48 protein-coding genes and 1 pseudogene are annotated in these 49,511 nt (G+C 56.1%); 24 read left to right on the top strand and 25 right to left on the bottom strand.

Going from position 1 to position 49,511, the window contains the following annotated elements; translation table 11 throughout:
* The 3 genes from GS12_RS10060 to GS12_RS10070 form a co-directional block, all read left to right on the top strand.
* Positions 1 to 258: winged helix-turn-helix domain-containing protein (locus tag GS12_RS10060; RefSeq protein ID WP_034946501.1), on the top strand; the 258-nt coding region annotated here is incomplete at its 5' end.
* Positions 255 to 1,559: a two-component system sensor histidine kinase RstB gene (gene rstB, locus GS12_RS10065; protein WP_034914942.1), complete on the top strand. Its 1,305-nt coding sequence runs from the start codon at positions 255 to 257 to the stop codon at positions 1,557 to 1,559. The genes GS12_RS10060 and rstB, both read left to right, overlap by 4 nt.
* A gap of 27 nt (positions 1,560 to 1,586) precedes the next feature.
* Positions 1,587 to 3,077, top strand: coding sequence for a carboxypeptidase M32 (locus GS12_RS10070; protein WP_034946504.1), 1,491 nt, complete (start codon positions 1,587 to 1,589; stop codon positions 3,075 to 3,077).
* 114 nt (positions 3,078 to 3,191) lie between these two features.
* Here GS12_RS10070 and GS12_RS10075 read toward each other — a convergent pair whose 3' ends face one another.
* Positions 3,192 to 3,620: a hypothetical protein gene (locus GS12_RS10075; RefSeq protein WP_034946507.1), complete on the bottom strand. Its 429-nt coding sequence runs from the start codon at positions 3,618 to 3,620 to the stop codon at positions 3,192 to 3,194.
* On the bottom strand, positions 3,614 to 4,213 hold the full coding sequence (locus GS12_RS10080; protein WP_034946511.1) for a peptidoglycan recognition protein family protein: 600 nt from the start codon (positions 4,211 to 4,213) through the stop codon (positions 3,614 to 3,616). Before GS12_RS10080 ends, GS12_RS10075 begins: the two co-directional genes overlap by 7 nt.
* Before the next feature lie 238 nt (positions 4,214 to 4,451).
* Here GS12_RS10080 and asr point away from each other — a divergent pair, with 238 nt between their 5' ends.
* The 3 genes from asr to GS12_RS10090 all read left to right on the top strand — a co-directional run bounded on the left by asr (position 4,452) and on the right by GS12_RS10090 (position 5,838).
* Positions 4,452 to 4,760 carry an acid resistance repetitive basic protein Asr gene (gene asr / locus GS12_RS10085; protein ID WP_034914951.1) on the top strand — a complete coding sequence of 103 codons (309 nt, stop codon included), beginning with the start codon at positions 4,452 to 4,454 and terminating at the stop codon, positions 4,758 to 4,760.
* Between the two features lie 25 nt (positions 4,761 to 4,785).
* The gene (gene ydgU / locus GS12_RS25135) at positions 4,786 to 4,920 is read left to right on the top strand and encodes a small membrane protein YdgU (RefSeq protein WP_268747355.1); all 135 of its coding nucleotides are present in this window, start codon (positions 4,786 to 4,788) and stop codon (positions 4,918 to 4,920) included.
* Between the two features lie 111 nt (positions 4,921 to 5,031).
* A complete protein-coding gene (locus GS12_RS10090) occupies positions 5,032 to 5,838 on the top strand; it encodes a trypsin-like serine peptidase (RefSeq protein WP_034946515.1) in 807 nt (268 codons plus the stop codon).
* A gap of 29 nt (positions 5,839 to 5,867) precedes the next feature.
* Here the strand turns inward: GS12_RS10090 and bdcA are convergent, their stop codons facing one another.
* Positions 5,868 to 6,581 carry an SDR family oxidoreductase gene (bdcA, locus tag GS12_RS10095; protein WP_034946518.1) on the bottom strand — a complete coding sequence of 238 codons (714 nt, stop codon included), beginning with the start codon at positions 6,579 to 6,581 and terminating at the stop codon, positions 5,868 to 5,870.
* A 74-nt stretch (positions 6,582 to 6,655) separates the two neighbouring features.
* Here bdcA and GS12_RS10100 point away from each other — a divergent pair, with 74 nt between their 5' ends.
* Both GS12_RS10100 and GS12_RS10110 read left to right on the top strand, forming a co-directional pair.
* On the top strand, positions 6,656 to 7,246 hold the full coding sequence (locus tag GS12_RS10100) for a TetR/AcrR family transcriptional regulator (RefSeq protein WP_034946520.1): 591 nt from the start codon (positions 6,656 to 6,658) through the stop codon (positions 7,244 to 7,246).
* Between the two features lie 123 nt (positions 7,247 to 7,369).
* Positions 7,370 to 9,694, top strand: a complete 2,325-nt coding sequence (locus tag GS12_RS10110; protein WP_152601392.1) for a hypothetical protein — start codon at positions 7,370 to 7,372, stop codon at positions 9,692 to 9,694.
* A 51-nt stretch (positions 9,695 to 9,745) separates the two neighbouring features.
* Here the strand turns inward: GS12_RS10110 and hrpA are convergent, their stop codons facing one another.
* Entirely contained in the window at positions 9,746 to 13,642 is a 3,897-nt protein-coding gene (gene hrpA, locus GS12_RS10115) for an ATP-dependent RNA helicase HrpA (protein ID WP_034946527.1), read from the bottom strand.
* 213 nt (positions 13,643 to 13,855) lie between these two features.
* Between hrpA and GS12_RS10120 the strand changes: the two genes are divergently transcribed.
* A complete protein-coding gene (locus GS12_RS10120) occupies positions 13,856 to 14,461 on the top strand; it encodes an FMN-dependent NADH-azoreductase (RefSeq protein ID WP_034914969.1) in 606 nt (201 codons plus the stop codon).
* 44 nt (positions 14,462 to 14,505) lie between these two features.
* On the opposite strand, the gene GS12_RS10125 is transcribed toward GS12_RS10120, so the two are convergent.
* On the bottom strand, positions 14,506 to 15,396 hold the full coding sequence (locus GS12_RS10125) for a LysR family transcriptional regulator (protein ID WP_034946530.1): 891 nt from the start codon (positions 15,394 to 15,396) through the stop codon (positions 14,506 to 14,508).
* Positions 15,397 to 15,501: 105 nt separating this feature from the next.
* Here GS12_RS10125 and GS12_RS10130 point away from each other — a divergent pair, with 105 nt between their 5' ends.
* Positions 15,502 to 16,371, top strand: a complete 870-nt coding sequence (locus GS12_RS10130) for an SDR family oxidoreductase (protein WP_034946532.1) — start codon at positions 15,502 to 15,504, stop codon at positions 16,369 to 16,371.
* A 38-nt stretch (positions 16,372 to 16,409) separates the two neighbouring features.
* Here GS12_RS10130 and GS12_RS10135 read toward each other — a convergent pair.
* The 3 genes and pseudogenes from GS12_RS10135 to GS12_RS10145 all read right to left on the bottom strand — a co-directional run bounded on the left by GS12_RS10135 (position 16,410) and on the right by GS12_RS10145 (position 19,546).
* A pseudogene (locus GS12_RS10135) lies at positions 16,410 to 16,736 on the bottom strand (YdbL family protein).
* Between the two features lie 10 nt (positions 16,737 to 16,746).
* Positions 16,747 to 16,935: a YnbE family lipoprotein gene (locus tag GS12_RS10140; RefSeq protein WP_034914982.1), complete on the bottom strand. Its 189-nt coding sequence runs from the start codon at positions 16,933 to 16,935 to the stop codon at positions 16,747 to 16,749.
* Complete coding sequence (locus GS12_RS10145; RefSeq protein WP_034946535.1) at positions 16,922 to 19,546, bottom strand: YdbH family protein; 2,625 nt, start codon at positions 19,544 to 19,546, stop codon at positions 16,922 to 16,924. The genes GS12_RS10140 and GS12_RS10145 overlap by 14 nt, the downstream gene beginning before the upstream one ends.
* Positions 19,547 to 19,716: 170 nt before the next feature.
* Here GS12_RS10145 and GS12_RS10150 point away from each other — a divergent pair, with 170 nt between their 5' ends.
* The gene (locus GS12_RS10150; protein ID WP_034946538.1) at positions 19,717 to 20,709 is read left to right on the top strand and encodes a 2-hydroxyacid dehydrogenase; all 993 of its coding nucleotides are present in this window, start codon (positions 19,717 to 19,719) and stop codon (positions 20,707 to 20,709) included.
* On the opposite strand, the gene GS12_RS10155 is transcribed toward GS12_RS10150, so the two are convergent.
* A complete protein-coding gene (locus GS12_RS10155; RefSeq protein ID WP_034946541.1) occupies positions 20,710 to 20,982 on the bottom strand; it encodes a putative hemolysin in 273 nt (90 codons plus the stop codon).
* A 344-nt stretch (positions 20,983 to 21,326) separates the two neighbouring features.
* Here GS12_RS10155 and GS12_RS10160 point away from each other — a divergent pair, with 344 nt between their 5' ends.
* Entirely contained in the window at positions 21,327 to 21,614 is a 288-nt protein-coding gene (locus GS12_RS10160) for a putative quinol monooxygenase (protein WP_034914995.1), read from the top strand.
* A 40-nt stretch (positions 21,615 to 21,654) separates the two neighbouring features.
* On the opposite strand, the gene dbpA is transcribed toward GS12_RS10160, so the two are convergent.
* Positions 21,655 to 23,034, bottom strand: a complete 1,380-nt coding sequence (dbpA, locus tag GS12_RS10165; protein ID WP_034946544.1) for an ATP-dependent RNA helicase DbpA — start codon at positions 23,032 to 23,034, stop codon at positions 21,655 to 21,657.
* Positions 23,035 to 23,247: 213 nt separating this feature from the next.
* Between dbpA and ttcA the strand changes: the two genes are divergently transcribed.
* Positions 23,248 to 24,177: a tRNA 2-thiocytidine(32) synthetase TtcA gene (gene ttcA, locus GS12_RS10170; protein WP_034914997.1), complete on the top strand. Its 930-nt coding sequence runs from the start codon at positions 23,248 to 23,250 to the stop codon at positions 24,175 to 24,177.
* 45 nt (positions 24,178 to 24,222) lie between these two features.
* Here the strand turns inward: ttcA and ynaL are convergent, their stop codons facing one another.
* Both ynaL and zntB read right to left on the bottom strand, forming a co-directional pair.
* A complete protein-coding gene (gene ynaL / locus GS12_RS24760; RefSeq protein WP_162834961.1) occupies positions 24,223 to 24,378 on the bottom strand; it encodes a proline-rich small protein YnaL in 156 nt (51 codons plus the stop codon).
* A 266-nt stretch (positions 24,379 to 24,644) separates the two neighbouring features.
* A complete protein-coding gene (gene zntB / locus GS12_RS10175) occupies positions 24,645 to 25,628 on the bottom strand; it encodes a zinc transporter ZntB (RefSeq protein ID WP_034914999.1) in 984 nt (327 codons plus the stop codon).
* 307 nt (positions 25,629 to 25,935) lie between these two features.
* Between zntB and bglF the strand changes: the two genes are divergently transcribed.
* Together bglF and ascB are read left to right on the top strand one after the other, a co-directional pair.
* On the top strand, positions 25,936 to 27,801 hold the full coding sequence (bglF, locus tag GS12_RS10180; protein WP_034946547.1) for a PTS beta-glucoside transporter subunit IIABC: 1,866 nt from the start codon (positions 25,936 to 25,938) through the stop codon (positions 27,799 to 27,801).
* Between the two features lie 19 nt (positions 27,802 to 27,820).
* Complete coding sequence (gene ascB / locus GS12_RS10185) at positions 27,821 to 29,215, top strand: 6-phospho-beta-glucosidase (RefSeq protein WP_034946549.1); 1,395 nt, start codon at positions 27,821 to 27,823, stop codon at positions 29,213 to 29,215.
* 44 nt (positions 29,216 to 29,259) lie between these two features.
* Here the strand turns inward: ascB and licT are convergent, their stop codons facing one another.
* The 3 genes from licT to GS12_RS10200 form a co-directional block, all read right to left on the bottom strand.
* Positions 29,260 to 30,129, bottom strand: coding sequence for a BglG family transcription antiterminator LicT (gene licT, locus GS12_RS10190; protein ID WP_034946551.1), 870 nt, complete (start codon positions 30,127 to 30,129; stop codon positions 29,260 to 29,262).
* A 146-nt stretch (positions 30,130 to 30,275) separates the two neighbouring features.
* On the bottom strand, positions 30,276 to 30,599 hold the full coding sequence (locus tag GS12_RS10195) for a hypothetical protein (RefSeq protein ID WP_034946552.1): 324 nt from the start codon (positions 30,597 to 30,599) through the stop codon (positions 30,276 to 30,278).
* Positions 30,600 to 30,617: 18 nt separating this feature from the next.
* On the bottom strand, positions 30,618 to 32,231 hold the full coding sequence (locus GS12_RS10200) for a peptide ABC transporter substrate-binding protein (protein ID WP_034946553.1): 1,614 nt from the start codon (positions 32,229 to 32,231) through the stop codon (positions 30,618 to 30,620).
* A 175-nt stretch (positions 32,232 to 32,406) separates the two neighbouring features.
* Between GS12_RS10200 and mpaA the strand changes: the two genes are divergently transcribed.
* On the top strand, positions 32,407 to 33,114 hold the full coding sequence (gene mpaA / locus GS12_RS10205; protein WP_034946555.1) for a murein tripeptide amidase MpaA: 708 nt from the start codon (positions 32,407 to 32,409) through the stop codon (positions 33,112 to 33,114).
* Here mpaA and ycjG read toward each other — a convergent pair.
* Complete coding sequence (ycjG, locus tag GS12_RS10210; protein WP_034915022.1) at positions 33,089 to 34,069, bottom strand: L-Ala-D/L-Glu epimerase; 981 nt, start codon at positions 34,067 to 34,069, stop codon at positions 33,089 to 33,091. The genes mpaA and ycjG overlap by 26 nt on opposite strands.
* Before the next feature lie 158 nt (positions 34,070 to 34,227).
* Between ycjG and tpx the strand changes: the two genes are divergently transcribed.
* Positions 34,228 to 34,731: a thiol peroxidase gene (gene tpx, locus GS12_RS10215; protein WP_034915025.1), complete on the top strand. Its 504-nt coding sequence runs from the start codon at positions 34,228 to 34,230 to the stop codon at positions 34,729 to 34,731.
* A gap of 29 nt (positions 34,732 to 34,760) precedes the next feature.
* Here the strand turns inward: tpx and tyrR are convergent, their stop codons facing one another.
* The 7 genes from tyrR to pspA all read right to left on the bottom strand — a co-directional run bounded on the left by tyrR (position 34,761) and on the right by pspA (position 40,489).
* Positions 34,761 to 36,338, bottom strand: a complete 1,578-nt coding sequence (gene tyrR, locus GS12_RS10220) for a transcriptional regulator TyrR (RefSeq protein WP_034946556.1) — start codon at positions 36,336 to 36,338, stop codon at positions 34,761 to 34,763.
* 89 nt (positions 36,339 to 36,427) lie between these two features.
* Complete coding sequence (locus GS12_RS10225; protein WP_034946559.1) at positions 36,428 to 37,474, bottom strand: YcjF family protein; 1,047 nt, start codon at positions 37,472 to 37,474, stop codon at positions 36,428 to 36,430.
* Positions 37,471 to 38,868, bottom strand: a complete 1,398-nt coding sequence (locus tag GS12_RS10230) for a YcjX family GTP-binding protein (protein ID WP_034946562.1) — start codon at positions 38,866 to 38,868, stop codon at positions 37,471 to 37,473. The genes GS12_RS10225 and GS12_RS10230 overlap by 4 nt, the downstream gene beginning before the upstream one ends.
* A gap of 63 nt (positions 38,869 to 38,931) precedes the next feature.
* Positions 38,932 to 39,147, bottom strand: a complete 216-nt coding sequence (gene pspD / locus GS12_RS10235; RefSeq protein ID WP_034915037.1) for a phage shock protein PspD — start codon at positions 39,145 to 39,147, stop codon at positions 38,932 to 38,934.
* Between the two features lie 51 nt (positions 39,148 to 39,198).
* Positions 39,199 to 39,564 carry an envelope stress response membrane protein PspC gene (gene pspC, locus GS12_RS10240; RefSeq protein ID WP_034946565.1) on the bottom strand — a complete coding sequence of 122 codons (366 nt, stop codon included), beginning with the start codon at positions 39,562 to 39,564 and terminating at the stop codon, positions 39,199 to 39,201.
* Positions 39,561 to 39,788, bottom strand: coding sequence for an envelope stress response membrane protein PspB (pspB, locus tag GS12_RS10245; RefSeq protein ID WP_034946567.1), 228 nt, complete (start codon positions 39,786 to 39,788; stop codon positions 39,561 to 39,563). The genes pspC and pspB overlap by 4 nt, the downstream gene beginning before the upstream one ends.
* 35 nt (positions 39,789 to 39,823) lie before the next feature.
* Positions 39,824 to 40,489 (bottom strand): phage shock protein PspA, encoded by a 666-nt coding sequence (pspA, locus tag GS12_RS10250; RefSeq protein WP_034915043.1) that lies wholly within the window; start codon positions 40,487 to 40,489, stop codon positions 39,824 to 39,826.
* Positions 40,490 to 40,651: 162 nt separating this feature from the next.
* Here pspA and pspF point away from each other — a divergent pair, with 162 nt between their 5' ends.
* The 6 genes from pspF to sapF all read left to right on the top strand — a co-directional run bounded on the left by pspF (position 40,652) and on the right by sapF (position 47,178).
* Positions 40,652 to 41,638 carry a phage shock protein operon transcriptional activator gene (gene pspF, locus GS12_RS10255; protein ID WP_034946571.1) on the top strand — a complete coding sequence of 329 codons (987 nt, stop codon included), beginning with the start codon at positions 40,652 to 40,654 and terminating at the stop codon, positions 41,636 to 41,638.
* Positions 41,639 to 41,914: 276 nt separating this feature from the next.
* Complete coding sequence (gene sapA / locus GS12_RS10260) at positions 41,915 to 43,546, top strand: ABC transporter substrate-binding protein SapA (protein ID WP_034946574.1); 1,632 nt, start codon at positions 41,915 to 41,917, stop codon at positions 43,544 to 43,546.
* Positions 43,540 to 44,505, top strand: coding sequence for a putrescine export ABC transporter permease SapB (gene sapB / locus GS12_RS10265; protein ID WP_034915052.1), 966 nt, complete (start codon positions 43,540 to 43,542; stop codon positions 44,503 to 44,505). The genes sapA and sapB overlap by 7 nt, the downstream gene beginning before the upstream one ends.
* On the top strand, positions 44,492 to 45,382 hold the full coding sequence (gene sapC, locus GS12_RS10270; RefSeq protein ID WP_034946577.1) for a putrescine export ABC transporter permease SapC: 891 nt from the start codon (positions 44,492 to 44,494) through the stop codon (positions 45,380 to 45,382). Before sapB ends, sapC begins: the two co-directional genes overlap by 14 nt.
* Complete coding sequence (sapD, locus tag GS12_RS10275) at positions 45,383 to 46,375, top strand: putrescine export ABC transporter ATP-binding protein SapD (protein ID WP_034946580.1); 993 nt, start codon at positions 45,383 to 45,385, stop codon at positions 46,373 to 46,375. It begins immediately after the preceding gene.
* Positions 46,375 to 47,178 carry a putrescine export ABC transporter ATP-binding protein SapF gene (gene sapF, locus GS12_RS10280; RefSeq protein WP_034915061.1) on the top strand — a complete coding sequence of 268 codons (804 nt, stop codon included), beginning with the start codon at positions 46,375 to 46,377 and terminating at the stop codon, positions 47,176 to 47,178. The genes sapD and sapF overlap by 1 nt, the downstream gene beginning before the upstream one ends.
* 46 nt (positions 47,179 to 47,224) lie before the next feature.
* Here the strand turns inward: sapF and GS12_RS24295 are convergent, their stop codons facing one another.
* Positions 47,225 to 47,323 carry a YoaK family small membrane protein gene (locus tag GS12_RS24295; protein ID WP_152601393.1) on the bottom strand — a complete coding sequence of 33 codons (99 nt, stop codon included), beginning with the start codon at positions 47,321 to 47,323 and terminating at the stop codon, positions 47,225 to 47,227.
* 394 nt (positions 47,324 to 47,717) lie between these two features.
* Here GS12_RS24295 and GS12_RS10285 point away from each other — a divergent pair, with 394 nt between their 5' ends.
* Positions 47,718 to 48,851, top strand: a complete 1,134-nt coding sequence (locus tag GS12_RS10285; RefSeq protein WP_034946583.1) for a CMD domain-containing protein — start codon at positions 47,718 to 47,720, stop codon at positions 48,849 to 48,851.
* Position 48,852: 1 nt separating this feature from the next.
* Here the strand turns inward: GS12_RS10285 and GS12_RS10290 are convergent.
* Positions 48,853 to 49,511 (bottom strand): LysR family transcriptional regulator substrate-binding protein (locus GS12_RS10290; protein WP_034946586.1); only part of this gene is annotated, 659 nt, incomplete at its 5' end.

Genomic DNA, 49,511 nt, shown 5'->3' on the forward strand with positions numbered 1-49,511 from the left:
GACGTCGTTGCTCTTTCCACGGCGGATTTTGATCTGCTGTGGGAGCTGGCGACCCATGCAGGCACGATTTTAAACCGCGACGCGCTGTTAAAGACGCTGCGCGGCGTCAGCTACGACGGGATGGATCGCAGTATTGACGTGGCGATATCGCGACTGCGCAGAAAACTGCTGGACAGCGCCACCGAACCCTATCGCATCAAAACCATCCGTAACAAAGGCTATCTTTTTGCACCACACGCCTGGGATGCAGAGCAATGAAGAAACTGTTTATTCAGTTCTACCTGTTGCTGTCGGTCTGCTTTCTGGTGATGGCGATGCTGGTCGGGCTGGTCTATAAATTCACCGCCGAACGCGCCGGGCGCCAGTCAATGAACGATTTGATGAAAAGTTCGCTGTACCTGATGCGCAGCGAACTGCGGGAGATCCCGCCGCGTGACTGGAACAAAACCATCGATAACCTTGATCTCAACCTGTCGTTCAAATTGCATATCGAACCCATGAGCAACTACCGGCTCGATGCAGCTACGTTCAAACGCCTGCGCGCCGGTGAAATCGTTGCGCTCGATGATGAATACACTTTCCTGCAACACATTCCACGTAGCCATTATGTGCTGGCGGTGGGGCCCATTCCTTACCTTTTCTATTTGCATGAGATGCGGCTGCTGGACATTGCTCTACTGGCGTTTATTGGCATTTCGCTGGCGTTTCCGGTGTTTATCTGGATGCGTCCGCACTGGAAGGAGATGCTGCGGCTGGAGGCCGCCGCACAGCGCTTTGGCCAGGGGCATCTGGACGAACGTGTCCATTTCGACAGCGCGTCAAGCCTTTTGCGTCTTGGCGTAGCCTTCAATCAGATGGCGGACAATATCAACGCGCTGGTCGCCAGTAAAAAACAGTTAATTGACGGTATTGCCCATGAACTGCGCACGCCGCTGGTACGCCTGCGCTACCGGCTGGAGATGAGTGAGAACCTGACGGAAGCGGAAGCCGCCGCGCTGAATCGTGACATCGGCCAGCTTGAGTCGTTGATTGAGGAGCTGCTGACCTATGCACGCCTCGATCGTCCTGAAGTAAAGCTCGACGCGCAGCCGCTCGATCTGGCGCGCTGGCTCAGCGAACGGCTGGAAGACATCCGCTTTATGCACCCTGATTTCACCATTGAACTGGATATGCCGCAGCGGCAGAATCACGGCGTGGCCGATACGCGCCTGATCGAGCGCGTGCTTGATAATCTGGTTAATAACGCGCTGCGCTATGCCAGCCAGCGCCTGCGCATCAGTTTGTGGTTTGATGGCGAGAGCGCTTTTATGCAGGTCGAAGACGACGGCCCCGGCATTCCGCCCGAAGAACGCGAGCGGGTATTTGAACCTTTTGTCAGGCTCGATCCCAGCCGCGATCGTGCCACCGGCGGCTGCGGGCTGGGCCTGGCCATCGTGCATTCCGTCGCGCAGGCTTTTGGCGGTAACGTCTCCATCGGCGCCAGCCCGCTGGGCGGCGCCAGCGTTCGCTTTTGCTGGCCAATTAATTTACCCTTAACCCCTTCTTCCCGCGCTGCCTGATGGCGCCAGACAACATCAAGGAATCCCATGCCTTCTGCCTATGAAAATCTGACCAAAACGTTTACCCGCCTCTCCCGCTTCGGTCACCTTTCAGCCATTGCTGGCTGGGATATGATGACCATGATGCCGCCAGGCGGCAGCAGCGCGCGCGGCGAAGCGCTGGCTGAACTGAGCGTGCTGCGCCATGAAATCCTGACGGCAAAAGAGGTCGGCCAGTGGTTGAATGAGGTCGACCCCGCTGCGCTGAATGATATCGAACGCGCTAACGTGAGCGAAATGCGCCGTGTCTGGCAGCAGGCCGCCCTGCTCCCCGCCTCGCTGGTGGAAGCCAAATCCATCGCGGGTACGCGATGTGAACACGCCTGGCGACAGCAGCGTCCGGCCAACGACTGGCAGGGCTTTGCTGAAAACCTGAAAGAAGTGGTCAAACTGAGTCGGCGGGAAGCGGAAATCCGTGCGCAGGCCGGGGGCGTGTCGCGCTACGATGCGCTGCTGGATATGTTCGAACCGGGCATGACGCGCGCGAAGCTGGACAACACCTTCGGAGACATCAGACAGTGGCTGCCGAATCTGCTGCAACGCATCGTCGATAAGCAGGCGCGGGAAACCGTTGAGGTGCCGGTCGGGCCGTTTGCCGTTGAATCGCAAAAGCAGCTTGGCCTGGCGATCATGAAGCAGCTGGATTTTGATTTTAATGCAGGCAGGCTGGACGTCAGCGCCCACCCTTTCTGCGGCGGCGTACCGGAAGACGTACGCATTACCACACGCTACAATGAAAACGAATTTATCAGCGCGATGATGGGCGTGATCCACGAAACCGGCCACGCCCGTTACGAGCAGAACCTGCCGAAGCAGTGGCCGGGACAGCCGGTTTCACTGGCCCGCTCAACGGCAATCCATGAATCACAAAGCCTGTTTTTTGAAAAACAACTGGGTCGCAGCGCCGAATTTCTGCGCCTGATCCTGCCGCAGGTCAAACTGCTGCTGGGCGATCAGCCTGCGCTGGAAACCACAAACTTTATTGCACTTAATCAGCGCGTGAAACCAGGCCTGATCCGCGTGGATGCCGATGAGGTCAGCTATCCTGCGCACATTATTCTGCGTTACGAAATTGAGTGCGCGCTGATTGAAGGTGACATCGAGGTGGATGATATTCCTCAGCTATGGCAGGAGAAAATGCAGTCGCTGTTGGGCCTGGATACCACCGGTAACTATCGCGATGGCTGTATGCAGGACATTCACTGGACCGATGGCGCGTTCGGCTACTTCCCTACTTATACGCTCGGCGCAATGTATGCCGCGCAGCTTTTCCAGGGATTGAAGAAGGCGCTGCCGCAGGTTAATGAACTGCTGGGGGAAGGCAACCTGCAACCGGTCTTCGACTGGCTGGGGCAAAATATCTGGCAGCACGGCAGCCGTTTCAGCACCCGCCAGCTTATTGAGAATGCCACCGGCGAAGACCTGAATCCTGTCTGGTTCCGCCAGCATTTAGAGAATCGCTATTTGCGGGGCATTTAACCGATTTAAACGCTGTGCGGTCGGTAAACGGCCGCACAAATTTCAGTAAATCCGGCAATATTTTTTACGTATGCGAGTTTGTTTAATGAGATTTCAGCCGCTTCATGTTCCCCGCTAACAATCTTCCTCGTCCACTGCATCATAGATACATTCAAACGGATCGCGCCATGTGTAACGCTTATAAAATAAGCTCACCTTGTCGCCCGTATCCCAAAATAATACACCGCCGCCACTGGAGTATATTTTCCATCTTCCGCGAAAACTATTATTAAATTCGACACTTCCTGTTGCATAGCAAGGCGAGTAGCGATCGCGCACGATAAAGCTGAGAGGCACCGGCTGCGAGTTGAGGAAAAAAGCACGAATATCTTTCATGTCAGGGATAAAATTACGACAGCCACTTTTCACATTTTCGGCGTCATCTTCACTTTTACCTGTTTCGTTAATTTCTATTGATACTATTTTTCTGTCTGACGCTGCATTTACCTGCGCAACATTTACAGCGTAAAGCAAAATCAGCAACGAATGAAGTATATTCACCATTTTGCCGTGCCTGCTTCAGTTTTGACTTTATACGATACTTCCGGATGCCTGAAGACATCAGCCATTGAAACATTGAATGTATCTGACAGTTGGTTAACTAACCATTTAAGCGAACTATTTTGCGCATCATTAACTTTTTCATAAATGGCATTTTCACCTTCCCCGGACTCTGGCTTTCCCACGATTTCTATTCCAATTGAATCAAAATTAGCTGGATATCGTTCTGGATAGGTTTTTTTTTGCTCAATACGGGATAGTTGCTTATATTGATTCAGGAAAGGTTTGATCTTAGCGAGTTCCACAGGGCTGCATCTCATTTCCATAAAACATCTTGACCTGATATTGCCAACATGATTGGCTACTTTGTATAAAGAAGCGGTTTGATATATCGCCCCATCTTTAGCGATCAGAAAATGCGCGCCATTTGCACCTTTATTTTTATAATTATTGAATGCACTTTCAGCGCTGGGGCCGCCCGTCTGATGTACTATTATGCCGTTAACTTTACGCAATTTTCCTCGTTCAATTGTATTAAAAATCTTAACAACAATGCGTTCTGCATCAACGTAACCATTTTCATCGATATATAACATGCCTGTTCGTCCTTGTTCTTCCTTTTCCAGCCTGCATAGTGCGCTATCGCCACACTCAAGACAAATTTATGATGTTTTTTTTGAAATGCCTGTCACAATTTGACACTCACCGGCCCTTTGTACAATCCGTTACACGCCGATACCAATCACTCACTGAACATTGCAAACCACTTCCTTATAGTTCACCTACCGGCCCCGCAGTGGGCTGACATGTGAAATAAAATCGAGGATTTTTGCAATGAAAAAATTATTTGCTCTGGTTGTAGCCGCTGCTCTGGGTATGTCTTCTGTTGCTTTCGCTGCTGATACCGCTGCTGCGCCAGCATCAACTGACTCAAGCACCACCACCAGCACCACCACTTCTACTCCGGCGAAAACAACCACCGTTAAGCATCACAAACAACATAAAAAAGCCGCCGCACAGAAAGCGCAGGCTGCCAAAAAACACCATAAAAAAGCAGCTAAAAAACCTGCTGCTCAGAAAGCGCAGGCCGCTAAAAAGCACCACAAAAAAGTAGTGAAAAAAGCAGCAACGCCAGCAGCATAATTGCAGAAATAAAACTGTTGATAGCATGATGTCACTTAACACCCGGTTCGCCGGGTGTTTCTTTCTGGAGTCACGGATAATGGTGCGACGCTACTCGTTCGAAATTATCCTGTTGGTGATGATTATCTGCGGCGTCATTACCGCCAGTTTCTGGCTGTAATTTTCTGGCGTGCTGATATTCCAGTTTACTCTCCCTTTTTGCCCCGTATCCGACTATAGTTAGCACCATCCTCAGGGTTAAATTGTGATTATTCTCCATTCAGAGAGAGATATGCGCCTAAAAGCAGCTTTTTTGGTCGGGTGTTTAGCTTTTTCCTTTTCTGGTCATGCTGACGAAGACGATACCAGCAGTGCGGATGTGAAAACCCTTTTTTTTGGCAACGATGAACGCAGGCCGGTTTCTGATAATGCAAGCCAGCCCTGGGAAGCCATCGGCCAGCTTGAGACCGCCAGCGGCAACCTTTGCAGTGCAACGCTGATCTCCGCGCATCTGGCGCTGACCGCCGGTCACTGCCTGGTTATTCCGCCGGGTAAAGTGGATAAAGCTATTGCTCTGCGTTTTATTGCCAATGAGAAAAATGGCTGGCGCTATGAGATCCACGACATAGAAACGCGTGTCGATCCCGCGCTGGGAAAAAAGTTGAAGGCAGACGGCGACGGCTGGATTGTGCCCGCATCGGCAGCGCCCTACGATTACGGCCTGGTGGTCTTGCGTAATCCCCCATCAGGCATCACGCCGATTCCCTTATTTGACGGCAGCCGCAGCGATTTAACCGCGGCGTTGAAACAGACGTCAAGACGGGTGACCCAGGCAGGCTACCCGGAAGATCATCTGGAGACGCTCTATTCTCATAGCGACTGTCTGGTGACCGGATGGGCGCAAAAAAGCGTGCTGTCGCACCAGTGCGATACGCTGCCGGGCGACAGCGGCTCGCCGCTGTTATTAAAGGTGGACAATGCATGGCAACTTATCGCAGTGCAGAGCTCTGCACCGGCAGCGAAAGATCGTTATCTTGCGGACAACCGCGCCATTGCCGTTACCGCCTTTCGCGATAATCTGGAAGCGCTGGCGCAGTAACAGCAAGAGCGTTTCGAATAAGCAGACGCTCAGGCGCCAAAAGCGCCATCTATCGTATGCATTGCGCCGGTGACAAACCCTGCTTCCGGCCCGGCCAGCCAGGCGACCATACCGGCGACCTCTTCCGGCCGGCCATGACGTTTAAGCGCCATAAAGCTGTGCATCAACTCCTTCATCGGCCCCTCAGCCGGATTGGCATCGGTATCAATTGGCCCCGGCTGCACCACGTTTATCGTGATGCCACGCGGGCCGAAATCGCGGGCCAGTCCACGCGCCAGCCCCTGTAAGGCCGACTTGCTGACCGCATAAGACGCCATGCCTGCAATGGGCATCCTGTCGCCGTTTACCGAACCAATAACAACGATTCGCCCGCCTTCCGGCATCTGTCGGGCCGCTTCGACCGAGGCATAGTAAGGCGCGTGGATATTGATCTTAAAAAGCCGCTCGATCTCATCAGCACTCTGCTCCAGCGCATCGCCGAAAACGGCTATGCCTGCATTCACCACCAGCACGTCCAGCGGGCCGCTGGCGCGCACCTGCGCAATAACCGCATCGCGATCGGCGCTATCGATCTGCACCGCCACGCTGCCGGTTTCGCTGGCAAGCTGCCGTGCCGCCTCCGACGAGCCACCCCAGGTAAAGGTGACGGCTGCGCCATCTGCGGCAAACCGCCGTACGATTGCTGCGCCAATGCCGCGGCTTCCACCCAATACCAGCACCGACTTATTTTTAAAATCTGTCATAACACGCTCCACAAGTAATATTGTAGTAGACGGTATATAATACCCTGAGAGCCTCGTCAATGGATTATGTAGTCATGACTAAAAAATTAACCCGTTCGCCGGGACGGCCTCGCAGCTTCGATCCGGCTATCGCGGTGGAAACCGCACAGAAACTCTTTCATGCGTACGGATACGATGCTGTCAGCGTGTCGGATGTTACCGACGCGCTTAACATCAAAGCGCCCAGTTTCTATGCGGCTTTTGGCAGTAAGGCGGGACTGTTTACCCGCGTTCTCGATCGCTACAGCCATCAGGGTGCGATCCCGCTAAACGAGATCCTTCGCCCGGATCGACCGGTTGCTGAGTGTCTGGCAGAACTGCTTGAGGAGGCGGCACGGTATTATGCGGCCGACCCGCTTGCAAGAGGCTGCCTGGTGTTGGAAGGGGTTCGCTGTAACGATCCGGATGCCCGCGCGCTCGCCAGCAATTACTACTTCGCCGCCGGAAAGGCGATCCATGATTTTATTGCCGAACGGTATCCACAGGACGCGAGCCGGCTGACCGATTTTATCAGCACCATAATGGCGGGGCTTTCCGCCAAAGCGCGCAGCGGTCAGTCGCCTGAACGCCTGCTGGCCACCGCGCGGCTTGCCGGCATGGCGCTGAGTAATGCGTTTCCGGCCTGACGTTTGCAACGTTGCCGGGCAGGCGCCCGTCATAAATAAAACCTATCCCTCTACCCCATGAATTTAAGGAACTTATTACGGCTTATTACCACGTACATAAAAATCTTTATTCATGAGTACATAATGAATCCAACTTCTTCTTCCATCGCGAGTACGTTACATCCACATCCGTCTGCCGATAATGAGCCAGTACATACTGAACAGCCTGGCCCTGCTCACTGCTTTGCGCTGAGTGGCAGCCCGCTACCGCCATCGCGAATGACGCCAGGTCAGGGACAGGCATTATTGCGTAATACATTGAATGCGGCTTTGTTGCATCAGTCAGGACAACATAATTTCAGTGGCCTTGAACCGTTAATAACGGCGCTACCTGATTTACTTCAGGATGCCGACGCGCTTCAGGAGTTGACTGAACCGCCACTCAATACGCTGCTTGACAACGTCAATACTCAGATTCAAGAGCAATTAGCAGAGAGTACAGTCGGGCAGCGACCGCAGCTCAACCAGCTTGCAAGTGATGTCAACACGCTTCGCCAAGCGGCGCACTTTGCCGGTCATGGTCAGTGGGCTGGTCTGCCTGAAGGCGGCATACTGTTAAAATTACATCTCCTTCGCGAACTTGACCCGGCCACGTTTCCGCAGGTCAAAAGTAGTCAGGGGTTACGCCAGTTTCTGCATAGCGCCAGCGAGGCGTGTCGTGGGTTAATCGACCAACTGAATCGCCCGCTCGATCTGGCTAAACCGCTGGTCGGTGACGACACTATTCCTCCAATGCTCAGGCAAGTCTCTGATTTACTGGCGGCCATTGTTCCGCAATTAACGGATGCTGATGGCCGTGAATCCGCTAAAGATTTACAGCAGACGGTGGCTGAACTGCACGATCATCTGCTTCAGCGGGCAGCGTCTGAAGGGGACGTTTACGTTGACGCGCCCGAGGTGGCGGAGCAGGCTGACGGCGCGATGCAAAAACTGACCCATGCGCTGAGACAAACGTCGCAGCGTACTGATGTGCATGCGGCTTTATCACAGCGCGATGATGCAGAGTTTAAGTCGCAGTTGCGCGGCGAGTACGCTGAACAGATTAAGATAATGATCACGCATGCCGAAGGGCTGGACGCGATCCTGACCGACGCCAAACTGCCAAAAGCCGCCGAGAAAAGTCTGCGCAGCGCAAATAACGATATCATCAGCGAACTTAACGCGCTCAGCAAAGGGGTTCCCCTGACCGAACGTGCCTGGCGCGGTGCGTTGACACTGGCTGCTTATCCCTTACCACTGGCGGTTTCACTGGTCACCCATGAAAAAGAGTACAGTTCAACCCTGATCCCCCACTTTGTTAAAAATCTTGCGCTGCTGACCGGCCTGATGACAAATGACAGTACTAACCATCAGTCAGTTCTACAGCATGCCAACAATCGTCTGTTTGTTAATGGCGTGGTGGGTCTCATTTATGCCGGCCCGGCGTTTATTAACGCAATGAAGCCGTTGCACGGCGCGCCAGCCTTCAGCGTTGGCGCGGGTTTACTCTCCGGCGCAGCCACATTCGGATGGTTTAATCAGAAACAGCTGGGCAAAGGTGTGAACCATATTATCCAGAAAATGCAGTCGCTGGTTTTCGGTTCCCGTAATGACCAGTTAATTCTGCGGAGTGATGCCAAAGCGCGGCTACACGACTACATCGAAGGACTACAGGGCAACCGCCAGGCTTTTGCAGAAATTGATCGCGCGTTTCGCGGCGGCGGCGAAAAACATCTGTCTGATAATCTCGATGCGCAGATTGAGCGTACGCTGACACAAATGGATTCAGTGCTGCAAGAAGGCCACGATCTTCTGACCAGGAACACGCCGGATGAGCGCAACAACAGAACTGAAACGGCCGCGCCGCCTCATAATGCAGATTTCCTGCCTAAACTTGGGCTGACCGCTTTTACCGGTATGATTTGCGGCGGCGTTGTTGCGCTCATGTCGGATAATCCGGTGGGCATGGTCGACTATATTGTTGATGGCTTGTGGTGTAGTCATGAGATGTACAAACAGGCAGCGAATCCAAACGTTAATTTGCAGGGCGCGGTGAAAACCTTTAAAGATTTGGTCGGCCTTAATCTGACGATGATCGCCTATCTCTCAGCGAACAAAGGCCACGACTTCCTGCACGCCGGCGCCGGTGAGTACGCCGCCGGGACGCTGGCGATGACTGCGGCAAACCTAACTCTGCCGGGCATGGTGGGTGAAATGGTAGGCAACAGCGCGGGTGGGATTCTGGAAAAAGGGAATGCGGCTTTCAGTCACGCCTCGCGTGAGGTCCAGGGCGCACTGGGATATCTGACCAGCAGAATCAACAGCAGCTTTGGCATTACAGAGCCTGAACGGCGTAGCACTGACATTGAGATGCAACCTGCTCAGGTCGCCGCCATGGAACCGGAGGCGCAATCCGTTTCGCGCTCCTGACAAGCGCGAAACGGTCGCCAGCGGACGCACAAAATGCGTCCGCGGCAAGGCCTAAACAGCAATCTCATCCATCGCCTGCTGGATGCGTTTTTCCGACACCGGATAAGGCGTACCGAGCTGCTGCGCAAAGTAGCTGACGCGCAATTCTTCAATCATCCAGCGCACGTCCTTCACCTCGTCGTCGTCCCGGCGCGCTTCCGGCAGCTTATTAAACCAGGCGCTCCAGGCCTGCTGAATTTTTTCCACCTTCAGCATACGCGCGCGATCGCTGTGTGGATCCACCGGCAGTTTTTCCAGCCGTCGTTCGATGGCAAGGAGATAGCGCAGGGTATCTCCCAGGCGCTTCCAGCCGTTACGCGTTACAAAGCCGCGATATACCAGGCCGCCCATTTGCGCTTTGATATCGGCAAGCGCCAGCGCCTGAGTCATATCCACGCGCCCTTTCAGCCGTTTGTTTATGTTGAAAACGGCGGTCAGGATCTGCTCGACTTTTTTTGCGATATCCACCACCGTGTCGTTAAGACCGGCGCGCACTTTTTCATGCAGCGCGTCAAATTCGTTTTGCTTCCAGGCCGGCCCGCCCTGTTCGGCCATCAGCTTGTCCACGCCGCAGGCAATGCAGTCATCAATCAGATCCAGCACCTTGCCGTAAGGATTGAAATAGAGTCCCAGCTTGGCTTTATTCGGCAGCTTTTCATGCAGATATTTAATCGGCGATGGAATGTTAAGCAGCAGCAGCCTGCGTTGTCCCTGCCACATCGCCTTTTGCTGCTCGTGCTGTGAATCGAACAGCCGGATCGCCACGCTGTCTTTTTCGTCCACCAGCGCTGGCCACGCCTTGACGCTGTAGCTGCCGCGCTTCTGCTCGTAGCGATCCGGCAAATCGCCAAAGCTCCAGATGTGCAACCCGCTCTGCTCCAGCCCGTCATCCGCGACGTTCGCCAGCGTCTCCTGGACTTTGCCTTTCAGGATCTGCTTAAGCTGCATCAGGTCGCGCCCTTCGTTCAGCTTGCGGTTGTGCTCATCGACGACGCGGAAACTCATTTTCAGATGATCGGGCACCTGCTCCCATTGCCAGTCTTCACGCGCCAGCGCGATCCCGCTCATGCGGCGGAACTCGCGCTCCAGCGATTCAAGAAGAGGCCGCTCAAACGGCACGGCGCGCTCAAGAAATGCCTCAGCATAGTTGGGCGCGGGCACAAAATTACGACGAAGCGGTTTGGGTAAAGATTTAATCAGCGCAATCACCAGCTCTCGCCTGAGGCCCGGGATCTGCCACTCAAAACCTTTGTCCCCGACCTGGTTGAGCAACGGCAGAGGAATATGCACCGTCACGCCATCGGCGTCGGCGCCGGGCTCGAACTGATAGCTCAGACGCAGGCTGAGATTACCCTGCTGCCAGACGTTCGGATAGTCGAGCTTGCTGACGCCCTCTGCACCCTCTTTGATCAGCATCTCTCTGGCAAAGTTGAGCTGTTCAGCGTCATCACGACTTGCCTGCTTCCACCAGCTGTCAAAATGGCGGGCGGAAACCACCTCGTGAGGAATGCGCCGATCGTAGAAAGCAAACAGGGTTTCATCATCAACCAGAATATCGCGGCGCCGCGACTTATGCTCCAACGCCTCCACTTCCTCACGCAGCCTGAGATTGGCGCGGAAAAAAGCGTGGCGCGTCTGCCAGTCGCCCTCAACCAGCGCGTGACGAATAAACAGCTCGCGTGACAATGTCGGATCGATACGGCTGTAGTTAACCTTGCGCGCAGCAACGATGGGTAGCCCGTACAGTGTCACTTTCTCACTGGCCATCACCGCGCCCTGCGCTTTTTCCCAGTGAGGCTCACTGTAGCTGCGTTTGATCAGATGCTGCGCGACGGGTTCGATCCACTCAGGATCGATGCGCGCGGCAATGCGCCCCCACAAGCGGCTGGTTTCAACCAGCTCGGCCACCATCGTCCACTTCGGCGGCTTTTTAAACAGACCGGAACCGGGAAAAATCGAAAAACGGGCGTTGCGTGCGCCGGTAAATTCAGGTTTCTCGGCATCTTTCTGGCCGATATGCGACAGCAGGCCGGTGAGCAGCGCAGTATGCAGACCACGAAAATCCGCCGGTTCACTGTTCAGCGGAATCCCCAGTTCGCGTACCACCTGGCGGAGCTGGGTATAGATGTCCTGCCACTCGCGCACCCGCAGATAGTTAAGGTAATCCACCTTGCACTGGCGGCGGAAGGCATTCGAACCCAGCGCTTTTTGCTGTTCCTGAAGGTAGTTCCACAAATTCACGAATGACAGGAAATCTGACTCTTTATCAAGGAAACGGCGATGCTTCTCATCCGAAGCCTGCTGCTTTTCTACCGGACGCTCGCGCGGATCCTGAATCGACAGCGCAGCGGTGATGATCATCACTTCGCGCGTGCAGCCATATTTTTGCGCTTCCAGCACCATTTTCGCGAGGCGCGGATCGACCGGCAACTGCGCCAGGGCCCGGCCCGACGGCGTCAGTTTATAGTGCTGATTGTCCTGCGTGATGGCGCCCAGCTCTTCCAGCAGCCTGACGCCATCCTGAATATTGCGCTTGTCGGGCGCCTCCACAAATGGAAAGGCGCCGATGTCGCCTAAACCCAGCGCGGTCATTTGCAGGATCACCGAGGCCAGATTAGTGCGCAGAATTTCGGGATCGGTAAATTCGGGACGATTTATAAAGTCCTCTTCCGAATAGAGGCGAATGCAAATCCCCTCCGACACGCGGCCGCAGCGCCCTTTACGCTGATTGGCAGACGCCTGAGAAACCGGCTCAATCGGCAGGCGCTGTACTTTGGTGCGATAGCTGTAACGGCTGATGCGCGCCGTGCCGGGATCGATAACGTACTTAATGCCCGGCACCGTCAGCGAGGTTTCAGCAACGTTCGTCGCCAGAACGATGCGCCTGCCGGTATGCGACTGAAACACACGGTTTTGCTCAGCGTTGGAAAGACGCGCGTAGAGCGGCAGTACGTCGGTATGCGGCAGATCGCGGCGATTGAGCGCATCGGCGGTATCGCGGATTTCCCGCTCGCCGCTCATAAAGATCAGAATGTCGCCCGGCCCTTCGTGGCTCAGCTCGTCCACCGCGTCCAAAATGGCCTGAAGCTGATCGCGCTCGCTATCGTCGGCGTCCTCCATCACCGGCCGGTAACGCACCTCGACCGGAAAGGTGCGGCCTGATACTTCAATCACCGGCGCGTTGTGAAAGTGGCGAGAAAAGCGCTGCGGATCGATGGTCGCCGAGGTAATAATGACTTTCAGATCGGGACGACGCGGCAGCAGTTCACGCAGGTAACCCAGCAGGAAATCGATGTTAAGGCTGCGCTCGTGCGCCTCATCGATAATGATGGTGTCGTACTGCATCAACAGGCGATCCTGCTGGATTTCCGCCAGCAGAATACCGTCGGTCATCAGCTTTACCTGGGTGGTGTCGCTGACGCGATCGTTAAAGCGCACTTTATAACCGATGCAGCCGCCCGGCGTGGTGTCTAACTCGTCGGCGATGCGGTCCGCCACGGTACGCGCCGCCAGCCTGCGCGGCTGGGTGTGGCCAATCAGCCCGACGATCCCTCTGCCCAACTCCATACAAATTTTAGGGAGCTGCGTGGTTTTACCGGAGCCGGTTTCACCGGCCACGATCACCACCTGATGGTGTTTAATCGCCTCGGCGATATCCTCTTTTTTCTGGCTGACCGGCAGCGCGTCGGGATAGCTGATGGTTGGTGTGGCCGCACGACGCTGCGCCACGCGCTGTTCTGCGTGGGTCACCTCAGCCTCAAGCTCGTCGGCTATGGACTGACGGGCAGCAGAATTTTTCACTTTGCGCGCGCCGTGCAGGCGTTTTTGCAGCCGCTGGCGATCGCGCAGCATCAGCGCATCCAGGCGTGGCATCAGCGCTGCAAGTGATGAAGGAAGGATTTCAGACATAGGGTTTAATGCTCGATCGACCGCAGCCGATATTTCAGATGAAAAAATTTCGCGTAGTGTAGCACAGACAGGCACTTAGCACCGATCCCTCGCGGGTTACGCTTGTTCAGTAATTTTGAACGCGGGCGTCAGAATATTGCACTATCACTCGGCGAAGTTTGCCCATAGAGTGTAACCCATTGAGCATAAAGCCATCACGCAAAGGAAATTAATATGAGCAAAGTTTTAATTCTGAAATCCAGTATTCTTGCCGGTTATTCGCAGTCGAACCAGCTGGCCGATCACTTTGTATCAGAGTGGAAAGCGTCTCACAGCGGCGATGCTATTACCGTACGCGATCTGGCTGCGGATCCGATCCCGGTGCTTGACGGCGAACTGGTAGGCGCGCTGCGTCCTTCCGATGCCGCACTGACGCCGCGTCAACAGGAAGCGCTGGCGCTCTCTGATACGCTGATTGCTGAACTTCAGGCTCATGACGTTATTGTTATTGCGGCGCCGATGTACAATTTCAACATCTCAACTCAGCTCAAAAACTACTTTGATTTGGTGGCCCGCGCAGGCGTCACTTTCCGCTACAGCGAAAACGGCCCTGAAGGCCTGGTCACCGGCAAAAAAGTCATCGTTATCACCAGCCGCGGCGGTATTCATAAAGACACGCCAGGCGATCTGCAAACCCCGTACCTGAAGCTTTTCCTGGGCTTTTTGGGCATGTCCGACGTGCAGTTCGTCTTTGCCGAAGGCATCGCGTACGGCCCGGAAGTGGCGACTAAAGCCGCCGCAGAAGCAAAAGCGGTTCTTTCGCAAATCGTTACCGCTTAACGTATAAACAATGAAGCCGTCGCGGCCTTTGCGACGGCTTATCGCTATTCTATAAAGTTAGCCAGCTCGTCTGATGTTCCTTCAGGAAAGCATTTCTTCAGCCAGGCCATAAAGGCGGAGACGCGTGGGCTGAGCAGGCGCCGCGAGGGATATAATGCCCACAACGCAGCGGCCGGGCCTTCCATGTCGCCCCATTTCACCAGTTTTCCGGTATTGAGGTCGTTATAAACCAGCGAGAGCGGCAGGCTGGCAACGCCAACATCAAGCCGCACTGCATCGCGGATCATTATCATCGACGAGAGCGAAAGAACCGGATTGACCATCATGGTCGATGCCCCGTCCGGCGTGATGAACTTCCAGCTTTTTTGCTGTCCGGTTGCTCCTCTGACGATTACCGGAACAACGCCGTCGCCCGAAGGCCGGGTTCGATGCGGGCTGGCGACCAGGATCTGGCGATCATGCAGGAAAGGCCGACCAATCAGCGTTTCATCCTCTTTCGGATTCACCCTGATCACCAGATCGTATCCCTCCTCAATCATCGCAACTTCACGGTCATCCGCTGTCACCTCCAGCTGTATTTCCGGAAAGTGCAGCACAAATCCGGCGGCAAGCCTCCCCATTGCGGTCTGCGCAAACAACAGCGGAACGCTGACACGCAACCGTCCTCGCGGTATTTTTCCTCCCGACGCTATTGCTGCCGTGGCTTCCTCAAGTTCGGTGAGCAACTGCCCCGCGCGCTCAAACAGCGCCAGCCCTTCTTCCGTCAGCCTGAGATCGCGCGAGCCCCGTTCAAACAGCCGTAAACCGAGTTCAGCTTCTAATTCCGCCACGCGGCGCGACAGCGTCGCCTTGGGGCGACCGGTGGCGCGGGCGGCTTTCCCGAACCCGCCGTAGCGGGCAACCAGGGTGAAGTCTTTTATTCTCAGAAGATCCATGTGTTCCACCAGTGAGACAAGGCATCTATATATAACGTCTATTCGCCTGATTTTGAATCAGTGATAATGATTCCGTCAACACAGACATCCTTCAGGAGAAATAAAATGACCATTCTTGTAACAGGCGCGACTGGCCGCGTTGGCCATCATGTTGTTGAGCAACTTATCAGCCGTGGCGCTGCCGTTCGTATACTTACCCGCGATCCGTCAAAGGCGAATTTTTCCCCAGACGTTGAAGTGGTACAGGGCGATATGTTGAACATCGCTTCGCTCCGCGCTGCCTTTGCTGGCATAAAAACGCTGTTTCTGCTCAATGCCGTAACGGGTGATGAATTTACTCAGGCGCTGATCACACTCAATATTGCGCGTGAAGCGGAGGTCAGACGCGTTGTCTATCTCTCGGTTCTTCATGCCGATCGTTTTGTGAACGTGCCGCACTTTGCGGTGAAATCCGGCGCCGAGCGGATGATTGCACAAATGGGGTTCAGCGCCACCATTCTGCGTCCCGCCTATTTCATTGATAATGAGCACATGATCACCGATGTCATCGTCAATCATGGCATCTACCCAATGCCCATCGGCAGCAAGGGGATTGCCATGGTCGACACACGCGACATTGCTGAAGTGGCGGCAATTGAGTTAATCCGCCGCGACCAGACAGAGGGCGAACTGCCATCCGACACCATTAACCTTGTCGGCCCTGACGTGCTGACCGGCGCCGATGCGGCTGCTCTCTGGTCTGAGGTTCTGGGCCGTACAATCGGTTATGGCGGCGACGATCCCACGGGGTTTGAACAGAACCTGGCGACGTTTATGCCTGAGTGGATGGCTTATGAAATGCGTCTGATGGCTGAACGCTATGTCAGTGACGGAATGTTGCCAGCGCCGGGTGACGTTGAGCGCCTGACCGCCCTCCTTGGCCGTCCGCTTCATACCTATCGGGAATTCGCGACCGTCGCGGCTTCTGAAGCATGATAAAGATCATGAGGCAGGGAAGCCTGTTTTGCTGCGGCTCAATGATCCTTTTTCAGCCACTGACCATTTATACCACGCACGTATTCACCCACCGCCGCGCGCTCCACCAGTTTTTGACCGGCGATGCGGCCGACTTCGTTTTCGGTCATATTGTTCTTCTTTGCCAGTGCCTGATATTCCTGTTTTCGTCCCTGATTAACCCGTTCGACCAGCGCACGGGTTTCCTCATCCTGTTTTACCGGCGCGATAAAGCCGGAAAAGGTTTCGCCCACGCGGCCCTACTGACGCGCTTCGTTAAGCGTTAACGCCATGACGGCGGGAGTAAAAAGCATCAGGGCAGTTACTATTGCTTTCAGCGTAGTCATTATTTTTTCCTCAGAACAGGTCGCTGTTATTTTTCAGCAGCGCTTCTACGTCTTTATCAACCTTAATATGGATCTCATGCTCAATCTTCACGTTCATATTAATGGTGATGGGCTCTTTCGGGGCAGCCACTTCGATACGCGGAATGCAGCCGCTCAGTAGCATCGCGATTGCAGGCATCAGCAGGCTAATGCGTTTCATCTTTTTTTTCCTTCTGCTGTGGCAGGTTGGCATTATCTTCTACCCAGGATTGCAAATTATCGCCAAAGCGCAGGCTGCGCCACAGCTGGAACAGATTTTCCTGCTGCGTATAGTTAAGCGATACGCGCTGATTTTTATCGCTGAAGCGGCTGGTGCCCTCCACCTGCGCCTTCATCGTCAGGCCACCCAGGTTATCCAGATCGAGGGTGGCCCAGCTACGCGATATTTCCATATAGCGCAGCCAGTCGAGCGCGGCGCCGGCGGCAATACTGTTCTGTGACAGGGCATCAGCGAAATCCTTATCCAGCCGGATGGTCAGCGGGCCGCTGTTGGCCAGCCAGCCCTCTTTTACCAGCCACTGAGAATGGTTGAGCCACAGCGGCAGCGCGCCGTTAATTTTGCCTGACATGGCGATCTGTTTTGGCTTCACCGCCGCAACCACTTCACTGAGGTCGATATTGCTTAAGCGCAGCATCGCCGCCTCGGTTTGCGGCATTTGCAGGCTCTCCATACTGATTTTTCCGCCGAGAACGTCCACGGCGACGTTGCTTAAACGCAGCGGCTGCCGGGCGCGCCAGGGATACCACCCCTGAAGATCTGCGGTGATATTGTGCAAAGCAAACTGGTTCTTGATCTCTTTAATGCGCAGCGAAACCGGCCCTTTTGCGCCGAAATACCACTGATGCGCCTTCAGGCGGAACGGCAGAGAAAAGTCCACGCCGTTAATCTGATTATCCGGCATGCGTACGCTGCCGTTCGTCACCACCCAGTGTCCACCGGCGCTCAGCCCCTGCTCGTCAGAAGCTGAAAACGCCGCCTGCGCGCGGAGCGTGCCGGACTGGATCTTCATTTTCAGATCGCCGAGCAGCGGCTGAAAGACCGACAGCGGCTGTGATGGCCACCAGGCCTGACCGCGCAGCCGTTCGCCATTCCAGCGGCCCTGCACCCGAACCGGGCCGATCGCCTGTGCCTGTAGCGATCCGCTGTACAAAAATGCGGCCGGATCGCGGCCTCTGACGGCCAGCGTCAGCGCAGCCGGCGGCAGGTAACCCCCGCCGGAGAAATCCGTACGCTGCGCGGCAAGCCGGAACTGCCCTGTCATTAACGGATTTTTTTGATCGCGCTGCCAGCGCAGCGGCGCCGTCAGCGTCAACCTTGGGGAATTCACGTTGACGCTGCCGTAAGCGATGCGATCGAACCCGGTGGAAAGCGACGTCAGTTCAATCACCGTATCCTCCCAGCGCCCTCGTCCGCTGATATCCCACGTCGCCGCCAGCGGTGCAATCGCGCCATCGCCCCAGTAGCGCCAGCGCCACAGCCCTTTGTCCGGCCAGAAATCACGCGCGCCGCCGTCAAGATGCAGACGAAAACGCCCCCGCCGGGGATCGTGCGCGGTCAGGATTGCCTGAAGGCGACCGCTCAATCCCGCAGAAGAGAGCGTCACGCCCGCCAGCGGCCAGCGCGCTTCATCCACTTCCAGCGTCGAAAGCAACCGCCCTTTCATGCGCAGCAATGCGCCGGGCTTGAGGAGAATATGCGGATCGCTCAGCGCACCCTGCACGTCACCGGGCAAACCGGCATAGAATTGCAGCTGAGCCAGTTTGCTTTCGCCGGTAATGCGAAACGGCAATGCGCTGTTAACGAAATCAAGATGTCCCGGCCCGAGCGACAACACCACGTTTCCTTTGCCGCCGCGCCCCTGCGTCAGCACGTTAAGCCTGCCGACGATCTCCGTCGCGGGCAGCCCCTGCTGCCAGTTACGCAGCGACAGCGATATGCCGCCGGAAACAGGCTGCGGGCCGTAAGGCCAGCGCCATTGCCCCTGATTGATGCGTATCTCTTCTGCGGTCGCCTGCCAGGGAAGCGCCAGTAGCGGCGTGTCGTCATTCTGCTGCGTCACGCTCAGTTGGCCCTGCCGACGCTGCCACGCCAGGTTAATCGCCACGGGCGTCGGCAGAGCGGACAGGGTCAGCGTGCTGTGTAGCCGACCGCTCTCAGGCAGGCCATCAGGAAACGCAGGCAGCGTCACCGTACCGGCAAGACTTACCGGCTTTTCCACACCCGGCGCGCTCAGCGTCAATGACTGAATATCCAACTGCTGACCGCGGAGTTCAGCGATGAGCGAAAGCGCCTCCCCGCTATAGCGGATACGCTGTGCGCTGCCGTCCAGGTTGAGCGTCAGCGCGCCCGCCCATGTCTGCCACGGGGTGACCTTTACTTTATCAATATTGATATCGGCAGCAGGCAGCATTGCCTGCCAGTCGGCGATCGATCGCGGCGCGGCGCGGTTTTCGCCCGCCGGAAGCTGATTAAAGCAGTCGCTGTCGATATCCAGCCCGGCAGCATGCAGCCGCCAGCGGCCTGACGTGTGCTGCAACGTGGCATCTTTCACTACCGCCATCGGGCAATCACCCGCCAGATAGCGAACGTCAGGCACAAAAAGGCCGCCGTTACGCCACTGCGGCCGCCCGTCGAGCGCCACGGAGGTGCCCGCCGGTAACCAGATGCCGGCCAGGTGTGGCAACCAGCGGGTGACGGTTAGCATGAGCCCGGCCAGCAGCAAAATCAGCGTCAGGACCGCCGTTGTGAAAATTTTCCAGCCCCGGCTCATGACAAATTACGTCCGTAAAAAAAAGAGAGTAAACAATGATGGCACGTAATGTTCATTCAAAGAAGTTTTTCGCCAAAAATCATGGTGTAGCGTCATAAGGAGTTTTCAGTTCATCCTGAAGAAATGTTGTTAAGATTAAAGCAGTGTTTTTTGAGTTCAGGAGAAGCGTAATGAGACTCGCGGTGTACAGCACAAAACAGTATGACCGGACATATATCGAACAGGTAAATCAGGATTTTGGTTATGAACTGGAGTTCTTTGACTTTCTGCTCACCGAACGCACCGCAAAAAATGCCGTAGGCTGCGATGGCGTTTGTATTTTTGTCAACGACGACGGCGGGCGCGCGGTGCTGGAAGAGCTGGCGGCGCTGGGCGTTAAGTTTGTGGCGCTGCGCTGTGCGGGTTTTAACAACGTCGATCTGGACGCGGCGAAAGCGCTGGGCATTCAGGTCGTGCGTGTACCGGCCTATTCACCGGAAGCCGTAGCCGAACATGCGGTAGGCATGATGATGACGCTGAACCGGCGCATTCATCGTGCGTATCAACGCACGCGCGACGCCAATTTTTCGCTGGAAGGGTTAATCGGTTTCAATATGCATGGCCGCACGGCGGGCGTCGTCGGCACGGGTAAAATCGGTCTGGCCACGCTGCGTATTCTGAAAGGCTTCGGCATGCGCCTGCTGGCGGTTGATCCTTTCCCCAATCCACAGGCCAGTGAACTGGGCGCAGAGTATGTCGATATCACTACGCTGTTCCGGGAAGCGGACGTTATTTCTCTTCACTGCCCGATGACGCCGGAAAATCACCACCTGCTGGATATGGCGGCGTTTAATCAGATGAAAGATGGAGTGATGATCATCAATACCAGCCGCGGCGGGCTGATTGATTCCCAGGCGGCCATTGATGCGTTAAAGCTGCAAAAAATTGGCTCGCTGGGGATGGATGTTTATGAAAACGAGCGCGATCTGTTTTTTGAAGATAAATCCAATGACGTTATTCAGGATGATATTTTCCGCCGCCTGTCCGCCTGCCACAACGTGCTGTTCACCGGCCATCAGGCGTTTCTGACGGCGGACGCGCTGACCAGCATTGCGGAAACGACGCTGCAAAATCTGAAGCTGTTGAGCAACGGAGAGCCCTGTCCAAACGCGCTGACTGCGTAATCAGCGCGCGCAGGTGCCACCGGCAAGCGCGTCTTCGCCGCAGCGACGACCGTTCGCCAGCTGGCACATGCCCACCGATGAGCCATCGAGCTGGCGGGAGAGCGCCAGCGTTCCGCCTGCGCTGACGCAGTTGCTGGCAGCCAGATCGGACATCACGACTTTTGCAGGCACGTGCGCAGCGGTGGCCTGCTGCGGCGGTTCGTTATCATCGCTGCTGCTGCATCCGGCCAGCAGCAATATTGCGCCAGCAATAAGTAAAGTCGTGGTTCTCATGGTGTTTCTCCAGGCGGTTGGACAGCCAGCATATGCCACGATTCCGGGTGGGTCGAGAGGTGACATAAATATTTACCATTCAGCAGCGCGACGCGGTCGCCTGGCTGATACGTGTGGTCAGATTGTCTGACCGCTTGCCGCCTTAATGCGCGGTGAGGTGACTCAGCGTTTGTTGTCACGCAAGAGGCTGGCAACCATTGGGCCAGCGCCAGGCGGAAAGCGCCGTGGCGCGATATTCACAGGGAAACGTCGCATAAAATTGATGCCTGACAGCACGAAGGTTGAAAGTTATGCGTCAGGGTTTGCTAAACTGATTAAGTTCAGGAACATAAGAGGAAAACAGGATGAGTAATAAATCAGTGCTGATTGTGGCGAAATTTACGGCAAAACCTGGCAAGGCTGATGAGTTAAAAAAAGTGCTTAATCACGCGGTGAAACCTTCCCGCGCGGAAGCAGGCTGCCTGCATTACGATCTTTATCGCAGCGTGGAGGACGGGAACGTGTTCCTGTTTCATGAGGGATGGGAAAACGGCGCGGCGGTGGAGAATCATGAACAGCAGCCCCATTTCAAGACGTTGATTGAGCAGGCGGAACCGCTGCTTTCAGCACCACCTGACGTCAATAAAATCTGAAAAAAAAGCCAGCGTCGCTGGCTTTTTTATTGGAGAAATTCTATTTCAGCAATCGTACGCGGCAGGTCTTGCCTTTAATTTTTACCTGCTGAAGCGACTTCAACGCCTGGCGGCCGCCCTCGCTTTTCAGCGCAACATAAGCATGCGCAGGCGCAATATCGATTTTACCAATCAGATCGCCGCTCAGCCCTGCCTCACCGGTCAGCGCGCCTAAAATATCACCGGGGCGAATTTTCGCTTTGCGCCCGCCATCAAGGCACAACGTGATATTCAGCGCCGGTAGCGGCCTGGCCGCGACGGAGAGCAGAGAGGCGACCGGCTTCCATACCAGCTTCTGTTGCAGAAAATCTTCCAGCGCGTGAGCGCGGATCATCTCATCAGCAGACACAAAACTGACGGCGCTGCCCTCTTCGCCCGCGCGTGCCGTGCGTCCAATGCGGTGTACGTGCACTTCAGGATCGTAAGAGAGCTGATAATTCACCACCAGCGCCAGCGATTTGATATCCAGCCCGCGCGCGGCGACATCGGTCGCCACCAGTACGCGGCTGCTGCCGTTGGCAAAGCGTATCAGCACCTGGTCGCGGTCGCGCTGTTCCAGATCGCCATGCAGCGCCAGCGCGTCAATACGGCTGCTTATCAGCGCGTTGGCAATATCATCGCAGTCGCGTTTTGTGTTGCAGAACACCACACAGGACGCGGGTTGACGTTCGCTCAGCAGGCCAGTCAGCGCCGTCAGTTTTTCACGTGAGCCCGTCTCATAGAAATGCTGCTCAATGGCGGGCAGCGCCGACACGTCATCCGTTTCAACGCTCAGCGGATCGCGCTGAATGTGCTGGCTGATCTGCGCGATGTCCTGCGGCCAGGTGGCGGAGAAAAGCAGCGTCTGTCGCGCTGACGGGCAGTGGCTGATAATGGCATCAATATCATCGCGAAAACCCATTTCCAGCATCCGATCCGCTTCATCCAGCACCAGGGTGGCGATACCGTCCAGCCGCAGGGTTTCGCGTTTGAGGTGATCGAGAATGCGCCCTGGCGTGCCGACCACGATATGCGGCGCGTGGACCAACGAATCCCGCTGCGCGCTCATTGGCTGTCCGCCGCAGAGGGTAAGGATTTTTACGTTTGCGGTGAAGCGAGCAAGACGACGTAGCTCTTTCGTGACCTGCTCGGCCAGTTCGCGCGTGGGACAAAGCACCAGCGACTGGGTGGCACCCTGCGTTGCATTGATGCGCTGCATGACGCCCAGACCAAATGCCACCGTTTTGCCGCTGCCGGTTTTCGCCTGTGCCCGCACGTCGCGTCCGGCGAGAATGGCGGGAAGCGCGGCGGCCTGAATTGGCGTCATGCTATGGAAGCCGAGCTCGTTAAGATTCTCGATCTGGCTGGCGGGCAGGCCTGGAAGCAGTGAAAAAGCGGTCACACAGTACTCTCTGTTTACGTCGACGGGCGGAATGCCGCGAGTGTAACAGAGGCATCGGACACGCTGAAGAAGCTTTCACAAAAACCATTACGCCTGGCGCGTAATAAGCGCTCAAATCCTGCTGGTAATCCCTGCTGTAATCCGTACCATACTCTGCATCATGACGCCGCGCGCTTCACGCGACGATTACTATCGCAACGAGTAAGTCAACAAATGCATTCTAATCAAGAAGTTAATCAAAAGTCCCGCTATAATCTGAATAAGCTGCAAAAGCGTCTGCGTCGCAATGTCGGCGAGGCGATTGCCGACTTTAACATGATTGAAGAAGGTGACCGCATTATGGTTTGCCTCTCCGGCGGCAAAGACAGCTATACGATGCTGGAAATTTTACGCAACCTGCAACAGAGCGCGCCGGTGAATTTCTCGCTGGTGGCGGTCAATCTTGATCAGAAGCAGCCCGGTTTTCCTGAGCATATTCTGCCTGAGTACCTGGAAAAACTGGGCGTTGAGTACAAAATTGTTGAAGAAAATACCTACGGCATCGTTAAAGAGAAGATCCCGGAAGGCAAAACCACCTGTTCGCTCTGCTCGCGCCTGCGTCGTGGCATTCTTTATCGCACCGCAAGCGAACTGGGCTGCACGAAAATCGCGCTCGGCCATCACCGTGACGATATTCTGCAAACGCTCTTCCTCAACATGTTTTACGGTGGAAAGATGAAAGGCATGCCGCCAAAGCTGATGAGTGATGACGGTAAACATATTGTGATCCGCCCGCTGGCCTACTGCCGGGAAAAAGACATTGAGCGTTTCGCCATTGCCCGCGAATACCCGATTATTCCCTGCAACCTGTGCGGATCGCAGCCAAATCTGCAACGGCAGGTTATTGGCGATATGCTGCGTGACTGGGACAAACGCTTCCCCGGACGTATTGAAACAATGTTCAGCGCGATGCAAAACGTGGTGCCTTCTCATCTGGCCGACCACCAGTTGTTCGATTTTCGCGGTATTCAACACGGATCGGCGGTGGTTGACGGCGGTGATTTGGCATTTGATCGCGAAACGTTGCCGCTCCAGCCTGCCGGATGGCGCGTTGAGGATGATGAAGAGATGCCTGAGCGGCTTGATGTGATTCAGGTGAAATAAATAATACTTACCGGCTTACCTTTTGGGCAAGCCGGGCGGTTCAGACTACATATGCGGCGGCGGGTCGAGAATGGGATCCGGATCGCCCGGCGGTGGATCGGGCATCGGCTGCGGTGTAGGGATCGGATCGGGGATCGGCGTAGGGTCGGTGGGAACCGGATCGGACGCACGCGGAGTGTTCAGAGCGTTTATCGATAACATGTCTTCCTCCTGTGACGTTTCGTGTCAGTTAAGCATAGGCACGCTGCGCGATGCTGGCAAATGCGCAAAAAAAAGCCGGCATTAAGCCGGCTCGTGTGAATCAAATGTGCTATGCATTAATTCAAATAAGGAAGTAAGACAATATGGAGCGCAACGCCCATCGCTTGACGTTGCATTCACCTGCGAGAAAGAGTTTGCCTCAGTGCCATCGGCTGGATATTGATGTCGATCAGCTTTTTTAGCATTGTTACTATTTTTGCGCAGCGCTACAGCCACCTGCGACGCCTGAGCCAGAAGGCGACGCCCAGCACTAATCCCATCAGCAACAGGCAAAAGACGCCAAACCCATAATGCCAGTTGCCGCCCGGAATACCGCCTAAATTCACGCCAAAAAGCCCGGTCAGAAATGTGGTTGGCAGGAAAATCATCGCCAGCAGCGACATGGTGTAGGTTCTGCGGTTCATCGCTTCCGCCATGACCGTGCTGATCTCGTCCGCCAGCACCGCCGTTCTTGCCACGCTGGCATCAAGATCGTCCAGTCCGCGCCCCAGCCGGTCGGCAATATCCTGCATTCGTCGGCGATCGTCATCACTCATCCACGGCAGGCGTTCACTGGCGATACGCGAATACACATCGCGCTGGGGAGCCATATAGCGCCGCATGATGATGAGCTGCTTGCGGATCAGCGCCAGTTCGCCGCGTGGAGGAACCTGTTGATCCACCACCGCATTTTCAAGCTCAATGATGCTGTCATGAAGCTCTTCAATAAATTCGCTGGTGTGATCGGTCAGGGCATCACACACCTCCACCAGCCAGGTTCCCCCATTTACCGGCCCGTTGCCGTTTTGCAAATCGGTCAGCACTTCATCAATGGCGAAGACCTTTCTTTGCCGTGTGGAAACGATGAGCTTTTCATTAATAAATACCCGAATGACCACCAGTTGGTCGGGCCGCGACTCGCTGTTAAGGTTGACGCTGCGCAGAGTGATCATGGTGCCGTCGCCAAGGCGGCTCACCCGCGGACGCATGCTGTCACCGGCCAGCGCATCGCGCACGGCATCGGGCAGCAGCGGTGTGGACATCAGCCAGTCCGCGCTCTCACGGTGGGTATAGTTAAGATGAAGCCAGCAAGGCTGGTGGCAGTGAATAACGTCCTTGTCCTCGATTGGGATCATGCCGCCCTTTCCGTCCAGCTGGCAGGAGATAATCGCATCGGACACCTGTAAAGCTTTACCTGCAATAACGTTCACATCCGCCCCACTAAGCATTTTCAATTCGATACAGTCTAGCGCGACGTTGACGCGTTGCAAAACGCGGCCCGTGCCAACATTGCGCAAAAAAATAAGATCTTGCTCACGAATTCTTTGGCAGTACGCTTTTATCGCTTGTGTTCACCGTCTGACTAAGGAAATATCAGCCCTGCGCGTCAGGATTGTTACTGTACAGACAGGCAAAACCTAAACCGCTTACCTTCTCGCCACGGTGAAGAGAGTAAGCGGTTTAGGTTTTTTTTTGGTCTGCACTTCGTCAGGGAAACGCTATTCAGGAGCGAATACAATGAAATACCAACAGCTAGCGCAAGACATTTTGCAGGGGGTCGGAGGTCGGGACAACGTGCTCTCACTGATGCACTGCGCCACCCGTCTGCGGTTTCGCTTAAAAGACGCCACGCAGGCGAACTCGCCGGAACTGAAAAATCATGCCGATATAATTACAGTCGTTGAGAGCGGCGGGCAGTATCAGGTTGTGATCGGTAATCATGTGGCTGAAGTCTGCCAGGCCATTCAACAGCTGGGCAAAATTGGCGACGACGCAACAGCAAGCGAACCCGTCGGGAAACAAGGCATTGTCGCCAGATTTATCGATATCGTATCCGGCATTTTCATGCCCTTCCTTGGCGTAATGACCGCTTCCGGCATACTTAAAGGCCTGCTCGCGCTGGCGGTGGTTATTGGGGTCACCGATGACAAAAGCGGCAGCTACAGAATGCTGTTTGTCGCCAGCGACGCCCTGTTCTATTTTTTACCGCTGATACTGGGCTACTGCGCCGGTAAGAAATTCGGCGGAAACCCGTTTACCACACTCGCCATTGGCGCGGCGCTGGTGCATCCGATAATGTTTGATGCCTGGCAGCAGGCGCAAAACGGCGGAGAATCTTTGCGCTTCCTCGGTATACCGGTGGTGCTGATCAATTATGCGTCGTCGGTTATTCCGGTGATCCTGGCCGCCTGGCTCTCGTGCTTTATTGAACGCACTATCCATCATCGCCTGCCTTCCGCCATTCGCAATTTCACGACACCGTTGATCTGTCTGGTGGTCGTTATTCCCCTGACCTTTTTAGCGATTGGCCCGGTGGCCACCTCGCTGAGCCTGAAGCTGGCGGATGGCTATCTGTGGGTGTACGGCTTAAGCCCGCTTTTTGCCGGTATGGTGATTGGCGGGCTCTGGCAGGTCTGCGTGATTTTTGGTTTACACTGGGGACTGGTGCCCGTGATGATCAATAATCTCAGCGTCTATGGCTTTGATACGATCCCACCGCTGTTGCTGGCGGCGGTAATGGGCCAGGCCGGCGCAACGCTTGGCGTCATGCTGCGCACCCGCGATCTTAAACTCAAAGGTCTGGCCGCCTCATCGTTTACCGCCAGCCTGTTTGGCATTACTGAACCAGCGGTTTATGGCATCACGCTGCCGCGCCGTCGCCCGTTTATATTTGGCTGTATCGGCGGCGCACTTGGTGCCGGACTGATCGGTTTTTATCAGGCCAAATGCTATTCGTTTGGACTGGCCAGCATCTTCACAATCTTTCAGTCCGTGCCGAACACCGGCATTGACTCTACCGTTATCGCAGTCATCTGCGGTTCGCTCTTCGCGCTGGTTTTTGCCGCGCTCAGTACATCGCTATTTGGCCTGCCCGCCTCGCCTGCGGAGCAGGAAAAACTGACGCCGCCTTTACCACACAGCCGCGCCTTTCAAAGTCTGCTGAGCCCGCTTGAGGGGCGCGTCATTCCGCTGGAAAACGTTCCCGATGAAAGCTTTGCCAGCGGGCTGCTGGGCAGAGGTATCGGTGTTGTCCCTTCCTGCGGGCGCATCGTCTCTCCGGTCAACGGCACAGTCGCTTCGCTGTTTCATACCGGCCATGCCATCGGCCTCAAGGCGGACAACGGCATGGAGATACTTATTCATATCGGTCTGGATACCGTAAAGCTCGGCGGCAAACACTTTACCGCACATGTCAGTCAGGGAGAGACCGTCAGCGTGGGCGACGTGCTGATTGAGTTTGATATGGCAGCGATAGACGCCGCCGGATATGACCTCACCACCCCCGTCATTATCAGCAACAGCGAAGACTACCTTGACGTACTGCCTGCAACGTCGCAGGAACAGGTCAGGGAACAAATGCCGTTGTTAAGTCTGTTTATTTAACCAGCACAAGGAGAGAGCCATGACTAAACGTTTTCCAGAAGGTTTTTTATGGGGCGGCGCAGTGGCTGCCAATCAGGTCGAGGGAGCCTGGCAGGCCGACGGGAAAGGCCTGTCGACTGCCGATTTACAGCCGTCGGGCATCATGGCGCCGCGCGTGGCGCAGCGTCAGGATGACTTTAGCATTCGGGACGTGGCGATCGATTTTTACCACCGCTACCCTGAAGATATTAAATTATTTGCTGAAATGGGCTTTACCGTACTGCGCATCTCAATTGCCTGGTCGCGTATCTTTCCCGCAGGCGATGACGCCAAACCTAACGAGGCCGGACTGGCCTTTTACGATCGGCTTTTCAGCGAAATGGAAAAATATAACATTGCGCCAATGGTTACGCTTTCTCACTATGAGATGCCTTTTGGGTTGGTCGAAAACTATGGCGGCTGGGGAAACCGGAAAACCATAGAATTCTTTGAACGCTACGCGCGCACGGTATTTGAGCGTTATAAAGACCGGGTGAAATACTGGCTAACCTTCAATGAAATCAATATGTCACTGCACGCACCGTTTACCGGCGTCGGCCTGTCGGAAGGGAGCGGTAAACAGGCTATCTATCAGGCGATCCATCATCAGCTGGTAGCCAGCGCGCGCGTGGTGAAAGCCTGTCATGAAATTGTACCAGAAGGAAAAATCGGCAATATGCTACTTGGCGGACTGCTCTATCCGCTGAGTTGCCAACCGGCCGACGTGCTGGAAGCGATGCAAAAAAACCGTGAATGGCTCTTTTTTGGCGATGTGCAGGCACGCGGACACTATCCAGCCTACATGAAGCGATTCTTTCGGGAACACGACATCACGCTGGAGATAACCGAGCAGGACAAATGCGATCTGCGTGAAACCATCGACTACATCTCCTTCAGCTACTACATGACCGGCTGCGTTACTGCCGATAAGGAACTGGATAAACGAACGCGCGGAAACATTCTAAGCATGGTGCCCAACCCTCATCTGCCCGCCTCAGAGTGGGGATGGCAAATCGATCCGCTTGGCCTGCGCGTACTGATGAACCAGCTATACGATCGCTACGAAAAACCGCTTTTCATTGTCGAAAATGGTCTGGGCGCGCGCGATAAGCAGGAGGCCGACGGTTCAATCAATGATGACTATCGCATCGCCTATCTGAACGACCATCTGGTGCAGGTTCGCGAAGCCATTGAAGACGGCGTGGAGATCTGGGGATATACCAGCTGGGGCCCCATCGATCTGGTAAGCGCCTCGAAAGCGGAAATGTCGAAGCGTTATGGCTTTATATACGTTGATCGCGATGATAATGGCAACGGTACGCTGGAGCGCAAGCGCAAGAAAAGCTTCACCTGGTATCAGGAGGTTATCCGCTCGCACGGTACTTCTCTGGAATAAATGTTTTAAAGGGGCACTCGCTGCCCCTTGTTTCATTCAGCCCGTCAGCGTTTGAATTCTGCTGACAGCTCATCGGCTACCAGCATTTCGCGCCTGACCCTTTCAACATGAATGGTTAAAAACATCCGCTCTTCTTTACCCAAAGCGTAGTGCCAGTTTTTTTGGACGTGGCGATCAATTTTTTCAACGCAGCGATAGGCCTGAGGATAGCGTTGGGAAACCACATCGTGCAGCGATTCATCAACGCTGGTCACGCCCTGCTTCCCTAACATTCGCTGAGCGAAAAATTTGAGATGGGTAACAAACCGGTTGTAGCTGAGCGCGTCGGTACGCCAGGTGATGTGGAGCGTGTATTTAACGATATCGAGAATTTGCTGCATGAACAGCGTGATATGCATAACTTCAGGCATTTCCGCATGCAGTTGGGCATTAACCAGATGTAGCGCAATAAAGCTCGCTTCATCTTCTGCCAGCCGGATAGCTAACCGCTGGTGAATAATATCAAGCGCCCTCGTGCCAAGCGCAAACTCCTGAGGATAGAGGTTTTCAATCTCCCATTTCAGCACGGTGTGTAACGGAAGATGATGCTCATAACGATATATGGCGAAGTTGAGATGATCGGTCAACGCAATAATAACGCTTTCATGCAGGTTGGCTTGCAGTGTCTGCTTTGCCATAGCGATAATGCATTCGCTGGCTGCCAAAACTTCCGGACGAATGGTACCGAGTAATTCACCAAGCTGTCCGGTAAGCTGTGGATTTTGCAGCGTGAACACCTTTTCGACTGTGCTGCTATCAATTCTGTCTCCCGCGCGCTTTTGAAAAGCCAGCCCGCGGCCCATCACGACCTGCTCTTTTCCCTGCGCATCGCACACGACCGCGACGTTATTATTCAGTACCTTGCGTATTTTCATATCCCTGCCTGCAACCCGATCCGAGTAAGTCAGGTCTTGCCCGCACAAACGGTCACAATCCTTTTCGCTACAATAGTTCATTGCCTTTTGACATCAAGCTTCTCACGACAGAAATGTGAAGCTTCTCCGGCTTTCACTTCTCTGTATCAGCGACCCGGCGGGCATTTCGCCGTTTGTAACGTCTTTAACCGGGCCATCCGGCGATCGGCGGCCTTCTGCGCCCTGTTTTTTACCACACCGTTACCGATGCCGAAGTCTCCCAAAAACCCCAGCACCGTCAGGCTGTCGAATTCGCCCGTTTTATCAATTTTTGATTGTACACGCTGCTGGGCGGCAATACGTTCAGTGACGTTGTCACAGTCCCATATCGTAGCCTGCACATCAGTAACAGGCGGTGAATCCGGGTAGCGCTTTAACGCACAGCCTGAAAGCACTATCACCGCCGTTATCAGTAAGCAAGCTCTGTTCATTTGTTTTATGCGCCTGGATTAGTGTTTAAGAATATAGAGCTCGCGACTGTAGGCAACGTCTTCCGGGTTAGTCACCGGGTAGCCTTTCACCCACGGTTTAATCAGGCGCCCGTTGGTATACTGATAAATGGGTGCAATCGGCGCGCGCTCGGCAATAATCTGCTCTGCACGGTTGTAGTCATCATTGCGCACGGCAGGCTTCGTTTCACGGCTGGCTTTGTCCAGGAGTGCATCGTATTCAGGGCTGGAAAACTTAGCAATATTGCCGCTGTGTCCGGCGGTTAACAGGCTGAGGAAAGTTGACGGTTCATTATAGTCCCCCACCCATGAGGCGCGGATCACATCAAAGTTGCCGCTGTTGCGGCTGTCGATATAGGTTTTCCACTCCTGATTTTGCAGCTTCACGCTCACGCCCAGATTTTTCTTCCACATTGAGGCCACCGCAATCGCAATTTTCTGATGATTTTCTGAGGTGTTATACAGCAGCGTTAACGTCAGAGGGTGCGCGGGGCTGTATCCGGCCGCAGCCAGCAGCGCTTTCGCCTGCTCGTTAAGTTCGGCCTGTGTATGCTGTTCTAAGATACTTTTCTTCGGATGGAATCCGGCTGTGACGTCTGGCGTGAAGTGCCAGGCTGGCTTTTCGCCCGTCCCTAACACTTTCTCAGCAATAATTTTGCGATCGATACTCAGCGACAGCGCCTGCCGCACGCGCACATCGGCGGTCGGGCCTTTTTGGGTGTTAAAAGCGTAATAGTAGGTACCGAGCTGATCAGGCGTATATACCTCATTCGGGATCTGCTTTTTCAGCAGGGTATACATATTTTTCGGGAAGGATTCGGTGATATCAATATCGTTTGCGCGATAGCGTTTGGTGGCGCTCGACTCTTCATTGATCGGCAGGAAAGTGACTTTGCTGATAACCGTGTGGGCGTTGTCCCAGTAATTGTCATTACGCACCAGCACCAGTTTTTCATTCACCACGCGAGCCTGAAGCTGATAAGCGCCGTTACCCACCAGGCTGCCGGGTTGTGTCCAGTCGGCACCCGTGCTCTCAATGACTTTTTGCGGCACCGGATACAGGCAGAAGTTAGCGGTAAGGCTGACAAAATACGGCACCGGCTTGTCGAGCGTCACCTTCAGCCGGTATTTATCCAGCGCAACAACGCCCAACTCCCCGGTTGTCTTTTCGCCTTTGGCGATGGCTTCCGCATTCTGTATGCCCGCAAGACCGGCAAACCAGGCAAAGGTGGAACCGGTTTTTGGATCGACAAGACGTCGCCAGCTATAAACGAAATCGTTCGCGGTGACCGGTTCACCGTTTGACCAGCGTGCATCTTTGCGCAGCGTAAAAATCCAGGTTTTGTTATCCGTCGTCTGCCACTGCGTGGCGACGCCAGGCACGATATTGCCTTTCGCGTCCTGGCTGGTCAGCCCTTCAAACAGATCGCGGATCACCTGAATTTCCGGCAGGCCGACGGCGCGCGCAGGATCGAGCGTAGCGGGTTCGTCTTTGATATGGCGAACAATTTCCTGGCGTTCTGCCAGCACTGTGCCGGGGGGAACGTCGGCGGCAAAAAGGGACGACGTAACAGCCAGCGCAACGGCGGCCAGGGTGAAACGGGCGATCTTCATCGGAGCACCTTTCAGATAAGAATATGCGATTGACAGCACTTTAACGCAAATTGTTAAGCGGCAAATAGCCTTTTCCATTGCTGTTGATGCTTTATACGAAAAGAGTGGAGATGCGCCGACTTTTGTTAGCCGCAGTTTTGCGCTAGTTTTAAAAAAACATTCGGGAGTCAATAACATGTCGCAGATACATCCCCGCACGCAGCGCGGCGCCCTGAACGCAGAGAACCAGCGCTACGGCGCGTCGGTGCTCGGCGCGCCGCTGCTGTGGTTTCCGGCGCCTGCCGCCGATGCGCAGAGCGGGCTGATTCTGGCGGGTACGCACGGCGATGAGACCGCCGCCGTAGTGACACTCTCCTGCGCAATGCGCACCCTGAACGACGCACACCGTCGTCATCACGTGGTGCTGGCCGTCAACCCGGACGGCTGCCAGCTGGGTCTGCGAGCCAATGCGAACGGCGTTGATCTGAACCGCAACTTTCCGGCGGCAAACTGGCAGAAAGGTGACACCGTTTATCGCTGGAACAGCGTAGCGGATGCGCGGGATGTGTTGCTGTCGACCGGCGATTGTGCGGCGTCAGAGCCGGAAACCCGGGCGCTGTGCAAACTTATTCATCAGCTCACCCCCGCCTGGATCGTCACCTTTCATGAGCCGCTGGCCTGCATAGAAGATCCGCACACCAGCCCGCTCGGCCAGTGGCTGGCAAACGAGATGGCGCTGCCGCTGGTAACCAGCGTGGGCTATGCCACGCCGGGTTCGTTTGGCAGCTGGTGTGCCGATCTCAACCTGTTGGTGATCACCGCAGAGTTGCCGCCGATCTCTGCCGATGCCGCCACGGAAAAATACCTGACGGCGATGGTTAATTTGCTTGGCTGGCAAGCGTGATGCGCCCGCAGCTAAACGGCAGCGACGGGTCAACGTCTGCCGCCAGCCAGGTGGGGCCGTCCAGATCGACAAAGCGCGCACGCGGCGCCAGCGGCAGCACGGCGTTAATGGCACGTGACGTGCAGAGCATACAGCCCAGCATCACCTGAAAGCCCGCGGTTCTCGCTGCCTGAGCGAGCGCCAGCGCCTCGGTCAGCCCGCCGGTTTTATCCAGCTTGATATTGACCATTTCATAACGTCCCTTCAACGCGGGCAGGCTTTCACGCGTGTGGCAACTCTCATCGGCGCAAATCGGTAAAGGGTGGATGAAGTTTTCCAGCATGGCGTCATCGTCTGCGGGCAACGGCTGCTCCAGCATGACGATGCCGAGATCGGCGAGAAGCTGACAGCGGGCGGCAAGCCCTTCGCTCTGCCAGGACTCATTGGCGTCGACGATCAGCGTCGCGTCCGGCACCGCAGTGCGTACCGCCATCAGCCGCTCGGTGATCAGCGAGTCGTCCATTTTGATCTTGAGCAGCGTCGCGCCGTTCTGCCACAACGCCAGCGCGGTACTGGCCATCATTTCCGGGGTGTCGATACTGACCGTCTGCGTCATCACGATCTCGTTCGGCATTGAGACACCGGTAAGCTGCCACAGGCTGCTGCCGCTTTTTTTTGCTTCCAGATCCCACAGCGCAGAATCGATTGCGTTACGTGCCGCGCCAGCCGGCAGCGCCTGTTGCAGCGCCTCACGGGTCATTCCCTGCTCAAGCGAGGTCAGCAGCGACGCGATCTGTGCCAGCACAGAGGCTTCCGTCTCGTTATAACGTGGATATGGCGTGCATTCGCCCACGCTTTTTACGCCGTCTTCTTCCAGTTCAACCACCACTACGCCCGCTTCACTGCGGGCACCGCGTGCAATCACAAAAGGCTTATGCAGCGGCCAGGCTTCCGGGTATACCTTTACTGCTCTCATTAACGAGTCCTTTTTCACGACGGGGAAAAGCCACTCAGACAACATAGCCATTTCTGACGGTTTTGGGTAATTCATCCGTGCCAGAATGTTTTTTGTGGGCAGCGGCCAGGGTGGCTTACACTCAGTGCTGGGTTAATCATGCTTAAAAAGGAAAGATTATGTCTCAGACCGTTCATTTCCAGGGCAATCCGATCGCCGTTGCGGGCGATCTGCCGACGCCAGGCCAGCTGGCTAAACCCTTTACGCTGGTGGCGAAAGATCTCTCGGAGGTCTCCCTCTCAAACTACAGCGGCAAGCGCAAAGTACTGAACATTTTCCCCAGTATTGATACCGGCGTATGCGCCGCGTCAGTGCGCAAATTTAATCAGCTTGCCAGCGAACTGGATAACGCCGTCGTACTGTGCATTTCGTCGGATCTGCCATTTGCGCAGTCTCGCTTTTGCGGCACGGATGGCTTAAACAATGTGATTACGCTCTCCACCCTGCGCGGCAGCGATTTCAAACGTGATTACGGCGTCGCGCTGGATGACGGCCCGCTGAAAGGCCTCGCGGCGCGCGCCGTGGTGGTGCTGGATGAGCATGACACGGTGCTTTACAGCCAGCTGGTGGCAGAAATCACCACCGAGCCGGATTATGAAGCGGCGCTTGCGTCGCTGAAATAGCAGGATAAAAGGCCGGTCATCGGCTGGCCTTATTTCTCTGTCCCGGACGGCGTCTCATCGCTTTCACCTCGCTTCTGGCTCAGCCCGTACTCGCGCAGCTTGTTAGCGATTGCGGTATGGGAAACCCCGAGGCGCTTCGCCAGTTTGCGCGTGCTGGGATATGAGAGATAAAGGCGCGACAGGACCGATCGCTCAAAGCGGCTGGTGATCTCATCCAGCGAACCTTCCATCACCTCTTCGCCCAGCGGCACCTCCAGCGTGAATTCCGGCAGAATAATATCCTGCGGTCGCAGTTCGTGGCCCTCTAACTGCGTCAGCGCGCGATAAAGCACGTTTTTAAGCTGGCGCACATTGCCGGGCCAGGTGTAGCGCGCCAGAAAGGCGTTAAGCTGCGGTGCAATAACCGGCCGCGCAATCCCCTGCTCATCAGCAAAGCGCGCCACGAACATGTCGGTCAGCGCCGCCAGATCCTGCTGACGATCGCGCAGCGGCGGCAGATTGAGGGTCAATACGTTCAGCCGATAGTAGAGATCTTCACGAAACTCGCCGCGCTGCACCAGTTCCGTCAGGTTCTTCTGCGTGGCGCAAATCACCCGGACGTCAACGTGCACCTCATGCTCTTCTCCCACCCGACGAAAGGTACCGTCGTTCAGGAAACGCAGCAGTTTGGTCTGCATCCGCGGCGACATTTCGCCAATTTCGTCCAACAGCACCGAACCGCCGTTGGCCTGCTCAAAGAAGCCTTTTTTCCCTTCAAGCGCGTTGGGATAAGCGCCCGCCGCGTGTCCGAAAAGCTCGCTTTCCGCCACGTCATCCGGCAGCGAGGCGCAGTTGAGCGCCAGAAAAGGCTTTTTGCCGCGCGCGCTGCGCAGATGGCAGGCTCTGGCGAGCATATCTTTACCCGTACCGGTATCACCGATAATCAGCAGCGGCGCGTCCAGCATGGCCAGCTTGCGCGCCTGCTCAATCACCTGACGCATTTTAACGTTCACCGCCACGATATGCTGAAATTCGCTGTCGTCGTTCACCGTCAGCGTCTGAAGCTGTTGGCCCATGCGTGCGGTCGATTTAAGCATCACCACCGCGCCCGCCGCGCTCTCCGCTTCCGCCGCATAGATGGGGGTGATCTCCATCAGAAAGTCGCGCCCCTGAAGCACAACACGATGCGCCTGCGGCTCCAGTTTTTCACTCTCCAGCCAGCGCTGAAAATTAAAACCGGGGATCAGCGAACCCGCGCCTGCGCTGCGTATTTTCTCTTCATTGAGCGCAAACAGCGCCTGCGCCGCAGGATTAGCCAGCTCGATTTTGCTTTTCATATCCACAGAGAAAACCGGTTCTGGCATCGCCACCAGCAGCGCGCTGAGGGCGCGGTGTTCGCGTTCGGAGGGGAGAAACGCCACCGTTTTGACATCTGTAACGCCAGGTATACGCCGGATCTCAGCCATTAACTGGCTGAAAGAGTCAAAGCTGACGGGGGTGAAATTAAGGTAAATACAGCGCGGCGGCGCGATCTCAATACCGCGCAGATCGATACTTCGTTCAACAAGCAAATCAAGAAGTTCGCGGGCGAGCCCTAAACGATCCTGACAAAACACTTCCAGACGCATGCATATCACCTTAATCAGTTACTGGCGTAACGCTGATGATACTCTATTGCCTCAAGCGTCAGAAGTGGTCTGGCATGAAAAGTTGACACCTATCCATGACGTTTTTGCATGGTTTCTTTTAACTGAGTGATTAACTCGCGGCGAAAATCACCCAGTTTGGGTTTGTCGTTCTCAAGCCAGGGCAGCGGGCGGCACAGCTCCATGGTTTTGATGCCCAGCCGTGCGGTGAGCAAGCCTGCGCCAATCCCCTGCGCTGCGCGGGCGGAAAAACGCGCTGCCAGATCCTGCGACATCCAGTCCATTCCCACTTCGCGTACCAGTTCAGACGCCCCGGCAAACGCGATATTCAGCAGCACCAGACGGAACAGGCGAATACGGCTGAAGTAGCCCAGTTCGATGCCATAAATCGTTGCAATACGATTGACCAGCCGCAGGTTGCGCCAGGCGATAAACGCCATATCGACCAGCGCCAGCGGGCTGACCGCGATCATCAGCGTGGATTCCGCAGCGCTGCGGCCAATTTCACGTCGTGCCTGGCTGTCCAACACCGGTTGCACCAGTTGCGCATAGAGCGCAACGGTTTCGCGATCGCTGTGGGATTCATGAACGGAGGCATACCAGCGCTGAAGCGCCGGATGCCCCTGTTCAAGGCCCGCCTGCCGCGCCAGCTTTTCGCAGAACGGGCGGCCCCGGCCCATGCCGTGGCTGTGCAGCAGCTCGCGGGCGACATCGCGTTCTTCCGCGCGCTCACGCAAACGCCACAGACGCCGCCACTCTGCGACCAGCGATCCAACGCCGGCAAACACAATCAGGCTGCCGGCAACGCAGCCGCCAAGCGCTATCCAGTCATGGCTAAGCCAGGCGTTGTGCGCCCATTGCACGCCCTGCGCCGCCACGCTGACGCCCAGCACCGCCAGCCCGGCTTTGACCATTTTTCGCCACAGGCTCCGTTTGGGGCGCAACGCCGCCTCAACCGCCCGCTCGCCAGCGCCCTCTTCTTCAGGCTCCTGGCGCGGGTCCTGCACGATAAACGCCGTCTCTTCTTCGCTGAAGGCCCGCGCCGTTCTCAACAGGACGGGTTTCTCTTCCTCAAGCGGCTGAGCAAAATCAATACGTAGTTTAACAGGTCCATTCATCGCAGCTTGTCTCCCAGTAAAAATTCCAGCGCGGAATCGAGCCGGATATGCGGCAGCGGGCGATCCACCTCTGACTGTCGTGGGCGAAACTGTTCAAAATGGAAGCCCTGCTGCTGCCAGAACGCGTTACCGGGCAGGCGCGGCGGCACATCGCCCGGATAGACGGTCAGCGGCTGATTGTCGGCAAGACGATGGCCGCGCAGCGCCAGCATTTTTTCGCCCTGATGATCGACCAGTCCGCTTTCGGTCGCCTGCACCGACGCCAGCCCAAGGCAGTCCATACTGATGCCTTCAAAGGCGGCGTTCTGCCAGGCATCCTGCACCAGTTGCTGAAGCAGCGACACCAGGTTTGCGTGCTGATCTGCCGTAATATGGTCGGCCTTCGTGGCGGCGAAAAGCAGTTTATCGATCACCGGCGAGAACAGGCGGCGAAACAGCGTGCGCTGCCCGTAAGAGAAACTCTGCATCAGCTGCGTCAGCGCCAGGCGCATATCGTTAAACGCCTGCGGCCCGCTGTTCAGCGGTTGCAGGCAGTCCACCAGCACGATTTGACGATCGAAACGTAAAAAATGCTCTTTGTAAAAACCTTTTACTACGTGCTGGCAGTAGTAGTGATAGCGCGCTTTCAGCATAGCGATATTGCTGTTGCCGTCGGCCTGCATCAGTTTTGATTCGCCGATGGCGTCAACGTCAGGCCACGGGAAAAATTGCAGCGCGGGCGCGCCGGCCATTTCGCCTGGCAGCACGAAGCGGCCCGGTTGAATAAAGTGCAGCCCTTCGCGCTTGCACTGCAACAGGTAGTCGGTCCAGGCAGACGCAATCTCCGCCAGGCGGTTTTCATCGGCAGGCGCCAGCGGATCGAGCCCGTCACACAAGGTACGCCAACGCGCCGACCATGCAGCGCGATCGCCCTGCAACAGGCCGGTCATCTGACGTGACCAGCTCAGGTAGTCTTGCGCCAGCATCGGCAGATCCAGCAGCCATTCGCCAGGGTAATCAACAATTTCGAGGTAGAGCGTGGAGGCGTCTTTAAAATGACGAAGCAGCGATTCGCGTGAGCGGTAGCGCAGCGCCAGGCGCATTTCACTAACGCCGCGGGTTGGCGTCGGCCAGGCGGGCGGCGTACCGTATAGCTGCGCGAGACCTTCATCGTAGGTAAAGCGCGAAATGCCCATATCACGCTGCGGCACGCGCTTGACGCCCAGCAGCCGACCATCGCGCGCGGCAGAGAACATCGGCAGGCGCGCGTCGGCGTTGACGTTGAGCAGTTGATTGACCAGAGACGTGATAAAGGCCGTTTTTCCGCTGCGGCTTAATCCGGTTACCGCCAGGCGCAGGTGGCGATCTGCGCCGCGATTCATCAGCGACAGCAATTCATTTTGAAGTCGTATCACGGCACCTCTTTATAATAACAGTCCTTTTCGTGCGCTAAGCGTAGCAAAGCATCAGGCGATCTTTTACAACTTATTGCGGAAAAGACCCTTCAGCGCGCGACGCAGCAGCGGTTCCAGCGCCCAGGCAAGAAAGATTTTCAACGGACGGCGGGCTACCGATTTCACCGCCCAGCCGGCTGCCCCCGCCGGGCCGTAAGTCATTGCGCCGGTGAGCGCCAGCCTGCCTGCCGTTTTTAATGCAGGTCCGGCGTGACGTTTTACTGTATGCCAGTGACGCATAGCGTTCTCCGTTAATACGTAGAGGCCCGCAAAACGGGCCAGCGAACAGGATCAGAGCTGGCGGAAACGGCTGCGGACGCTAAACGTTTCCGAAGTGACATAACGCTCCATGTCACGTAACGGCATTTCGCCGCCGTTGAGTTCCGCACTGAGCCGGTCCAACAGCTCATGCGCCGTTGGCCTGCGCTGCGTCTGACTGTCCAGACCATATGGCTTCTCGTTCAGTACAAACGCCAGCGCGAAATAGGCGATCAGCGTGAACATAAACAACCCAAAAATCATCGACAGGATAACGATAATCCGCACCAGACGAACCGGGATGTCCAGAAATTCAGCCACCCCGGCGCAGACGCCCTTCACCTTGCCGCGCGCCGGATCGCGATAAAGCCTCTTTCCTTTATACGTAATGGTTTTCATGGCTGTCTCCAGTTTGGATGCTCTGCGTTGAGGATCTCTTCCAGCGCGTGAATGCGTTCACGCATGCGTTTTGCATCCTGCGTCAACTGTTCAAGCCGCTGAAGCTCGCTTTGCGACAGCTCTGCCGCGCCGTTCTGCCGGTTGCTGTAGTGCAGCCACAGCCACACCGGCGCCACAAACAGCACGAATATCGTTAAAGGGATAGCCAGAAATAATGCGCTCATTCACACTCCTTGAAATAACAGTCTGACGGCTACGCTTACTCGCTGCGGTTCATTTTGACTTTCAATGCGGCGAGCTGCTCGCTGATTTCGTCGTCGGCCTTCAGGTCGGCGAACTGCTCATCCAGCCCTGGTTTTTTACCAAAGCGCTGGCTTTCCGCTTCAGCTTCCATATGATCGATGCGGCGTTCAAACGATTCGAAACGCGCCATGGCCTCGTCGATTTTACCGCTGTCGAGCTGGCGACGAACATCACGTGAAGACGATGCGGCCTGATGACGCAGCGTAAGCGCCTGCTGACGCGCACGCGTTTCGCTGAGTTTCTTCTCCAGTTCACCGATTTCGCCTTTCATGCGCACCAGCGTCTCTTCAACCTGCTCTGACTCGCGGGAGAGAGTGGCGATCAAATCGGTCAGTTTCTGTTTTTCAATCAGCGCGGCGCGCGCCAGATCGTCTTTGTCTTTACGCAGCGCCAGTTCGGCTTTTTCCTGCCATTCCGCCTGCTGGGTTTCCGCCTGATCGATGCGGCGCAGAAGCTGTTTCTTCTCTGCCAGCGCGCGGGCAGATGTCGAACGAACCTCAACCAGCGTGTCTTCCATTTCCTGAATCATCAGGCGAACCAGTTTCTGCGGATCCTCCGCTTTTTCCAGCAGCGAATTGATGTTGGCGTTCACGATGTCGGCGAAGCGAGAAAAAATACCCATAGCAATGTTCCTCATTGGTCTGATTAAAGTGCGCGATGCGCTACAGAGAGTATTCAAAAGCCGTGCCAGTTTTTATCTCTTTGATTTGTAACGCCTCGCCTGCTTTACAGCCGATTGAATCGCGACTAAAGTAGTGAAAATCACTAACATTTGGTGAAATTAATGAATGATTTTAATGATACGCTGCTCGGCGAGTCTGAAAACTTTCTTGAAGTGCTTGAGCAGGTTTCCAGGCTGGCGCCGCTCAATAAACCGGTACTGGTGCTGGGCGAACGCGGCACGGGTAAAGAGCTGATTGCCAGCCGCCTGCACTATCTCTCCGATCGCTGGCAGGGGCCGTTTATCTCCCTCAACTGCGCGGCGCTGAATGAAAACCTGCTGGACTCGGAGCTGTTCGGGCATGAAGCAGGCGCGTTTACCGGTGCGCAAAAACGGCACCTTGGGCGCTTCGAGCGCGCTGATGGCGGCACGCTGTTTCTCGATGAGCTGGCGACCGCGCCAATGCTGGTACAGGAAAAACTGCTGCGGGTGATTGAGTACGGCCATCTGGAGCGCGTGGGCGGCAGTCAGCCGCTTCAGGTCAGCGTCCGCCTGGTGTGTGCCACCAACGACGATCTCCCGCTGCTCGCCCGGCAAAATAAATTTCGTGCGGATCTGCTCGACAGGCTGGCCTTTGACGTTGTGCAACTGCCGCCGCTGCGCGAACGACGCAGCGATATCATGCTGATGGCGCAGCACTTCGCTATTCAGATGTGTCGCGAACTGGGAATGCCGCTTTTTCCCGGTTTTACGTCGGCGGCGCAGCAAACGCTGCTGGCTTATGACTGGCCCGGTAACATCCGCGAACTGAAAAACGTTGTCGAGCGCTCGGTTTATCGTCACGGTAACGTTGAACAGGCGCTGGATAAGGTGATCATCAATCCTTTTCAGCCCGCTGCGCCGGTGGCTGCCCCGCCCGCTTCCTTGCCCACGCTGCCTGTCGATCTGCGCGGCTGGCAGCAGCAACAGGAAAAAGAGTTGTTGGCATGTGCGCTTGAACAGGCCTTTTTCAACCAGCGCCGCGCGGCAACGCTGCTTGGCGTTACCTATCATCAGCTACGCGCAATGATGAAAAAGCATGGCGTGCAGCCTGAAAAAACAGGCGAATAAAAAAAAGCCCGCACAGGGCGGGCTAAATAATACTGGAAGCAATGTGAGCAATGTCGTGCTCTTCTTCGGTAGAGCCACCGTCGAAGCGCACATGAATAGTAATCATTCTCACTATCATCTGTAAAGCGTTTTGTTGAGAATTTTTCTCATTTCCACAGCAAGATAAGGCGTATTCAAACCGGTGCGCGCGAAAAAGCATCACTTACTGCTGCAAACTTTGGGCGATAACCGAGAGTGCGATACACTCTGCTTATTGCCTGTTATTTCAGATGACTTATGCGCACACTTTTCTCCGCCCTTCTCTTCGCAGTGGGTCTGCTCTCCGGCACCGCCTGGTCTGCCATGCCTGGCGATATTCGCCAGACCGGCTTCGTTTACTGCGTCAATGGCACCGTGACCACCTTTAACCCGCAAATGGTCAGCGGCGGACTGGTGGTGGATACGCTGGCGGCGCAGCTTTACGATCGTCTGCTGGATGTGGATCCCTATACCTATCGCCTGGTGCCTGAACTGGCCGCCAGTTGGGATGTGCTCGATAACGGTGCCACCTACCGTTTTCACCTGCGTAAAGACGTGACCTTTCAGAAAACGGCGTGGTTTTCCCCTCAACGCAGGATGAATGCTGACGACGTGGTATTCAGCTTCCGGCGCGTGTTTGATCGTCAGTCGGCCTGGCATAACGTTAACGGCGGCAGCTACCCCTACTTTGACAGCCTTCAGTTTGCCGATGCGGTGCACAGCGTCAGAAAGCTCGACAAATACACCGTGGAGATCCGCCTGACACGGCCCGACGCCTCTTTTCTCTGGCATCTGGCCACACACTATGCGCCGGTGCTTTCCGCCGAATATGCCGATAAGCTGACCGCAGAAGATCGTCAGGAGCAGCTTGACAGACAGCCGGTCGGCACCGGGCCGTTTATGCTCAGCCGATACCGTACCGGCCAGTATATTCGCCTCGCGCGTAATCCGACCTACTGGAAAGGTCTGCCGCGTATGTCGCAGGTGGTCATCGACATGGGCGCGGGCGGCACCGGGCGGTTGTCGAAACTGTTAACCGGCGAGTGCGACGTGCTGGCCTATCCGGCTGCCAGCCAGATTTCCGTGCTGCGCGACGATCCGCGCCTGCGTCTGACGCTCCGTCCCGGCATGAATATCGCCTATCTGGCGTTTAATACGCGTAAGCCACCGTTAGATCGTACCGACGTTCGCCAGGCGCTGTCGCTGGCGATCAACAATGAACGGCTGATGGAATCCATCTTTTACGGCACCGCCGAAACTGCCGCGTCGATCCTGCCGCGCGCGTCGTGGGCCTTTGACACCAGCGCGCAGGTAACGGAATACAATCCCGATAAGGCGCGAGCGCAGTTGAAGGCGCTCGGCGTGCAGAATCTGCACCTGACTTTGTGGGTACCTTCCGCCTCGCAGGCGTGGAACCCCAGCCCGCTGAAAACCGCCGAACTGATTCAGGCGGATCTGGCGCAGATTGGCGTTGCCGTCACCATCATTCCTGTGGAAGGACGCTTCCAGGAAGCCCGCCTGATGGAGATGAGTCACGATTTGACCCTGACCGGCTGGGCAACCGACAGCAACGATCCCGACAGCTTCTTCCGACCGCTGCTGAGCTGTGCGGCAATCCGATCGCAAACCAACTATGCTCACTGGTGTGACGGCGAATTAGATGAGGTGCTGCAAAAAGCGCTGCGCTCACAGCAGCTGGCATCGCGTATTGAGTATTACGGCCAGGCACAGGCGATGCTGGCGCAGTCGTTGCCCGTGCTGCCGCTGGCCTGGTCGCTGCGGCTCCAGGCCTATCGCGCGGATATTCAGGGGCTGGTGCTGAGTCCGTTCGGCAATGCCTCGTTTGCCGGCGTGCATCGTGATAAAAGCGGAGAGAAGTCGTCATGGTGATTTATACCCTGCGTCGGCTGGTTCTGTGGCTGGTTACGCTGTTTCTGTTAACTCTGGTCGGCTTCTGCCTGAGCTATTTCACCCCACATGCGCCGCTGATGGGCGCCTCGCCCGTTGATGCCTTTATATTTTGGTATAAAGGGCTTTTTCAGCTCGATTTTGGCGTTTCAACCATCAACGGCGAACCCATTGGCCCCCAGCTGCGGGAGGTTTTTCCGGCGACCCTGGAACTGTGCATCATGGCGTTCGTGCTGGCGCTGGCGGCGGGCATCCCGCTTGGTATTACCGCTGGCGTGCTGTATAACCGCTGGCAGGATAAAGCGATCAGCGCCTTTGCCCTGCTGGGTTTTTCGCTGCCGGTGTTCTGGCTGGCGCTGCTTTTTACCCTCTGGTTTTCGCTGAACCTCGGCTGGCTGCCGGTTTCCGGGCGCGTCGATCTGCTTTATCCGGTAGAAAATATCACCGGATTTGCGCTGATTGACGCCTGGCTCAGTCCGACGCCCTGGCGAAATGAGATGGTGATCAGCACCCTCCGCCACCTGATCCTGCCGGTCACCGCGCTGGCGGTCGCACCGACGACGGAAATCGTGCGGCTGTTGCGCATCAGCACGCATGACGTGATGGATCAGAACTATATCAAAGCGGCCGCCACGCGCGGGCTGTCGCTGTTTACCGTGATTCGCCGCCATGTGCTGCATAACGCCCTGCCGCCGGTCATTCCGCGTTTGGGGCTGCAATTCTCCACCATGCTGACGCTGGCGATGATCACCGAAGTGGTGTTCAGCTGGCCGGGTCTGGGCCGCTGGCTGGTGGATGCCATCCGCCAGCAGGACTACGCGGCGATCTCCGCAGGCGTAATGATGGTGGGCGGCCTGGTGATCACCGTTAACGTTCTGGCCGATATTCTGGGCGCGCTCGCCAACCCGCTGAAGCATAAGGAATGGTATGCCCTCCGATAACGTTTACGACGAGAAGCGGCTTCCCAGCCCGTTGCGCCACACCTGGCGACTGTTCTATCGCGATACTCTTGCGATGGTGGGCCTGTATACCTTTGGCGCGCTGCTGCTGCTGTGCGTCTTTGGTTCGCTGCTCGCCCCTTACGGCCTCGATCAGCAGTTTCTCGGCTATCAACTCCTGCCGCCCTCCTGGTCGCACTATGGCGATGTCTCTTTCTTTCTTGGCACTGACGATCTGGGGCGCGATCTGCTCAGTCGTTTATTGAGCGGCGCGGCACCCACCGTCGGTTCGGCGATACTGGTCACGGTGTTTGCCGCTCTGTGCGCCATGGTGCTGGGCGTGGTCGCCGGTCTGACGCGCGGCCTGCGCTCGGCGGTGCTGAATCACGTGCTGGACACGCTGCTCTCTATTCCTTCACTACTGCTGGCGATCACCGTGGTGGCGTTTCTCGGGCCACGCCTGTCGCACGCGCTGCTGGCAGTATTTCTGGCTATACTTCCCCGACTGGTTCGCGCTATTTATACTGCGGTGCATGATGAACTGGAAAAAGATTACGTGATTGCCGCCCGCCTCGACGGTGCCAGCAGCATGAACATTCTCTGGTATGCGATTTTTCCCAACATTCTGGTGTTGCTGGTGACGGAATTCACGCGGGCGCTGTCGATGGCGATTCTGGATATTTCCGCTTTGGGTTTCCTTGATCTCGGCGCGCAGCTTCCCTCACCCGAATGGGGCGCAATGCTGGGCGATGCGCTGGAGCTGATTTACGTTGCGCCCTGGACAGTCATGCTGCCCGGCGCGGCGATTATGATCAGCGTACTGATCGTTAACCTGCTGGGCGACGGCATCCGCCGGGCCATCGTCTCAGGAGTGGAATAAATGCCGCTGCTCGATATTCGCAATCTGACCATTGAATTTATGACCGCTGATGGCCCGGTTAAGGCAGTGGATCGCGTCAGTATTACCCTGAGCGAAGGTGAAGTGCGCGGGCTGGTGGGGGAATCCGGTTCAGGAAAAAGCCTGATTGCCAAGGCGATTTGCGGCGTGACGCGCGACAACTGGCGGGTGACGGCCGATCGTATGCGCTTTAACGATATCGATCTGCTACACCTTTCGCCGCGCGAGAGACGAAAAGTGATCGGGCATAACGTGTCGATGATATTTCAGGAGCCGCAGTCGTGTCTTGATCCTTCAGAAAACATTGGTCGTCAGATCATGCAGGCCATTCCGCGCTGGACGTGGAAAGGCCGCTGGTATCAGCGTTTTCGCTGGCGGCATCGGCGCGCCATTGAACTTCTGCATCGCGTCGGGATCAAAGATCATAATGACATTATGCACAGCTATCCTTACGAGCTGACCGACGGCGAATGTCAGAAAGTTATGATTGCCATTGCGCTGGCAAATCAGCCTCGCCTGCTGATCGCCGACGAGCCGACCAACGCGATGGAGCCAACCACGCAGGCGCAGATTTTTCGCCTGCTCAGCAAACTCAATCAGAACAATAACACCACCATTTTGCTGATCAGTCATGATTTGCAAATGCTCAGCCACTGGGCGGATCGTATTAACGTCATGTACTGCGGGCAGACGATGGAAACGGCGTTCAGTGACGAGTTGATTACCACGCCGCACCATCCTTACACGCAGGCGCTGATCCGCGCGATGCCCGATTTTGGCCGCGCGCTGCCTCACAAAAGCCGCCTCAACACGCTGCCCGGCGCAATCCCTTCGCTGGAGCACCTGCCGATTGGCTGCCGTTTAGGGCCGCGCTGTCCGTATGCGCAGAAAACCTGCATCATCACGCCACGCCTGAGCGGTGCGAAAAACCACCTGTTTGCCTGCCATTTCCCCCTTAATATGGAGAGCCAGTAATGGGCGACACGCTGCTTGAGGTGCGTAATCTCTCTAAAACCTACCGTTACCGCACCGGCCTGTTTCGTCGCCAGCACGTTGAGGCCGTCAAAGCGGTGAGTTTTACCCTGCGCGAGCGGCAGACGCTGGCGATTATTGGTGAAAACGGCTCGGGAAAATCAACGCTGGCGAAAATGCTGAGCGGCATGATCGCGCCCAGCGACGGCGAAATTGTTATTGACGATCATCCGCTGAGCTATGGCGATTACGGCTATCGTAGCCAGCGCATTCGCATGATTTTTCAGGATCCCTCCACCTCGCTCAATCCGCGCCAGCGCATCAGTCAGATCCTGGATTTTCCGCTGCGGCTTAACACCGATTTGTCGGCTGACGAGCGCGAGAAGCGTATCATCGCCACCCTGCGTCAGGTGGGACTGCTGCGCGATCACGCGGCGTATTATCCACACATGCTGGCGCCAGGACAAAAGCAGCGCGTGGGACTGGCGCGCGCGCTGATCCTCCAGCCAAAGGTCATTATTGCCGATGAGGCGCTGGCGTCGCTTGATATGTCAATGCGCTCGCAGTTGGTAAACCTGATGCTGGAACTTCAGGACAAACACGGCATTGCCTATATTTATGTCACGCAGCACCTTGGCATGATGAAACACATCAGTGACCAGGTACTGGTGATGCATCAGGGGGAAGTGGTTGAGCGCGGCAGTACGGCAGACGTACTGGCCAGCCCGCTCCACGATCTTACTAAGCGGCTGATCACCAGTCACTTTGGCGAGCCCCTCACGGCGGACGCGTGGCGAAAATATTAAATTACCTTACTCTTATTATCGCCTGCAAACGCAGGTGATTCGTTTTTTACGCGCCGGGACGCCATGCGCCGCTGGCCACAAACCACACCAGCAGCACCACGCCCGCTATCCCAATGACGATGGGGAACAGATATCCGATTTTCACAGGCTCACCAACCTACAATTTTACGCTTTCAATTCACGATCGGGCCCATAATGGCGTTAATGAACCCCATCGCGAGCAGGACACATCACGGCACAAGATAGTGCTTATCTTTTTCCTGTGATACAGATAAAACATGCCCGGAACCGCAAGCAGGGAGAATGTCGATATGCTGTCGCTCCGCCCCGAACAGATTTTTCGGTTCTCATTATGCACGCCCTTTACACAGATGCCATTTTTTTCCTGACTGCCCATATATACCTTTCCGTTATGGATTAGCACCGTTCATTCTTTGGTTCATCTCCCGCGTTGCGCCAGGATAGTCCTGCTCTCCAGGCCCGGCAAGGCGCACGTCGTTTTTTGCGCTGCCCCGGTCGGTTAACCAAAAGGAACGATCATGGAACAGCGCCGTTTTGCAGGCAACAGTCACTGGTATCATGAAACGCAGTCTTCCCGCACCGCGCAGGCCGCGCCGCTGGTTCCGGAAGCCGCGGAAATAGAGGATCGCTTTTTGTTAGGGCTGGCGCCTTTGTGTCAGGGCGAGCTGAATGCGATGCTCCGGCAGGCGCAGCCCGCGCTTCTGGCCTCGCGCGATCTCTATCATCTGCTGTTTCCGGCAGAATTGACGACCAGCCTGACCCATACGCTTTCGTTGTATGACCGGCTCAGCACCGCACTGACCGTTGCGCAGGTCACCGGTATTCAACGGCTTTGTAATCATTATGCCGCTCGTCTGAACCCGCTTTCCGGCCCTGACTCTTCGCGCGAAAGCAATCGCCGCCTGACGCAGATCACCGAATACGCCCGTCAACTTGCCAGCCAGCCGACGCTGGTTGATGCCGCAGCGCTGCATCGTCTTGAAGAGTGCGGACTGAGCGCGCCGGATATCGTCACGTTTACACAGATTATCGGCTTCGTCAGCTATCAGGCGCGGGTGGCGGCAGGTCTCCACGCCCTTCTGGCGCTGCCGGTGCGCTGGATGCCCGGCGTCACTATCCCGCCGGATGCCGGGCCTTTTACCGAGGCAGCCGCCTGGCGGCCTCTGCTCGCGCCGGTCGAGCTGCGCTATGCAACCGCGCTCCAGCTTGAGGCGCTGACATGGTGCCAGTCGCAATCACACCTCAGCGAGAGCGCCTGGCTGTTGGCGCACGATGCCTCCGCCCTGAACGGCTGGAGCAGGCTGCTCAACGCGCTCGACGCAACGCCGGAAGGCGTGCTGGCGGCCGCAGTTACGGCGCGGATCAACGGCAGCGCTGCCTGTTTTGCGCGATTCGAACAGATAAAGCTGCACGCGGCGCTGCGCCGCGGCGTGGACGATGCGCTGAACATAGCGGAAGAGCGCGATCGGGCGATCATTCAGGTTGCCGCGCAGCTTACCCGTTCACCGGAGCGGTTCAACGCGGCGCATTTACAGCCGCTGAAAGCGACGGGTATGAATGTGGAAACGCTGTTTAACGTGTTCCAGCATATTGCGCAGGCCAGCTGGCAGAACCGGCTGATGCAGTCACTGGGTACCGTGCAGGAAGGCTGAGTTACCGGGTCTGCCGCTGGCTCAGCCAGCGCCGTACCTCGTCGAAGAAGTGTTGCGACAGAGGCGTCGCCCTGCCCGGTTCTGCAATAACCACCGCTGCCTGGCGCGTCATCGCCGCAATCGACAGGGGGCGACGCTGTAACCCGACAAGGGTTTCTGGCAGCAGATGTCCTGCGGGTGAAATCAGGCAGCCAAGCCCCACCTGCACGCCCTGCACCAGCTGGAAAACCGAGGTGGTTTCCAGCACCACGCGCAGAGTAACGCCCGCTTCGCGAAAATGGGTGTCGAGATAGCGTCGGAAGTAGCGCGTTGGTTCTGCCAGGCAGAGCGGTAGCGCTTCCAGTTGCGTCAGCGTTACTTCGTCGTCGCCGATCAGTTCAGGAAAAAAGTGTGGATGAAACACCACCTCGACGCCGTTGTCCTGAAGCGGCTCGGCCTGAAAATGAAGTTCCCGCAGCGTTGCCAGTTCAAAGAAGCCGATCCCCACGTCCACGGTATGGCTGTTCAGCGCCTCCAGCAGCTGATCGGCGCTGAGTACCGCCACGCGATAGTTGAGCTGCGGATAGCGGTCGCTGACTGCTTTAAGCATCAGCGGCAGCGAGATACTGCACTGAGGCACCGCGCCAATGCGTAGTGTGCCGTTTACGCCGTGTTTAAGCG

The sequence above is a fragment of the Erwinia oleae genome, from assembly GCF_000770305.1.
Taxonomy (GTDB): Bacteria; Pseudomonadota; Gammaproteobacteria; order Enterobacterales; family Enterobacteriaceae; genus Erwinia; species Erwinia oleae.

Excerpts from the sequence above, each read along its gene's own strand:
- rstB (WP_034914942.1), top strand. The coding sequence starts at position 255 with ATGAAGAAACTGTTTATTCAGTTCTACCTGTTGCTGTCGGTCTGCTTT.
- GS12_RS10070 (WP_034946504.1), top strand. The coding sequence starts at position 1,587 with ATGCCTTCTGCCTATGAAAATCTGACCAAAACGTTTACCCGCCTCTCC.
- GS12_RS10075 (WP_034946507.1), bottom strand. The coding sequence starts at position 3,620 with ATGGTGAATATACTTCATTCGTTGCTGATTTTGCTTTACGCTGTAAAT.
- GS12_RS10080 (WP_034946511.1), bottom strand. The coding sequence starts at position 4,213 with ATGTTATATATCGATGAAAATGGTTACGTTGATGCAGAACGCATTGTT.
- asr (WP_034914951.1), top strand. The coding sequence starts at position 4,452 with ATGAAAAAATTATTTGCTCTGGTTGTAGCCGCTGCTCTGGGTATGTCT.
- ydgU (WP_268747355.1), top strand. The coding sequence starts at position 4,786 with ATGATGTCACTTAACACCCGGTTCGCCGGGTGTTTCTTTCTGGAGTCA.
- GS12_RS10090 (WP_034946515.1), top strand. The coding sequence starts at position 5,032 with ATGCGCCTAAAAGCAGCTTTTTTGGTCGGGTGTTTAGCTTTTTCCTTT.
- bdcA (WP_034946518.1), bottom strand. The coding sequence starts at position 6,581 with ATGACAGATTTTAAAAATAAGTCGGTGCTGGTATTGGGTGGAAGCCGC.
- GS12_RS10100 (WP_034946520.1), top strand. The coding sequence starts at position 6,656 with ATGACTAAAAAATTAACCCGTTCGCCGGGACGGCCTCGCAGCTTCGAT.
- GS12_RS10110 (WP_152601392.1), top strand. The coding sequence starts at position 7,370 with ATGAATCCAACTTCTTCTTCCATCGCGAGTACGTTACATCCACATCCG.
- hrpA (WP_034946527.1), bottom strand. The coding sequence starts at position 13,642 with ATGTCTGAAATCCTTCCTTCATCACTTGCAGCGCTGATGCCACGCCTG.
- GS12_RS10120 (WP_034914969.1), top strand. The coding sequence starts at position 13,856 with ATGAGCAAAGTTTTAATTCTGAAATCCAGTATTCTTGCCGGTTATTCG.
- GS12_RS10125 (WP_034946530.1), bottom strand. The coding sequence starts at position 15,396 with ATGGATCTTCTGAGAATAAAAGACTTCACCCTGGTTGCCCGCTACGGC.
- GS12_RS10130 (WP_034946532.1), top strand. The coding sequence starts at position 15,502 with ATGACCATTCTTGTAACAGGCGCGACTGGCCGCGTTGGCCATCATGTT.
- GS12_RS10140 (WP_034914982.1), bottom strand. The coding sequence starts at position 16,935 with ATGAAACGCATTAGCCTGCTGATGCCTGCAATCGCGATGCTACTGAGC.
- GS12_RS10145 (WP_034946535.1), bottom strand. The coding sequence starts at position 19,546 with ATGAGCCGGGGCTGGAAAATTTTCACAACGGCGGTCCTGACGCTGATT.
- GS12_RS10150 (WP_034946538.1), top strand. The coding sequence starts at position 19,717 with ATGAGACTCGCGGTGTACAGCACAAAACAGTATGACCGGACATATATC.
- GS12_RS10155 (WP_034946541.1), bottom strand. The coding sequence starts at position 20,982 with ATGAGAACCACGACTTTACTTATTGCTGGCGCAATATTGCTGCTGGCC.
- GS12_RS10160 (WP_034914995.1), top strand. The coding sequence starts at position 21,327 with ATGAGTAATAAATCAGTGCTGATTGTGGCGAAATTTACGGCAAAACCT.
- ttcA (WP_034914997.1), top strand. The coding sequence starts at position 23,248 with ATGCATTCTAATCAAGAAGTTAATCAAAAGTCCCGCTATAATCTGAAT.
- ynaL (WP_162834961.1), bottom strand. The coding sequence starts at position 24,378 with ATGTTATCGATAAACGCTCTGAACACTCCGCGTGCGTCCGATCCGGTT.
- bglF (WP_034946547.1), top strand. The coding sequence starts at position 25,936 with ATGAAATACCAACAGCTAGCGCAAGACATTTTGCAGGGGGTCGGAGGT.
- ascB (WP_034946549.1), top strand. The coding sequence starts at position 27,821 with ATGACTAAACGTTTTCCAGAAGGTTTTTTATGGGGCGGCGCAGTGGCT.
- licT (WP_034946551.1), bottom strand. The coding sequence starts at position 30,129 with ATGAAAATACGCAAGGTACTGAATAATAACGTCGCGGTCGTGTGCGAT.
- GS12_RS10195 (WP_034946552.1), bottom strand. The coding sequence starts at position 30,599 with ATGAACAGAGCTTGCTTACTGATAACGGCGGTGATAGTGCTTTCAGGC.
- GS12_RS10200 (WP_034946553.1), bottom strand. The coding sequence starts at position 32,231 with ATGAAGATCGCCCGTTTCACCCTGGCCGCCGTTGCGCTGGCTGTTACG.
- mpaA (WP_034946555.1), top strand. The coding sequence starts at position 32,407 with ATGTCGCAGATACATCCCCGCACGCAGCGCGGCGCCCTGAACGCAGAG.
- ycjG (WP_034915022.1), bottom strand. The coding sequence starts at position 34,069 with ATGAGAGCAGTAAAGGTATACCCGGAAGCCTGGCCGCTGCATAAGCCT.
- tpx (WP_034915025.1), top strand. The coding sequence starts at position 34,228 with ATGTCTCAGACCGTTCATTTCCAGGGCAATCCGATCGCCGTTGCGGGC.
- tyrR (WP_034946556.1), bottom strand. The coding sequence starts at position 36,338 with ATGCGTCTGGAAGTGTTTTGTCAGGATCGTTTAGGGCTCGCCCGCGAA.
- GS12_RS10225 (WP_034946559.1), bottom strand. The coding sequence starts at position 37,474 with ATGAATGGACCTGTTAAACTACGTATTGATTTTGCTCAGCCGCTTGAG.
- pspD (WP_034915037.1), bottom strand. The coding sequence starts at position 39,147 with ATGCGTCACTGGCATACAGTAAAACGTCACGCCGGACCTGCATTAAAA.
- pspC (WP_034946565.1), bottom strand. The coding sequence starts at position 39,564 with ATGAAAACCATTACGTATAAAGGAAAGAGGCTTTATCGCGATCCGGCG.
- pspB (WP_034946567.1), bottom strand. The coding sequence starts at position 39,788 with ATGAGCGCATTATTTCTGGCTATCCCTTTAACGATATTCGTGCTGTTT.
- pspA (WP_034915043.1), bottom strand. The coding sequence starts at position 40,489 with ATGGGTATTTTTTCTCGCTTCGCCGACATCGTGAACGCCAACATCAAT.
- pspF (WP_034946571.1), top strand. The coding sequence starts at position 40,652 with ATGAATGATTTTAATGATACGCTGCTCGGCGAGTCTGAAAACTTTCTT.
- sapA (WP_034946574.1), top strand. The coding sequence starts at position 41,915 with ATGCGCACACTTTTCTCCGCCCTTCTCTTCGCAGTGGGTCTGCTCTCC.
- sapB (WP_034915052.1), top strand. The coding sequence starts at position 43,540 with ATGGTGATTTATACCCTGCGTCGGCTGGTTCTGTGGCTGGTTACGCTG.
- sapC (WP_034946577.1), top strand. The coding sequence starts at position 44,492 with ATGCCCTCCGATAACGTTTACGACGAGAAGCGGCTTCCCAGCCCGTTG.
- sapD (WP_034946580.1), top strand. The coding sequence starts at position 45,383 with ATGCCGCTGCTCGATATTCGCAATCTGACCATTGAATTTATGACCGCT.
- sapF (WP_034915061.1), top strand. The coding sequence starts at position 46,375 with ATGGGCGACACGCTGCTTGAGGTGCGTAATCTCTCTAAAACCTACCGT.
- GS12_RS10285 (WP_034946583.1), top strand. The coding sequence starts at position 47,718 with ATGGAACAGCGCCGTTTTGCAGGCAACAGTCACTGGTATCATGAAACG.